Annotated in this window: 50 protein-coding genes and 11 pseudogenes; 27 read left to right on the plus strand and 34 right to left on the minus strand. The window is 69.7% G+C overall.

Annotation, left to right across the window (positions count from 1 at the left end; genetic code table 11):
• Positions 1-277: 277 nt before the first annotated feature.
• Positions 278-625, minus strand: a complete 348-nt coding sequence (locus QSK45_RS08045) for a hypothetical protein (RefSeq protein ID WP_285554686.1) — start codon at positions 623-625, stop codon at positions 278-280.
• Positions 626-1,121: 496 nt separating this feature from the next.
• On the opposite strand from QSK45_RS08045, the gene QSK45_RS08050 reads away from it, so the two are divergent.
• Positions 1,122-1,460 carry a hypothetical protein gene (locus tag QSK45_RS08050; protein WP_285554689.1) on the plus strand — a complete coding sequence of 113 codons (339 nt, stop codon included), beginning with the start codon at positions 1,122-1,124 and terminating at the stop codon, positions 1,458-1,460.
• A 60-nt stretch (positions 1,461-1,520) separates the two neighbouring features.
• Here the strand turns inward: QSK45_RS08050 and QSK45_RS08055 are convergent, their stop codons facing one another.
• Positions 1,521-1,886, minus strand: coding sequence for a replication initiation protein, RepL2 (locus tag QSK45_RS08055; RefSeq protein ID WP_285554690.1), 366 nt, complete (start codon positions 1,884-1,886; stop codon positions 1,521-1,523).
• Positions 1,883-2,334, minus strand: a pseudogene (locus QSK45_RS38330) (MarR family transcriptional regulator). Before QSK45_RS38330 ends, QSK45_RS08055 begins: the two are co-directional and overlap by 4 nt.
• A gap of 33 nt (positions 2,335-2,367) precedes the next feature.
• Here QSK45_RS38330 and QSK45_RS08065 point away from each other — a divergent pair.
• On the plus strand, positions 2,368-3,039 hold the full coding sequence (locus tag QSK45_RS08065) for a hypothetical protein (RefSeq protein WP_285554694.1): 672 nt from the start codon (positions 2,368-2,370) through the stop codon (positions 3,037-3,039).
• A gap of 140 nt (positions 3,040-3,179) precedes the next feature.
• Here QSK45_RS08065 and QSK45_RS08070 read toward each other — a convergent pair.
• The 4 genes and pseudogenes from QSK45_RS08070 to QSK45_RS08085 form a co-directional block, all read right to left on the minus strand.
• Positions 3,180-3,786: pseudogene (locus tag QSK45_RS08070) on the minus strand (ATP-binding protein); the annotation flags it as partial.
• 261 nt (positions 3,787-4,047) lie between these two features.
• Positions 4,048-4,425, minus strand: coding sequence for a Mu transposase domain-containing protein (locus QSK45_RS38335; RefSeq protein ID WP_490993516.1), 378 nt, complete (start codon positions 4,423-4,425; stop codon positions 4,048-4,050).
• An 878-nt stretch (positions 4,426-5,303) separates the two neighbouring features.
• A complete protein-coding gene (locus tag QSK45_RS08080; RefSeq protein ID WP_285554697.1) occupies positions 5,304-6,185 on the minus strand; it encodes an alpha/beta fold hydrolase in 882 nt (293 codons plus the stop codon).
• 37 nt (positions 6,186-6,222) lie between these two features.
• Positions 6,223-6,780 (minus strand): annotated as a pseudogene (locus QSK45_RS08085) (hypothetical protein); the annotation flags it as partial.
• On the opposite strand from QSK45_RS08085, the pseudogene QSK45_RS38340 reads away from it, so the two are divergent.
• Positions 6,766-7,396 (plus strand): annotated as a pseudogene (locus QSK45_RS38340) (IS982 family transposase); the annotation flags it as partial. The pseudogenes QSK45_RS08085 and QSK45_RS38340 sit on opposite strands and share 15 nt — an antisense overlap.
• A gap of 20 nt (positions 7,397-7,416) precedes the next feature.
• On the opposite strand, the gene QSK45_RS08100 reads toward QSK45_RS38340, so the two are convergent.
• Entirely contained in the window at positions 7,417-7,791 is a 375-nt protein-coding gene (locus tag QSK45_RS08100; protein ID WP_490993517.1) for an HNH endonuclease family protein, read from the minus strand.
• Positions 7,788-8,750, minus strand: a complete 963-nt coding sequence (locus QSK45_RS08105) for a GlxA family transcriptional regulator (protein ID WP_285554701.1) — start codon at positions 8,748-8,750, stop codon at positions 7,788-7,790. The genes QSK45_RS08100 and QSK45_RS08105 overlap by 4 nt, the downstream gene beginning before the upstream one ends.
• Positions 8,751-8,820: 70 nt before the next feature.
• Between QSK45_RS08105 and QSK45_RS08110 the strand changes: the two genes are divergently transcribed.
• The 4 genes from QSK45_RS08110 to QSK45_RS08125 all read left to right on the plus strand — a co-directional run bounded on the left by QSK45_RS08110 (position 8,821) and on the right by QSK45_RS08125 (position 10,765).
• On the plus strand, positions 8,821-9,540 hold the full coding sequence (locus QSK45_RS08110) for an HD domain-containing protein (RefSeq protein WP_285554703.1): 720 nt from the start codon (positions 8,821-8,823) through the stop codon (positions 9,538-9,540).
• Between the two features lie 69 nt (positions 9,541-9,609).
• Complete coding sequence (locus QSK45_RS08115) at positions 9,610-10,035, plus strand: RidA family protein (protein WP_285554704.1); 426 nt, start codon at positions 9,610-9,612, stop codon at positions 10,033-10,035.
• Between the two features lie 153 nt (positions 10,036-10,188).
• Positions 10,189-10,611 (plus strand): nuclear transport factor 2 family protein, encoded by a 423-nt coding sequence (locus QSK45_RS08120; protein WP_285554705.1) that lies wholly within the window; start codon positions 10,189-10,191, stop codon positions 10,609-10,611.
• 19 nt (positions 10,612-10,630) lie between these two features.
• Positions 10,631-10,765, plus strand: coding sequence for a hypothetical protein (locus QSK45_RS08125; RefSeq protein ID WP_285554707.1), 135 nt, complete (start codon positions 10,631-10,633; stop codon positions 10,763-10,765).
• A 574-nt stretch (positions 10,766-11,339) separates the two neighbouring features.
• Here the strand turns inward: QSK45_RS08125 and QSK45_RS08130 are convergent.
• A complete protein-coding gene (locus QSK45_RS08130) occupies positions 11,340-12,035 on the minus strand; it encodes an SDR family NAD(P)-dependent oxidoreductase (RefSeq protein ID WP_285554709.1) in 696 nt (231 codons plus the stop codon).
• 134 nt (positions 12,036-12,169) lie between these two features.
• Between QSK45_RS08130 and QSK45_RS08135 the strand changes: the two genes are divergently transcribed.
• Entirely contained in the window at positions 12,170-13,027 is an 858-nt protein-coding gene (locus QSK45_RS08135) for a helix-turn-helix domain-containing protein (RefSeq protein WP_285554711.1), read from the plus strand.
• Positions 13,028-13,141: 114 nt separating this feature from the next.
• On the opposite strand, the pseudogene QSK45_RS08140 reads toward QSK45_RS08135, so the two are convergent.
• Positions 13,142-13,684: pseudogene (locus tag QSK45_RS08140) on the minus strand (transposase); the annotation flags it as partial.
• A gap of 25 nt (positions 13,685-13,709) precedes the next feature.
• On the minus strand, positions 13,710-14,306 hold the full coding sequence (locus QSK45_RS08145) for a TetR/AcrR family transcriptional regulator (protein ID WP_285554713.1): 597 nt from the start codon (positions 14,304-14,306) through the stop codon (positions 13,710-13,712).
• Between the two features lie 74 nt (positions 14,307-14,380).
• On the opposite strand from QSK45_RS08145, the gene QSK45_RS38345 reads away from it, so the two are divergent.
• Positions 14,381-14,755: a hypothetical protein gene (locus tag QSK45_RS38345; protein WP_490993518.1), complete on the plus strand. Its 375-nt coding sequence runs from the start codon at positions 14,381-14,383 to the stop codon at positions 14,753-14,755.
• Between the two features lie 153 nt (positions 14,756-14,908).
• Here the strand turns inward: QSK45_RS38345 and QSK45_RS08155 are convergent, their stop codons facing one another.
• Both QSK45_RS08155 and QSK45_RS08160 read right to left on the minus strand, forming a co-directional pair.
• Positions 14,909-15,310: a hypothetical protein gene (locus QSK45_RS08155; protein ID WP_285554714.1), complete on the minus strand. Its 402-nt coding sequence runs from the start codon at positions 15,308-15,310 to the stop codon at positions 14,909-14,911.
• On the minus strand, positions 15,298-15,798 hold the full coding sequence (locus QSK45_RS08160; RefSeq protein WP_285554716.1) for a Rossmann-fold NAD(P)-binding domain-containing protein: 501 nt from the start codon (positions 15,796-15,798) through the stop codon (positions 15,298-15,300). Before QSK45_RS08160 ends, QSK45_RS08155 begins: the two co-directional genes overlap by 13 nt.
• Positions 15,799-15,833: 35 nt before the next feature.
• Between QSK45_RS08160 and QSK45_RS08165 the strand changes: the two genes are divergently transcribed.
• From QSK45_RS08165 to QSK45_RS08175, 3 genes are all read left to right on the plus strand, one after another.
• Positions 15,834-16,142 carry an acyl-CoA-like ligand-binding transcription factor gene (locus QSK45_RS08165; protein WP_490993519.1) on the plus strand — a complete coding sequence of 103 codons (309 nt, stop codon included), beginning with the start codon at positions 15,834-15,836 and terminating at the stop codon, positions 16,140-16,142.
• A gap of 232 nt (positions 16,143-16,374) precedes the next feature.
• A complete protein-coding gene (locus QSK45_RS08170) occupies positions 16,375-16,962 on the plus strand; it encodes a TetR/AcrR family transcriptional regulator (protein ID WP_285554717.1) in 588 nt (195 codons plus the stop codon).
• An 85-nt stretch (positions 16,963-17,047) separates the two neighbouring features.
• Complete coding sequence (locus QSK45_RS08175) at positions 17,048-18,454, plus strand: amidase (protein ID WP_285554719.1); 1,407 nt, start codon at positions 17,048-17,050, stop codon at positions 18,452-18,454.
• A gap of 19 nt (positions 18,455-18,473) precedes the next feature.
• Here the strand turns inward: QSK45_RS08175 and QSK45_RS08180 are convergent, their stop codons facing one another.
• Positions 18,474-18,638 (minus strand): hypothetical protein, encoded by a 165-nt coding sequence (locus QSK45_RS08180; protein ID WP_285554720.1) that lies wholly within the window; start codon positions 18,636-18,638, stop codon positions 18,474-18,476.
• 1,360 nt (positions 18,639-19,998) lie between these two features.
• Here QSK45_RS08180 and QSK45_RS08185 point away from each other — a divergent pair.
• The 4 genes from QSK45_RS08185 (at position 19,999) to QSK45_RS08200 (ending at position 24,069) form a co-directional block, all read left to right on the plus strand.
• On the plus strand, positions 19,999-20,874 hold the full coding sequence (locus tag QSK45_RS08185) for a cyclase family protein (RefSeq protein ID WP_285554722.1): 876 nt from the start codon (positions 19,999-20,001) through the stop codon (positions 20,872-20,874).
• 386 nt (positions 20,875-21,260) lie between these two features.
• The gene (locus tag QSK45_RS08190; protein ID WP_285554725.1) at positions 21,261-22,193 is read left to right on the plus strand and encodes an alpha/beta hydrolase family protein; all 933 of its coding nucleotides are present in this window, start codon (positions 21,261-21,263) and stop codon (positions 22,191-22,193) included.
• A 41-nt stretch (positions 22,194-22,234) separates the two neighbouring features.
• Positions 22,235-23,098: an LLM class flavin-dependent oxidoreductase gene (locus tag QSK45_RS08195; protein WP_285554727.1), complete on the plus strand. Its 864-nt coding sequence runs from the start codon at positions 22,235-22,237 to the stop codon at positions 23,096-23,098.
• Positions 23,095-24,069, plus strand: coding sequence for an alpha/beta hydrolase (locus tag QSK45_RS08200; protein ID WP_285554729.1), 975 nt, complete (start codon positions 23,095-23,097; stop codon positions 24,067-24,069). The genes QSK45_RS08195 and QSK45_RS08200 overlap by 4 nt, the downstream gene beginning before the upstream one ends.
• 413 nt (positions 24,070-24,482) lie before the next feature.
• On the opposite strand, the gene QSK45_RS08205 is transcribed toward QSK45_RS08200, so the two are convergent.
• Positions 24,483-25,301 carry a transposase gene (locus tag QSK45_RS08205; RefSeq protein WP_490993535.1) on the minus strand — a complete coding sequence of 273 codons (819 nt, stop codon included), beginning with the start codon at positions 25,299-25,301 and terminating at the stop codon, positions 24,483-24,485.
• A gap of 11 nt (positions 25,302-25,312) precedes the next feature.
• Between QSK45_RS08205 and QSK45_RS38350 the strand changes: the two are divergent.
• Positions 25,313-26,906: pseudogene (locus QSK45_RS38350) on the plus strand (ISL3 family transposase).
• Between the two features lie 8 nt (positions 26,907-26,914).
• Here QSK45_RS38350 and QSK45_RS08220 read toward each other — a convergent pair.
• Complete coding sequence (locus tag QSK45_RS08220) at positions 26,915-27,412, minus strand: hypothetical protein (RefSeq protein WP_285554736.1); 498 nt, start codon at positions 27,410-27,412, stop codon at positions 26,915-26,917.
• 174 nt (positions 27,413-27,586) lie between these two features.
• On the opposite strand from QSK45_RS08220, the pseudogene istA reads away from it, so the two are divergent.
• Together istA and istB are read left to right on the plus strand one after the other, a co-directional pair.
• Positions 27,587-29,202 (plus strand): annotated as a pseudogene (gene istA, locus QSK45_RS08225) (IS21 family transposase).
• Positions 29,203-29,213: 11 nt separating this feature from the next.
• Entirely contained in the window at positions 29,214-30,011 is a 798-nt protein-coding gene (gene istB, locus QSK45_RS08230; protein WP_285554738.1) for an IS21-like element helper ATPase IstB, read from the plus strand.
• A gap of 29 nt (positions 30,012-30,040) precedes the next feature.
• On the opposite strand, the gene QSK45_RS08235 is transcribed toward istB, so the two are convergent.
• From QSK45_RS08235 to QSK45_RS08285, 11 genes and pseudogenes are all read right to left on the minus strand, one after another.
• The gene (locus QSK45_RS08235) at positions 30,041-30,331 is read right to left on the minus strand and encodes a hypothetical protein (RefSeq protein WP_285554740.1); all 291 of its coding nucleotides are present in this window, start codon (positions 30,329-30,331) and stop codon (positions 30,041-30,043) included.
• A 217-nt stretch (positions 30,332-30,548) separates the two neighbouring features.
• Positions 30,549-31,364: an IS4 family transposase gene (locus QSK45_RS08240; protein WP_285554742.1), complete on the minus strand. Its 816-nt coding sequence runs from the start codon at positions 31,362-31,364 to the stop codon at positions 30,549-30,551.
• Between the two features lie 177 nt (positions 31,365-31,541).
• Positions 31,542-32,684, minus strand: coding sequence for an FAD-dependent oxidoreductase (locus QSK45_RS08245; RefSeq protein ID WP_285554744.1), 1,143 nt, complete (start codon positions 32,682-32,684; stop codon positions 31,542-31,544).
• Positions 32,685-32,919: 235 nt separating this feature from the next.
• Positions 32,920-33,615: a TetR/AcrR family transcriptional regulator gene (locus tag QSK45_RS08250; protein ID WP_285555511.1), complete on the minus strand. Its 696-nt coding sequence runs from the start codon at positions 33,613-33,615 to the stop codon at positions 32,920-32,922.
• Positions 33,616-34,108: 493 nt separating this feature from the next.
• Positions 34,109-34,727: pseudogene (locus QSK45_RS08255) on the minus strand (FAD-binding oxidoreductase); the annotation flags it as partial.
• Positions 34,728-34,875: 148 nt separating this feature from the next.
• Positions 34,876-35,826, minus strand: coding sequence for an alpha/beta hydrolase (locus tag QSK45_RS08260; protein WP_285554746.1), 951 nt, complete (start codon positions 35,824-35,826; stop codon positions 34,876-34,878).
• 257 nt (positions 35,827-36,083) lie between these two features.
• Entirely contained in the window at positions 36,084-37,229 is a 1,146-nt protein-coding gene (locus QSK45_RS08265) for a VOC family protein (protein WP_285554747.1), read from the minus strand.
• Positions 37,230-37,373: 144 nt separating this feature from the next.
• Positions 37,374-39,140 (minus strand): FAD-dependent monooxygenase, encoded by a 1,767-nt coding sequence (locus tag QSK45_RS08270; protein WP_285554749.1) that lies wholly within the window; start codon positions 39,138-39,140, stop codon positions 37,374-37,376.
• 49 nt (positions 39,141-39,189) lie between these two features.
• Positions 39,190-40,119, minus strand: a complete 930-nt coding sequence (locus QSK45_RS08275) for an amidohydrolase family protein (protein WP_285554751.1) — start codon at positions 40,117-40,119, stop codon at positions 39,190-39,192.
• A 458-nt stretch (positions 40,120-40,577) separates the two neighbouring features.
• A complete protein-coding gene (locus QSK45_RS08280) occupies positions 40,578-42,500 on the minus strand; it encodes an acyl-CoA synthetase (RefSeq protein WP_285554753.1) in 1,923 nt (640 codons plus the stop codon).
• 97 nt (positions 42,501-42,597) lie between these two features.
• Positions 42,598-43,551, minus strand: a complete 954-nt coding sequence (locus QSK45_RS08285) for a fumarylacetoacetate hydrolase family protein (protein WP_285554754.1) — start codon at positions 43,549-43,551, stop codon at positions 42,598-42,600.
• A 155-nt stretch (positions 43,552-43,706) separates the two neighbouring features.
• On the opposite strand from QSK45_RS08285, the gene QSK45_RS08290 reads away from it, so the two are divergent.
• The gene (locus QSK45_RS08290) at positions 43,707-44,369 is read left to right on the plus strand and encodes a TetR/AcrR family transcriptional regulator (RefSeq protein ID WP_285554755.1); all 663 of its coding nucleotides are present in this window, start codon (positions 43,707-43,709) and stop codon (positions 44,367-44,369) included.
• A gap of 187 nt (positions 44,370-44,556) precedes the next feature.
• Here the strand turns inward: QSK45_RS08290 and QSK45_RS08295 are convergent, their stop codons facing one another.
• A complete protein-coding gene (locus QSK45_RS08295; RefSeq protein ID WP_285554757.1) occupies positions 44,557-44,808 on the minus strand; it encodes a hypothetical protein in 252 nt (83 codons plus the stop codon).
• Positions 44,809-46,129: 1,321 nt separating this feature from the next.
• Here QSK45_RS08295 and QSK45_RS38355 point away from each other — a divergent pair.
• Both QSK45_RS38355 and QSK45_RS38360 read left to right on the plus strand, forming a co-directional pair.
• Positions 46,130-46,369 (plus strand): annotated as a pseudogene (locus QSK45_RS38355) (alpha/beta fold hydrolase); the annotation flags it as partial.
• Between the two features lie 5 nt (positions 46,370-46,374).
• Positions 46,375-46,941, plus strand: coding sequence for a hypothetical protein (locus QSK45_RS38360; protein WP_395485509.1), 567 nt, complete (start codon positions 46,375-46,377; stop codon positions 46,939-46,941).
• Here the strand turns inward: QSK45_RS38360 and QSK45_RS08305 are convergent.
• Positions 46,928-47,386: a MarR family winged helix-turn-helix transcriptional regulator gene (locus QSK45_RS08305; RefSeq protein ID WP_285554759.1), complete on the minus strand. Its 459-nt coding sequence runs from the start codon at positions 47,384-47,386 to the stop codon at positions 46,928-46,930. The genes QSK45_RS38360 and QSK45_RS08305 overlap by 14 nt on opposite strands.
• A gap of 186 nt (positions 47,387-47,572) precedes the next feature.
• On the opposite strand from QSK45_RS08305, the gene QSK45_RS08310 reads away from it, so the two are divergent.
• Both QSK45_RS08310 and QSK45_RS08315 read left to right on the plus strand, forming a co-directional pair.
• A complete protein-coding gene (locus QSK45_RS08310) occupies positions 47,573-48,538 on the plus strand; it encodes an alpha/beta hydrolase (RefSeq protein WP_285554761.1) in 966 nt (321 codons plus the stop codon).
• A 119-nt stretch (positions 48,539-48,657) separates the two neighbouring features.
• Complete coding sequence (locus tag QSK45_RS08315) at positions 48,658-49,737, plus strand: alpha/beta hydrolase (RefSeq protein ID WP_285554763.1); 1,080 nt, start codon at positions 48,658-48,660, stop codon at positions 49,735-49,737.
• Between the two features lie 1,149 nt (positions 49,738-50,886).
• Here the strand turns inward: QSK45_RS08315 and QSK45_RS08320 are convergent.
• Positions 50,887-51,015: pseudogene (locus tag QSK45_RS08320) on the minus strand (IS481 family transposase); the annotation flags it as partial.
• On the opposite strand from QSK45_RS08320, the gene QSK45_RS08325 reads away from it, so the two are divergent.
• Together QSK45_RS08325 and QSK45_RS08330 are read left to right on the plus strand one after the other, a co-directional pair.
• Positions 51,005-51,508 carry a hypothetical protein gene (locus QSK45_RS08325; RefSeq protein ID WP_285554764.1) on the plus strand — a complete coding sequence of 168 codons (504 nt, stop codon included), beginning with the start codon at positions 51,005-51,007 and terminating at the stop codon, positions 51,506-51,508. The pseudogene QSK45_RS08320 and the gene QSK45_RS08325 sit on opposite strands and share 11 nt — an antisense overlap.
• A 54-nt stretch (positions 51,509-51,562) precedes the next feature.
• Positions 51,563-51,675, plus strand: a pseudogene (locus QSK45_RS08330) (integrase/recombinase); the annotation flags it as partial.
• A gap of 93 nt (positions 51,676-51,768) precedes the next feature.
• Here the strand turns inward: QSK45_RS08330 and QSK45_RS08335 are convergent.
• The 3 genes from QSK45_RS08335 to QSK45_RS08345 form a co-directional block, all read right to left on the minus strand.
• Entirely contained in the window at positions 51,769-52,563 is a 795-nt protein-coding gene (locus tag QSK45_RS08335; protein ID WP_285554766.1) for an MBL fold metallo-hydrolase, read from the minus strand.
• Positions 52,564-52,906: 343 nt separating this feature from the next.
• Positions 52,907-53,185 (minus strand): hypothetical protein, encoded by a 279-nt coding sequence (locus QSK45_RS08340; RefSeq protein ID WP_285554767.1) that lies wholly within the window; start codon positions 53,183-53,185, stop codon positions 52,907-52,909.
• Between the two features lie 67 nt (positions 53,186-53,252).
• Positions 53,253-53,822 (minus strand): CGNR zinc finger domain-containing protein, encoded by a 570-nt coding sequence (locus QSK45_RS08345; RefSeq protein WP_285554768.1) that lies wholly within the window; start codon positions 53,820-53,822, stop codon positions 53,253-53,255.
• A gap of 305 nt (positions 53,823-54,127) precedes the next feature.
• Here QSK45_RS08345 and QSK45_RS08350 point away from each other — a divergent pair, with 305 nt between their 5' ends.
• Positions 54,128-55,336: an MFS transporter gene (locus QSK45_RS08350; protein WP_285555513.1), complete on the plus strand. Its 1,209-nt coding sequence runs from the start codon at positions 54,128-54,130 to the stop codon at positions 55,334-55,336.
• The last annotated feature ends 914 nt before the right edge of the window (positions 55,337-56,250 follow it).

Genomic DNA, 56,250 nt, shown 5'->3' on the forward strand with positions numbered 1-56,250 from the left:
AAGGGCGACGGCGTTCACCACGCCATGCTCGGCATCTCCCGCCTCCACAACCTCACCCTCGCAGGTTGAGCGACGAACGCCACAGGTCAGCAAGCAGATCCAAGGTCAATTACGGGACATCGCTTAGGAGATGCCCAGCTCACGGCCTTGCGCAACACCCTTTAGGCGCAACCGGGAAAATGGCCGCCAGCGCGGCGGAGTGGGCCCTCGATCGATCGGCTGCCCTGTTCCGGTGCCGGCCCAATGTCGGAACCGGGCAGCCGATCGGGCAGGGCTCTCAGTCCCCTGTCTGCCCGAAGACGTATCGCACGAGGTCCGCGTCCTTCTTCGGCACCGCCAAGTCGTAGGTCCCGTCCGCAGTGGTCAACTCGTAGCGCTCGAACTTCGGCGCCATGGGCACCTTGCCCTCGACAGGCTTCAACGCGAAAGGAGGTCTCAGTGGAGTGCTCTTCTTTTCGCCTGTCCGGTCAGTCCAGACCGGCGCCTCTCCCAAGGCGCACCGCAGGAATCCGCTCCTGGTACGAGCGATCTTCGTGCCCTGGCCGATCGACGTCATCACCGCTCCGCCAATGCTCTTGGTGAATCCGACGACCTGCAACGGCTGCCCGTTCCTGAAGTCCTCCATGTCCTGAGAAGGCGAGCGCCGACGGATCCACGTCCATCGCAGTAGCACGTCCACCGCGGTCGCGGTGCCCGCGGAACGCCGCGCCGAAGGAACCCCTTGCGCCATCTTCTCCCTCTTCCCTCGGCCGCGGGCATGCGCATCCGAAGCACGGACGTGCCACATCCCTGACCGGTACTCGAACACAGCTCCCCACCGGAACCGCAGAGCCGCAGGCTATCTCCCTGTGTAGGTGCGTGTTGATCGCGTTGGCTCCTTCGCGAGGGGCCGCCCTCGGTGGGCGGTGATCGAGGGAGCAGCGTGCAGAGAGACCTATCCGCAGCGGTAGCGAGCATGGCCGAGGAGAATTGCGGTGGCGGTCGGTGCGGTAGCCGACCTTGACAAGGGGTTGTGACGGGGCTCTTATCGCAATGGTGTCTTCTCCAGGCGCCGGAACCTGCTCACTCTTGCCGATGCGCGCACTACCCTGGACCACCTGACCGCTGCGGTGCCGACGCACGTGTTGGAGGACATCGCCGAGCAGATGGAACTCGGTGAGCAACCATTCGCGCCATTTCGGCGGTTGCCGGACGAGCAGCGGGTGTGCGGGCCGGTGTTCGCCGGGAGTGCCGACCTGGGCAGCTTGCCGGGTATCTGCTGCTCGACTACGACGACTCGTACGGTATCGACCGAGTTGGCCTCTTTCTCTCCCGCCAAGTGCCTTGATCTCATGGGGTGTTCCTGGTTGCTCGAGGCTCCGGGCGCTGGTGCTCCGGTGCCCCAACTGCGCGCCTTGTTGCTTGATCACCTTCGTCATACTCAGCGCTCGACGTCGGAGAAGGTCTGGTCAAACACCTGAATGAGCCTGCCCTGACCGGAACACAGAGGGCTCATGTACGTGAGGTCAATGAGTACCGACTCAGGATCGGTACTCATTGACCTCACGTACATGAGCCCTGATCTTCGAAGCCGTTAAGGTTGCCCGACGCAGAGGTACGACGACGTCCTCGCCGGTGCTCTTCGTACTGAGCCTGTAGTAGCTGATGTGTGCGAGCCGCTCGGATTCTTCAAGCCATCCGGCTTCCACGACCTGGCGTCGGGTGCGGGAGAACACGGTGGGGGACATGCCGACAAGCTCGGCGAGCTTGGCGCCGGTCTCGATGACTGCGCTTGCCCGGTCCGCGGGGTGCATGGCGTAGAGCATGACGATCAGGCGCTGGTTGGCGGTCATGCCGGCGGTGCGGTGCAGGACGTCCAGGAGCTTCTGCTTGTCGTCGTTGTTCACTGGACCTCCCACAGCAAAGGGGTCGTGTTGTCGAAGCCGGGGATGTCCGGCGGGTTGCACGTCTTGACCGCTCCCGTTGCTCGATCCCAGTCCCGTGGAAGGCAATGTACGGGCTGATCCGGTAGAGCCGGTACTTGCCGATAAAACCGCGCTCGATCAGAATGCGCAGCTTGAGGAGCTTCCGGTTATTTTTTCCGACGGCGTCAGCGGTCATCCCGACCTTCTTGGCGATGTCCGCGCCGGTTGCCCTCAACGGCGCCATGCCCTGGGGAGAGACCCCGATCCACCACAGGACCATGTGCTTCTGGCTCGGGGTGAATTCCTTGCTCTCAGTGATCGCCTCGACCCTGGCCTTGTCGACCTGGATGTGCTCGTCCGAGAAGGCGTAGGGCGCATAGGGGATGGCCTCGGCTGAGTCGCGAGGTCTGCCGCTGGGCGAACGCGCGATCTGTTGTCAGTGGCGTGCGTTTGGATAGGCCGCATGACTGTTCACGATGTTGCCGAGGCTCTTCCTGACATCCCGACGCTGCGGGACCGGTGTCGGTCGATAGCCATGCTGGAGACTGTGCTGAACCCTGACGGTGAGCGCTACTACTCATTCAGCCGGGCCTGGTCCGAGACGGAGGAGATCGCCTCCATGCGTAACGGCTCGGGGGACGAGTTCGACGTCATCTTCTCTCCGGCCGGCGCGTATGTTCGAGGCTTCGACCACGAGTCGGCGATGAGCCCATATGTCGACGACGCGCCCTGGCCAGGCGTAGTGGACTCGGTCCCCGAGGTGTTCCGCAGCTGCGTCGAAGAGCCGGCCTTCACAGACGACGGAATGCCCAGGGTGACGGCCTGCATATGGCGTGAGGAGGGAAGCGAGCACTGGCAGGCCGGAGAGATCGACTTCCCTGAAGACAACGCCGACCCTGACGGCTCGGGTTGGCTGTTCCACCTGCTGGTCGACGCATCACCGGAGGCATTCCAGAAGTTCGCGGAGGACTACTACGAGATCCCGGTCGACATCCACGCGGTGCGCCACGTATATGCCCTTCGCCCGCTGACCCAAGAGGTGGTCACCGCTTTGAACGACAAGGCATCCCTGGCGGGCATTGCCGACGCAGCCGCCGCGATCGGCTATGCCATCACAACGGGCTCGGCTCCCTGACCTGAACCTGCCGGGAATGCTGCGCGGGTGCGGAGCGCGCCTGTCAGAGCTCCTTGAGAGACTTCGTCGTGTCCTCTGACAGCGAAGTTGGACTGGTCAGGCGGTGGCCGCGAGCTTTTCCTTCTTGCGCCGGTAGGCGCGTTCGAGGTCGGGATGATCGAGCCCTTCTCGTAAGCTTCGAGATCACCTGGAAGACCAGGTTCGCTTCAGAGCGTTCGAGGGCTGGTAGCCGACCTCATCGACCACGAGGACGCTCGGCCGCAGGTAGGTGCCGAGGTTGTTGACCAGCCGTCCGGCGGCCTCGGCGGCTCTGAGGCTGCGGACCATGTCGTCGAGGCTGGTGAAGTGGATCGAGTAGCCGGCCCGGCAGGCCGCGACCGTGAGGGCAACGGCGATGTGCGTCTTCCCGACCCCGGGGGGCCCGAGCAGGGCGGCGTTGGCCTTGGCGTCGACGAAGGACAGGGTGGTGAGGTCCTTGACCTTGCGCGGGTCGAGCTCGGGCTGGAACGAGAAGTCGTACTCGTCGAGCGTCTTGTGGTGCGGCAGCTTGGACAGCCGCAGGCCCTGGCGGAAGCGCCGGTCGTCGCGGACGGCGAGTTCCTCGGGCAGGACCAGGTCGAGGAAGTCGAGGTAGCCCATCTTCGCCTCGTCCGCCCGGCGGGTGTACTCGTTGATGGTCTCCGCCAGGTGGGGCAGGCCGAGCTTGCCGGCCGTGGTGCGGATGCGGTTGCCGGTCAGCTCGTTCAAGATGACTCCTTCGTCGGGAAGTTGGTGGTGAAGGGGCGGGGCCGGTCAGCTCGTCATCGACCGATAGCGGGCGGCGGCCGACCTCAACGCGAGTGGCCTCGGCCCGGTTCAGCAGTGCCTTGAGCGGGCCGAATTCCTTTCCGCACCGCTCGCGGCGGGGCGGGGCAGGGCGTCGCCGGTGGTGGTCCGGCGGCCTTGGCCGGTGGGCAGTCCGTCCCGGTGCGTCTCCTCGACGACGCGGACGCCGCGGCCGACGGCTCGTCAGTGGACGGCCAAGAGCGTCTCGCTGTCGGCTCCTTGGTCGGTGGAGTGCAACATGACCTGCGACTTCGTGGCCCTGATCTCCACCAGTTGGCGTGGGCGGACGCGACGGGCGGGCACCGAGTAGAGGTTGCCGCCGAACGCGACCAGACAGTCCTTGCCCACCGGCCGCAGATGCCGCTCGGCCACCAGATACGGAGTCGGCGGCAGCGGCCTGAGGGCCGCATGGTCGCGGGCCGCCCGCTCGCCGATGACCTCCCGGTGCGTCTTGTGGATCTGCGACCGCCGCTGGGGCACCCAGGCGGTGAAGGCGGCGTTCATCTCCTCGACGGAGGAGAAGGCCCGGCCGGACAGGACGTGATCGCGGACGATCAGCACCTGGCGTTCGACGCGGCCTTTGCCGGTGGGCCGGTAGGCGGCCAGGACGTCGATGTCGACGTCGTAGTGGCCGGCGAAGCCGACCGCCTCCGGATGCAGGGGAACCGCCTCGCCGGAGGCGACGTGCCGGCGGACGACCGTTTTGGTGCGGTCGTAAGACGATCGTCATCGGCACACCGCCGAAGTCCGCGAACGCCCGCCGATGGCAGTCGAAGAAGGTCTGCAGGTCCTGGCTCGTGGTGAAGCAGCAGAAAGGGTCGCGGGAGTACGACAGTGTCATGTGGAAGGAGTAGACCTTCGCGATGCCCATGTGGGCGGGGATTTTGCCCTCATCACCCAGTCCACCTGGGCCTGGGCGCCCGGGATCACCTCGAACCGGCGGTGCATGCCCGCCAGCTCCTTCGGGGTGATGCCGAGCTCCTCGGCAATGCGGGGGCCGGGCTTGCTGGACGTAGAGCTTGGTCCGCTGGTAGTTGCCGGTGAACCCATACTCGCTGACCAGCCGCTCGTGGATCACCGGGGCCTTCATAAGGATCTCCGCCCGCAGCATCGAGTCGACCAGCGGCGCGAACGCGTCGATCACCCTCGCCCGGCACCGTCCGCTCGGTGACCGGCGTGGCGGGATGGCCGGGCCTGGCGCCGAGAGGTGGGGAGAGTGGCGGTGGACGTCGTCGCGATTGCAGCCCGTACGCGAGGGCGAAGACGGTGACGAGCCGGCCTGTGGTGTCTCGCTGAGGAGTGCTTGGAGAGCGCCTGCCGGGCGCTGGTGGGGTCGAGGGGGCCTCGTGGCTGTGCGGAACCGGATCGTTCGTTTCAGGCACGAGGCCCTCGCCGTGCCGGGCCGCTTCAGATCGCCGACCTCGGCGGCCGGCTGGCGGTTACCGGTGCGTGGCCAGGAACGGCAGGAGGACGTCGGCCATCTCGTCGGGTACTTCCTCTGCGAGGTCGTGTCCGGCGTCGAAGATGTGTCCGGTGACGTCGTGGGCCATGAGCCGCATCTGGGACTCGTTGCGGTCGCCGATGAACGCGGATCCGCCGAGGGCCAGGACCGGGATGTCCAGTTTCTTCTGTGCGGTCTGCCGGTTCTGTTCGGCGTCGACGAGCATGGCCCGGTAGATAGAGAGCATCGCGCGGATTCCGCCGGGCATGGAGTAGCAGCGCACGTATTCGTCGACCGCGTCGGGGGTGGCGCTGTCGGGCCGGCTGCGCTCGTACTTGATCATGTAGGTGATCAGCTCGCGCTCGTGTCCGGCGATCAGCATCTCGGGTATGTCCGGCTGGAAGTAGAAGCCCAGGTGCCACAGGTGCATGCCGCTGGAGATGTTCTCGGGGGTGAGGGCCGTGTGGTCCTCGAAGCCGAATCCGGGGAACAGGGCCTCGGCGAACACGAGAGCGGTGACGTGGTCGCGGTGGCGGGCGGCGAGTTGGTAGCCGATCACCGCTCCCCAGTCCTCGCCCGCCACGGCGTATGTCTGGTGTCCGAGGTGGTTCATCAGCTCGGCGATGTCGTCGCTCATGGTCGCGGAGTCGTAGCCGTCCGACGGGCGGGCGGAGTCGCCGAGACCGCGAAGGTCCGGGACGACGACGGTGTAGTTGGGCGTCAGCTTCGGGACGAGGTGGCGCCAGTGGTAGCTGGTCTTGGGCACGCCGTGTAGGAGCACCACCGCGGGGCCGGACCCGGCTGTGCGGTAGTGCAGACTCGTTCCGTTCACGGCGGCTCGGCCCGTGCGGACGGGCGATCCGTCATGGTCGAGCATCATGTTTTCAACCTTCTTGGTGTACGTCGCGATGCGGGTGTCAGTGGGCTTGCACGGGGTCGACGAGGGTCACCAGGCGGCTCGGTCCGGTGCCGTCCGCGGTTGTCCGGGCAGCGGAACGGCCGGCGGGGCGCAGGGTGACGTTCTCCGGGTAGAGCCGGCCGAGCAGGGCCAGTACGACGAGGTCGTCCTGGCCGGTGGCGTCCAGGGTGACGTCGCCGCTCTGCGTCCACACCAGTCCCGGCGCGCGCAGCGCGGACCAGGCGGCGGTGCCGGATGCGTCGCCTGCGGCGGGGTCCTCACGCTGGGTGAAGCGGTGGCCGCGCAGGGCTTGGCCGAGGTCGACGTGGGCGGTGGTGCCGTCGTGGGTGACCTCGATGCGGGCGGTGCGGGTCCCGTCGGCGACCGGCGCGGTGACGGTACGGGCGGAGAGCGGGCCGGATGTGGTGGCGGGCGGCAGATCCTCGACGAGGGTGCGGGGTGCGGCGTAGTAGTCCTGTACTTCGGGGACATACGTGGCGGCTTCACCGACGGCCGGGTCGGGGCGCCAGGTCAGCAGGTGCCGGGGTGCGGTCAGGGGTGGCTGGCCGAGGACTGCGACCTGTGGCTGGACGATGTGTGGATCGTGGACTCCACGCCCGTCGAATGCGCCCGTTCACGTGAGACCGTCAAGCGCTCCGACCTGGCCGGATGCGCAGGCTACGGCTACTGCCGTTCCCACTCACGCTTCTACTGGGGCCTGTCTACTGGGGCCTGAAGCTGCACCTGGTGTGCACCCCGGCCGGCCTGCCGGTCACCTGGGCCCTGGCCGATCCCAAGATCGACGAGCGGCAGGTGCCGGCCGCCCTGATCGACAACGAACCGCACCTGGCCGCCGACCGGCCCGGCCTGCTCATCCTGGCCGACAAGGGCTACATCGCCGCCGAACTCGACCGCTTCCTGGCTGCCCGCGGCATCAGCCTGCTACGGCCCTCCTACGCAACCGCGGCACCCCAAGGCCGGGAGAAGCCCTGCTCAAGACGGTGCGCCAGCTGATCGAGTCGGTCAACGACACGCTCAAGGGCCAGCTCGACCTGGAACAACACGGCGGACGCACCATCGAAGGCGTCGGTGTCCGAGTCGCCCAACGGATCCTGGCGATGACCTGCGCAATCTGGCACAACCGCACCATCGGCGCACCTATCACCCGCTCCCTGACCGCCTACGACCACTGAACCACATCGGAACTACTCATCTAGCGGGCCAGGGTCACGGTGATCGGGGTGTTGGGGCACTGGCTGAGCTGGCCGGCCAACGCATGGTGCTCAGCATCGTCGATGGTCAGACCCCAGCGGGTCTTGTCCGCCACCCAGTCGGTCACGTACGTGCACCGGTAGCCGGCAGCCGGGGGCAGCCACGTGGTGGGGTCCTGGTCCGCCTTCGACCGGTTGGAGGCAGCCGACACCGCGATCAACGCGCGCTGGTCCCCGAGGTCGTTGGCGTAGGCCTCCCGCACGGCCGCGGTCCAGGCGTAGGCGCCCGAGTCCCATGCCTCGGCGAGCGGGACCAGGTGGTCGATGTCCAGGCCCCGGGGGCCGGTGATGTAGCGGTCGTCGTAAGCGGCCGTCATGTGCGGGCGGGTGGGACACGGCGGCTGAAGGCCCGCCGGTACGCGGTGGGCGTGGTGTTGAGTGTGCGCCGGAAATGCAGCCGCAGGTTGGCGGCCGAGCCCAGGCCCGAGTCGCGGGCGACCACGTCGACGGAGTGGTCCGTGGCCTCCAGCAGTTCGCGTGCCAGCCCCATCCGGGCGGCCATCAGCCACTGCATGGGCGTCGTGCCCGTCTCCTCGGCGAACCGGCGCATGAAGGAACGTTCGGACATACCGGCGCGCCGGGACAGCTGGGGCACGGTGAGCGGCTCCCCCAGGCGTTCCAGCGCCCAGGCCCGAGTGTCGGCCAGGGCCGTGTCGCCGGCGTCCGCGACGGGCGCGGGTACGTACTGGGTCTGGCCTCCCTCCCGGTGGGGAGCGGCGACGATGCCCCGGGCGATCTGGTTGGCCACCGCGGCCCCCAGGTCACGCCGGACGATGTGCAGGCACAGGTCGATGCCGCAGCACACCCCGGCCGAGGTCAGGATGTCGCCCTCGTCGACGTAGAGGACGTCACGGTCGACGTGCACGGCAGGGTGTTCGCGTTCGAGTTCGTTGGTGTACTGCCAGTGCGTGGTGGCGTGTAGTCCGTCGAGCAGGCCGGCCGCGGCCAGCACGAAGGCACCGGTACAGATGGACACCACGCGCCGCCCCCGGCCGTGGGCCGTGACCAGCGCGTCGAGCACCGCCTGCGGGAACGGCCGCGGCAGTACGCCTGGGGCGAATCCCGGCACGATCAGCGTGTCGGCGGCGTCGAGGGTTTCCAGTCCGTTCGTGACGGCCATCGCGAAGCCGCTGTTCGTGGCTATGGGACTGTCGGGTCCGCACACGGAGATCTCGTACGGGGTCTCCGCGCGCGGGGCGAAGATCTGCAGCGGGATGGCCAGGTCGAGAGGGGCCATCCCCGCCAGCGCGAGCACGACGACTCGGTGAACGGACATGGCAGTATTCTAACGAAGATAGGCACTTCTGCCACTCGCGGCGACCGGGCGGTGCGAAGACGCTTGGGGCATGACCAGAACCGCTCCGCAGCCAGCGTCCGCGCCGACCCCCGACGAGAGGTGTGACACGGGCGGCGAGGACATCCTGTCCTTGCCCGACACCCCGCTGGCCCGCGCCGCGCTGAGCCTCGCGATGGGTGCTGAACCGGTGTCCATCGCCAACCACAGCATCCGCAGCTACCTGTTCGCCCGGCTGGTGGCCCGCACCCTCGGGATGGCCGCCGGGTGTGATCACGATGAACGGTTGCTCTTCCTCGCCTGTGTGCTCCATGACCTCGGGCTGGCGCCGGAGGGGGAACACACCCAGCGGTTCGAGGTGGTGGGCGCCGACCGGGCGGCGGAGTTCCTCACCGCACAGGGGCTGCCCGCCGCCGAGGTGGATGCCGTGTGGGAGGCCATCGCCCTGCACACCACGCCCCAGATCGCAGAACGCCGCGGTGCGCTGAGCCTGCTCCTGCGGGAGGGGATCTGCGTCGACTTCGGGGGCGTGATCGGCCCCGGAACCGTCCCGGACGCCGTGACCGAAGAGGAGGCCCGCGCCATCCACGAGGCCTATCCCCGTCTGTCGATGGTCAGCTCGATCGTGGAGGCGATGGCGACCCAGGCGGCCAGGCACCCCGCGAACGGGCCGCGCTACTCCGTCGGCGGAGAACTGCTCCGCGAGCGCGGCAACCCGCCTCGACGGACCCGCATGGAAGAGGCCGCGCTCGCCTCCCGATGGGGCAGCTGACCCGAACCCGCACCGACCGCCGCGGGCGGAATCCCCGCAACCCGTCTACGACATAAGGACCACCCCCCAGTGAGCACGTACACCGTCACCATCCCGGAGGACTCCGAGGTCTTCGGAGCGACGACCGGAGGGTTCGCCCGGTTCGAGTACTCGGCCGCGGTCCGCGCCCGCGGCCTGCTCTTCATCGCGGGCCAGGTCGGGTACCGGCCCGACGGGAGCCTGCCTGAGACCATCGAGGAACAGACCGAGTGGGTGCTGCGCCGCACCGAGGAGGTCCTTCGGATCGAGGGGCTGGCCATGTCCGACCTCGTCGAGGTCGTCAGCTACCACCCGGACATGCAGGAGCACCTGACGGGCTTCCTGGAGACGAAGAAGCGCTTCGTCAAGGAGCCGTTTCCCGCCTGGTCGATGATCGGGGTCAGCGGGCTGGCCCGGCCCGGGTTCCTCCTGGAGGTGCGGGCCGTCGCCGCCTACCCGGACAGTGACGCACGGTAGCCGCCCGTATCGGGCGGTCACCACCGCTCGCCCCTTCGACGGGAGCACCAAGGCATGCCGCCGGCCTCGCGGGCCCATCGCCACCACGAGCCGCGGTGAACCCGGTCGGCAAACCGGCCCGCTCCCGCTGGTCTCGCACATCAAGGAGTAGCCATGACCACATCCGCTCAGCAACGCACCGCCTTCGAGTCCCTCCTTGCGTGCGTGGACGGCCGCGCAGGCAAGGACGCCGTCGCTTCGTGCCTCGCCGAGAAGGTGGTGCTGAACAGCCCAATCCTCGATGAGCCGGTCACCGGCCGCGACGCCGTCGCCGAAGTTCTGCAGGCCGTCTACGCGCTGGGCGACCTCACCACGGAGGAAGTTCTCAGCGGCGAGGCCCACCAGTCCGCATTCTTCCGGCTGCAGATCGAGGACACCGTGGTCCACGGGATGGACTACGCCCGGTTCGACACGGACGGCAGGATCATCGAACTGTCCGTGCTCTGGCGTCCGTTGCCGTCTGCTGTCGAGATGCAGGGGAATATCGCGCATGTCCTCGGCATGCAGCCGTGGGAGCTGCACACGAAGGGCGAATGACGATGAGGGCCGTGACCTGGTGGGGGCGCACGAGAACGTCGCGGCGATGCTGGACGACATCGCGGAGGTGGACGGCGGCCGCGGCACAAGGGTCGCCTTTGACGACTTCCTGACCGGCGTCGAGGACTTCGGCGCCCGGATCCCTGACCCGTGACCCGTGACCCGTTGCTGTCCGACACGTACAGCCCGAGCGCGCTATATCGTTCGGCGCTGAGCACGTTCATCTGAACGTCGCGGGACCTCCACCCGTAGGCCGACAAACGTCAGTCCGCAGCAGCGAAGAGGGAGTCCTGTGTGGCCTGGAAGCGGTAGGGCTCGGTTCCGGTCCGGATCAGCGTGCAGCGGAAAGTGATCCGGTCGGCGATGGCCACCGTTATCTCGACCTCACGATCCGAATCTCGCTGGTGTGCAGCAGTTTCATGTCGTGGACGAAGAAGTGATGCGCGAACACCGGGATGCGCCGGCTCGTGACCCGCTGGATCCCGCACGGGTGTGCGAGCAGCGCTGACGCCAAGAGGTCGCGCAGATGGGCGCGGGGCGCCCCGTCAGCGAAGCCAGCACAGATCTTGGTGATCCTGGAGTTGCAACGCTCGGTGAGCACCGGGGATATCTGCGCTGTACTGCCATCGTGGCTGATCGAGCCGCTCTGGGACCAATCTGCCGCGCTGTTTCCTGGGCATCCAGCGGACGACACGACCCGCTGGCTGCCATCGCCAGCGACCGGACCGCTACCAGACGACCGGGCCGGACTTGTCGAAGAAGCCGCCGGTCGGGCCGTCGGCGCCGATCGAGGCCATGCGGACGACGATCTCCGCGCCCTCTTCGATGGTTTGGGTGCCCTGGTGGCCGTTGAGGTCGGTGGCGGTGTAGCCGGGGTCGACGGCGTTGAACCGGACGGTGGGGAACGCCTTGGCGTACTGCGAGGTGACCATGACCAGCGCGGTCTTGGACGAGTTGTAGTCCAGCAGTGTCACCTGGAACTCCACCCGGCTCGGGTCGGCGCATGCCGCCAGCGAGCCCAGACCGCTGCTGACGTTGACGACGACCGGGGCGTCGCTTGCTTCCAACAGCGGCAGGAAGGCGTGCGTGACCCGCACGACGCCGAAGACGTTCGTGTCGTACGTGGTCAGCATGTCGGCCCCGGTGACCTCGCCGACCGGCTTGCGCGCGCCCACGATCCCGGCATTGTTGACCAGGACGTCGAGACGGCCCGCGTGCGCGCGGAGGAATTCGGCTGCAGACTTCACAGAATCCTCCTCGGTGACATCGAGTTGAACGAAGCGGGCGCCGAGCATCTCGGCCGCCGTTCGACCGCGGTGGGCATCGCGTGCCCCGACATAGACGGTGTGCCCGGCCTCGATCAGACGACGAGCCGCCTCGAAACCGAGGCCCTTGTTCGCTCCAGTGATCAATGTGGTGGTCATGTGCTCACTCCGGTGATCGGTGGGTCGGTGATGTCTCCACCGTCGGCGCACCGCAGACGAACAGGCAGTGCCCGCCTCAGCCAGTGGACCAGCAGTACCAGGCTGTCCAGGCGCGGCGGCGCGATACTGGGACGGTGAGCAGATCCAGGGAACTGGGCAGAGCCCTGCATGGCTGGCGGGACCGGATCGCCCCTGCCACGGTCGGACTGCCCGCGGGCGGGACACGTCGTGCCGCCGGACTGCGCCGCGAGGAACTGGCCCAGCTCGCCGGCCTCTCGGTGGACTACATCACCCGCCTGGAACAGGGCCGGGCCACTTCCCCGTCGGCGCAGGTCCTGTCCGCGCTGGCCCGTGCCCTGCGGCTGTCGGCAGCCGAGCGCGAATACCTGTACCTCCTCGGCGGCCAGCCGGCGCCGGGTCCCGGGCAACTGTCGGCCCACGTCCCACCGGGGGTCCGAAGGCTGCTCGACCAGCTGGACGGCTCACCGCTGAGCGTGCATGACGCCGCCTGGAACCTGATTCTGTGGAACCCCTTGTGGGCGGCCCTGTTCGGAGACCTGTCCGCGCTGCGCGGACGCGAGCGGAACATCGTCTGGCGGCACTTCGCCGGTCTGCCCAGCCGGGTCAGCCACACCCCCGAGCAGGAGGCCCTGTTCGAGGCGGCCGTGGTCGGAGATCTCCGGGCGGCGACCGCCCGCTACCCCGCCGATGCCGGCCTGCGCTCCCTGATCAAAGACCTGCGGGGGGTCAGCACCGACTTCGTACGCCTGTGGGACACGGGCGTCGTGGGCGTCCATGAGTCGGACACCAAGACCGTCCATCACCCCGATGTCGGCGCAATCACCTTCGACTGTGACGTGCTGACGGCTCCCGGCAGCGATCTGCGCATCGTCGCCTATACCGCCGCTCCTGGCAGCGACGCCGCCGACCGGCTCGGGCTCCTCAGCGTCATCGGTATCCAGACCATGACCGAAGACGGCACCCCGGGATAGCAGTCGGCGGACGCACTCGACCCCCATGGCCCGCAGCCCGGCGTACCGACCACCGACGACCTCTCGCCGCCAACGCCGACGAGGGGTCCCCAGACTGGCGCGCTCTGATCGGCAGCGGATCGGGCGATCGTCCCAGCGGTGGGTGGTCCTATGCCCCTCGAATCAGGCTACGAACGGTGATGATGGTGTCGGCCAGGTCGAAGAGGGCGTCGATGGCAGTCGCCCGGCGCTCGTAGCAGCGGGCGAGGCGGTAGAAGGCGTTCTGCCAGGCGTGGGTCCTTCGACATGCCACCTCTGACTTGCCTGGATCGGTGCTCTCTCGCCCTTGTGCGCGATGCGGCCGTGCAGGCCACGCTCGTCGAGCAGGGCGCGGGTCTTGCCAGAGTCGTAGCAGGCGTCCAGGTGCACGGTGACGTCGTCCGGCAGAAGTCCCAGGTCGTCCAGACAGTCCAGAGCCGAGGCGAGGAGCGGGGAGTCGTGACGGTTGGCTCCGGCCAGCACGCGGCCCAGCCGAATTCCGTAACCATCCGTCATGCCTGAGCGTTTGAGCCCCTGTTTGCCACGGTCGACATGTGAACGTCCGGCGACCTCACCGCCCCCTGGTGCCTTGGTGACGTAGCCATCGACGGCGATCCGGTCGAGCACGAGGTGCACCACCGCGCCGATCCGCGCTGACGCTAAGTCAGCTCGGTGCCGGGGCGGTCTGGGTGAGGCCGGCGAGCAGCAGGTCGATCATGCGGCGGGCCTGGTAGTCGGGGAAAGTTTCGACTCCGATGCACAGGTTGCCGATGGCGAGCATGAAGTCGTAGGCCCGTACGTCGGCCCGTGTGCAGCCGGCGGAGGCAGAGGCTTTCAACAGCTGGTCGAGCACGGGCAGCAGGCGTTCGACGAACTCGTTGTGCAGGGCCTCGAATCCGGCCTGGTCCGAGTGCAGCGCCTCGGCGAGGCCGTGCTTGGTGACCAGGAAGTCGGCGAACCGGTGAACCCACCGCCGCAAGACCTCATAGGGCGTGTCGGCGGCAGCGGGATTGTCGGCGGCAACGGCGAGCGCGTCGAGCTGGTGTCGGAAGACCGCGACCACCAAGTCCGCCCGGGTGGGGAAGTGGCGGTAGATGGTGCCCATGCCGAGGCCCGATTCGGCGGCGATCTCCCGCACGGGAGCGTCGATCCCCATACGGACGAACACGGCCGCGGCCGCGTCCAGGAGTTTCTGCTCGTTTCGGCGGACGTCGGATCGCTGGCGGCCTGAAGGCGCTGGCGGCGTGTCGGCCGTGGACATCGTGAGCATCTCCCAGTTGCAAATCGGAGCGCTGCTCCGTATCGTGATCCGGAGCGGTGCTCCGATTGCCAATGATGCCAGACACCGCACAGCACGGCCCACTGGGCTTGTCCGAGAAGGGGCATTCACTCACCAGTGACACCACGTCGGCCGCCGGCGGCAACGGCTTCACCACCCCGGTGGTCTCTGTCAGCCCGATCGCGCTGGCCGCCCCGGACCGCGGCCAGGACCTGCAGGTACGGGTCACGGCGCCGACGACCGACCGCAATCTGCCCGTCGTCGTCTTCTCCGACCCGGCGCGGGTCACCTTCCCCGACGTCCTGCGGGTCCGGCACGAGGCGGACGGCATCCCGCAGATCGAGCCCGCCTGGCTTTCCGACCACCTCATGCCGCTCGGCGGCGACCCGAACGGGCCCCGCCGAGCGGCAGAACACCGCCGTCACCGGTGAAACGAGCGCAATCCGGGCCGAGCGGCGGACACCCTCGGCGGAGGCCCGTCGGCATCGTCGCGATCACGTTGTTCTCACCGGATTCCCGGTGGGGTGCGGTGCCGGGTCGTGTCCGGAGCAGGACGATCTGCGGCTCCGCTCACGTGCCGCGGGTCAGGGCCGGTCGCCCACGAGAGCGAGGGCGCGCGTCTCGGGAACTCCCAGCATCAGCAGGCTCGTGATCGTCGCCGCTCGGGCGCCATGGGCCCCGTTCGACCGGTCGCTGTCCGCGATGGCGAACACGACGCCGTAGGCGACCTGGCTCAGAAGGCCCGCCGGCAGGTGCTGTGCGAACACGCCGCCGTCCTGGCCCCGTCTCACGAGGTCGGCGAGGAGTTCGTCGACCGGCCCGAGCAGACCGTGGATCGCCTCCCCGTACTCGCCACGGCGCAGCGCCAACAGCACTCGGTACCGGTGCGCCACCGGCCAGACGCGGGCGACGAATTCGACCCATGTCGCGTCCGCTTCCGCGCCGGAGGCGTCGACTTCGTCGAGTACGGCCGTCATCTCGGCCACGGCCCGTTCCGTGAGTGTCCGGACCAGGTCGAGGCCAGGGCCAGTGTCGCCGTCTCGGAGCCGATGCGGGCCGCGCCGGGCGAGGTCGGGTCCGGCGCCTCGCGCTCGGTGACGAGGGAGCCGGATGCGAGCGTCATTGTCGGGAACGCCACGACGAGAGGTCCGCCGGTGGCCGCGAGGACGGACCCGAACGTGTCGATCGCCTTGCGGTCCGCACCCGCCCCCGCCGCCGCGAACCGGCCGGTGATCCCGCGCGGGCTGCCGCCCAGCAGGATCCCGAGCCTGGTGCCGAACGGCATGTGCCCCATGCCGTGCAGGTAAGCCAGGTGGATCACACCGTCCGCCTGGGCCGCGCCCTTCCGCAGGCTGTCGAGGTCCGCCAGGCTGCCCCGGTGCACCGCGGCGCCCGCCGCCGCCAGCCTCGCGGCACCGTCGTCCGTGCGGGCCATGCCGAGCACCTCGTGCCCGTTGTCCAGCAGGTCCTTCACGAGGGGCGCCCGCGGTCAAGGCCGCCGCCTCTGGGATGAACATCGCGGCTGCCGTTCTGCAACTGCGCCGCGACGAGGCGCGGGATCGGCGAAAACTGATAAACACCACCCCTGAACTGCGCGAACGCGAACTGATGGCGTTCGCCTCGGTCGCCAAGACCGTCACCGACGCGCTGAGCGAACGCGGGACCGAGGAGCGTGTCGCGCGCGTGACCGCGGAGGCCGCGCTCGCCGCGTTCAGGGTCGCGTTCGAGTACTGGGGCGAGCACCCGGACCGGGAGCTGCCCCAACTCGTCGACGAGACACTCGACGAGCTCAAGCGGGTATTCGGCTCCGACGCCTAGGAGCGGGATCCGGCGTTCCGCCGGTCTTGTGATCGCTCCTTGTCGCGTCATGAGGGCATCGCCGCCGGTCAGGCGCTCGGGGTTCGGCCGGGTTATGGCATGAGCACGGCGTATGCCGCATCCGGGCGATCTCGACAGAGGGACGAGCCCCCGCTCCCGAACAGCAGCAGCTCTTCATGGAGCGACTTCAGCGCTCTAGACGACCGGTCTAATCTGTTGCTACGGTCTACACATGTCAGTCACCAAGGTGGAGACGCGCCAGAGCCTCCTGGAGGCCGCCCGACGGATCGTGGCCGCGAAGGGCTACGCCGCAGTCGGCATCAATGAGGTCCTCGCCGCGGCCGGTGTCCCAAAGGGGTCGTTCTACCACTACTTCGCCTCCAAGGACGCCTTCGGCGAGGCGATGATGAAGAGCTACTTCGACGACTACCTCGCGACCATGGACGGCATCCTCGCCGACAAGGGCAAGAGCTCCGCCGAGCACCTGATGAGCTACTGGCAGCGGTTCTACGACACGCAGGCCGCGGACGACTGCCAGGGCGGATGCCTGGTCGTCAAGCTCGGCGCGGAGGTTTCCGACCTCTCCGAAGTGATGAGAGCGGCGACGAAAGCCGGGACCACCGCGATCGTCGACCGCCTGGAGCAGATGATCAGCGACGGCATCACGGACGGGTCCGTGTCCGTCGGCGAAAGCCCTCGCATGACGGCCGAGGCTCTCTACGACCTGTGGCTCGGGGCGAGCATGATGGCGAAGATTCATCGCAGTGCGCACCATCTCGACCGGGCCATGACTGTCACTCGCCAGGTCCTCCACACCTGACAAGCCCCCTACCGCCTGCGACGCACCGGTCCAAGCGGCGGGTCCCATCGACTAGTAGACCGGTCTAAAACAGGAGGCCATCACCGTGACCACCGACCTCATCTACTCCGACGCAAGCGAACTCGCCGAGCTCATCCGCACCAGAGAGGTCTCTTCCGTCGAGGTGGTGCGGGCGCACCTCGATCGCATCGAGGCCACCAACCCGAAGGTCAATGCCATCGTCACGCTCGCCGACGGGGCTCTTGAGTCCGCGAAGGCCGCAGACGCTGCAGTGGCGGCCGGCGTGGAGGTCGGACCGCTGCACGGCGTGCCGTTCACGGTCAAGGACTCGTTCGACACCGCCGGGGTGCTGACCCAGCGCGGTTCCCCGATCTTCGCGGGCCGCGTCCCGGACACGGACGCCACCAGCGTGGCCCGTATGAAGCACGCGGGCGGCATCCTCCTGGCGAAGACCAATCTCCCGGAGTTCTCGTACTCGACCGAGTCCGACAACCTCCTCACGGGCAGGACGAACAACCCCTGGGACCTCGACCGCACGTCCGGCGGTTCCAGTGGCGGGGAATCGGCGGCGATCGCGGCCGGCATGTCGCCGCTCGGGCTCGGCAGCGACCTGGCCATCTCGGTGCGCGGGCCGGCCGCGCACACCGGCATCGTCGCCCTCAAGGCAACGCACGGGCGCATCCCGATGACCGGGGTCTGGCCGCGGGTGCCGCGCCGTGACTGGCACGTCGGCCCGATGGCCCGCGCCGTCCGCGACCTCGCACTGGCCTACTCGGTGCTCTCCGGCCCTGACGGCGCCGACGGATTCGCCACCGTCCCGCGTGCATTCGACACCGGACTGGGCACGTCGCCGGACCGGCCCGTGCGCGTGGGCTGGCTGGTCGACTCGGGACTCGGCCCGATCGACCCGCAGGTCGCCGCCACCGTGCGGTCGGCGGCCGAAGCCCTCAAGGGCACCGGGGTCCAGGTCGAAGAGGTGAGCATCCCGGCGCTCGAGCGGGACAACCCTCTCGACCTCTTCAACCGGCAGCACGTCATGGAGGTGAAGCCGGCCTTCCGGGACGTCACCAATGGTCACGAGGACCAGATGGCCAAGGTCTCCACGTCCATGCTCGCCGGGCCCGACACCTCCGTGGAAAACTACGTCCTGGCCGAACAGGGCATCGAGCGTCTCCGGGACGCCTTCACCGAGTTCTTCCAGCGGTACGACGCACTCCTCCTCCCGGTCCTGCCCATCCCCGCCCACGAACACGGGCTCACCCGGTTCACCATCAACGGCCAGACGGTGGACGCCACCCACATCCAGACAGCGACCATCCCGTTCAACCTGACCGGTCTCCCGGCCCTGTCCATGCGGTTCGGCACCAGCAGCGACGGCCTGCCCATCGGCGTACAACTGGCAGCCAACTGGCACGCCGAGTCGACCCTCCTGCACATCGCGTCGCTGCTGGAGTCGCTCAGTCCTGTCCGCGACCAGCACCCCACCCTCTGAGGTCCGGGTCAGCACCTGGTCAGCGAGTGGACACCGCGCCAGCGGCGGACTCGAAGGCGGCGAGGTCCAGGATGTCGGCCTGCATGAGCAGGACCGAGTCGATCAGGGTGCGGTGGAGCGGCGGGTCGGGGTCGTCCCAGACGTCGGCGAGGACGAGCAGGCGGTAGGCGCGGTCGGCGCCCACGTCTCGACCGACGCGCGAATCGCCACTCGACCGATCGAGGCCGGCAACCCGCTTCAGCACCGACCGGGATCACCGATGAGACCGGCCGGGACGAACTCTTCACGATCCTGCGGCAGGCACGGCGACGCACAGCCCGCCGCACCGGACCGCCCTGCGCCGTCCTGCCCGGGACCCGAGCCACTGAGCGCCTCAGTGCGTTGCGGCACAGGAAGTCCCTGTTCGATGACCAGGGGCTGCTTCGTGTGCGGGGCATGATCGCGGAGGGGTAGGGGCAGGCAGCGGGCGGCTCGTTGTAGTTCGAGGAGGTCGCGATGCCGTCGGTGCTGGGGTTGATGGAACAGCGTGAGGCGCGGGCGAGGCAGGATCTGGGGTCCTGGAGCAGGCTCAGGCGGAGGTGGACGCCGCGCGGGAGCGAGTCGAGCGGGCCCGGGGTGGGGCGTGAGGAGCTCGTGTCGGTGCTGGCCGAGGAGAGCACGGTGAATACGCCGGTGCCCGTGCCATCCGGTGGTGAGACGGCTGCCGCCGTGGGATCGGGCGGCTTGGGCGCGGGGCACGGCGAGAGGCCGCCGGCGTGGCGGTCGGGCATGGGCGAGGACGTGCTCAGCGGTCTCTGCCGGGAGGTGTGCGCCGCAGTGGTAGCTGCTGCCGGGCCCTGGTGAACGACGACTTGTCCGGGACCGGCTGGTCCATCTCCTACGACGATGTCGCGGAGAACTTGGTCGGGGCCCTGGGAGTCCTGCTGGAACACCGCCAGAGCAAGCACGAAGCAGACCATGAACCGGCTCGACAGGGGACGCGGCTGGCATCCAGCCGACCACACGCGGTCAGCACCTCGTCCACCGGCTCAGGAACGATCCACTCGGCGAGCAACCCGAGCCGGACTTCATCGGATACCCCGGTCCATGGATGCATGTCCGTGCCAACGAACCAGCACCCCGGAGGCCACCGCGCCTGGGAGAGGAACTACGTGCACCTCTCGGGCAACGGCATTGGGTCTGATCGACTGCGGTCTGGGTGGGCGGTCCCTTGTGAAACGGAACGATGATCCGTAACGTGATCCGGAGCGGCGCTCCGATTTGCGTTTTCCGTGGGGCCCGCCCGCCTCACCGAACGGGCATGGGACCCGCGCTACCGCGGCCGAGCCCGGCTCGACCGGGCCCGAGCGACTCGGCTCGACATCGCGACGCCCGGCCGTCCTCGGCGCACAGGGCGGCCCGTCGCGTCCCGGCGGGAGCCTGACCGGAGCGCTCGGCCCCCGCGCGTACGTCCGCCCGCCGCCCGCCGCGCGCCTGCGGATGCGGCGGCCGGCTCTCGTCCGACCCCACCACCAAGACCGCACAGCAGAGAGGACGCCGCCGACATGGCCGAGAACGAGGAACTGCCGAGCAACTGGGGCCGCTGGGGCACGGACGACGAGCTGGGCACGCTCAATCTGATCACCGAGGAGGCCAGGGCCAGGGGTGCCGCGGAGGCTCGTACCGGACGGGCGGTGTCGCTGGCCCGTCCGATCCAGCCGACGCCCTTCGTCAGCGGGCCCTTCGCACCCCTCGCCCGCGACAGCTCGCCGGTCCAGCAGATCATGCAGTACGCCGGTGACGTGCCCGCGACCGTGGACATGATCCTGGTGACCAACCATCACGTGAGCTCGACCCACATCGACGCACTAAGCCACCAGGTCCTGGACGGCAAGGTCTACCCGGGGCGTCCCGTCGCCGAGAGCGTGACACCGGCCGGGGTGCGGCACGGATCCACGGCGGCGTTCGCCGCCGGGATCTCCACCCGGGGCGTCCTGCTCGACCTCGCGCCCGACGGACCGCTGCCCGCCGCACACCCGATCACCCCGGAGGACTTCGAGGCGGCCGAGGCCCGCCAGGGCGTACGGCTGGAATCCGGGGACGCCATGGTGCTGCGCTGCGGGTGGGCCGGTGTCGTCGACTTCGAGAAGCCGCTGCCGGGCGTCACACTGGACGCGGTGCGGTGGATGCACCGGCGCGGGGTGTCCCTGTACGCCGGTGACCTCGGCGACGCCCACCCGCCCCTGGAGACGGCCGTTCCCGCCCCGCTGCACCGCGTCGCTCTGCCGCTGCTGGGCATGCCCCTGATCGATGTCGCGGAGGTGGAGGAACTTGCCGCCGTCTGCCGGGAGGTGAATCGTCACACCTTCCTGTTCGTGGTGGCGCCCCCGCGCATCCACGGCCTGACCGGCGTCCCCGTCAACCCGCTGGCCGTCTTCTGACGGACACCGCCCGGACGTGCTCCCGGCAGGACTGCCCGGATTCCGGCGCCGGGTCACCGCGCTGCCGCCCATCCCGACGGTGCCCCTCCCAAGCGCCACCCGATCCGTCAAGCGCAAGGCAGATCCAGCACCCGCCCGCACCTGGTCAACGACGGATCCCCGCGACAGAGTCACCAACCCCCGGTCCCCGCACCGCCGAACTCCCAGCAGGTCGGCCACGGCGCCCCGACGGCCGAGCAAAGGGGGTCTCCACCCTGCTCCACGGTTCCCGGCTTGCGAAACGGAACGTTGCTCCGTATTGTTTTTTGCGGAGCAACGTTCCGTTTCACCCTGTCAGACGGTCGCCATCCTCGGGCGCCCATGCCCGCGTCAGGAAGGTCATCACGATGAGTGCCTCGTTCTCACCGGCCCCGCAACCCCACGCGATCGCCCCAGTCCTCTCGGTGCGGCCCGTCACCCTCCCCGCTCCCGGCCGCGGCCAGGACCTCCAGGTGCGTGTCACCGCGCCGACGACCGGGAGCGGCCTGCCGGTCGTCGTCCTTTCCCACGGCGCGACGCTGACCATGGACGACTACACACCGCTGGCCGCGCACTGGGCCGCGCACGGCTTCATCGTCGTCCAGCCCACCCACCTCGACTCCCTCGGCCTCGCCCCGGACGACCCGCGCACTCCACGGGTGTGGCGCATCCGCGCCGACGATCTGACCGGCGTCCTGGACCACCTGGACACCATCGAGGCCGAGGTACCCGGCCTCGTCGGCCGCATCGACCGCGACCGCGTCGCCGTCGCGGGACACTCCTGGGGCGCCCAGTCGGCGAGCACCCTGGTCGGCGCGCGGGTCGTGGACGCCGACGGCAGACCCGGCGAGAGCATGGCCGACCCGCGGGTGCGGGCCGCGGTCCTGCTGTGCCTGCCCGGCACCGGGGGCGACGACCTGTCCCCGCTGGCCGCCCAGTACTTCCCCTTCATGAGCCCGGACTTCTCCGAGCTCAAGGCCCCGAGTCTGATCGTGGCCGGCGACCGGGACCAGTCCCCGCTGACGGTGCGCGGCCCGGACTGGTTCACCGACGGCTACCACCTCAGCCCCGGGACCACCGATCTGCTCACCCTCTTCGGCGCCGAGCACGGCCTCGGCGGCATCCAGGGCGCCTTCGACACCCGCACCACCGACGAGAACCCCGAGCGCGTCGCACTCGTCCAGCAGGCCACCCTGGCCTATCTGCGCACGGCTCTCGGCCTGGACGCCCAGGCGTGGCCCGCTGCCCGGGAGGCCCTCGCCGCGGCCGCCGAGCCGCTGGGCAGGATCGACTCGAAGTGACCGGCTCCCCCCGGCCGGCCCGCCGGCCCAGCTTCGGCATCATGACCCCGCCGTCCCAGGTCGGCTATGCGGACCTGCTGCGGGTCTGGCGCGAAGCTGACGGCATCCCGCAGATCGAGCACGCCTGGCTGTTCGACCACCTCATGCCGCTCGGCGGCGACCCGAACGGTCCCACTTTCGAGGCGTGGACGCTGCTGTCCGCGCTGGCGGCCCGGACCGAGCGGCTGCGTCTCGGCGTGATGGTCACGAGCAACCGGTTCCGTCCGCCGGCCGTGCTGGCCAAGATCGCCGCCACGGTCGACGTCGTCTCCGGCGGCCGGCTGGAGTTCGGCATCGGCGCGGGCTCACGCACCGACGTGCCCTGGGCCCGGCGTGAGTACGACGCTCACGGCCTGCCCTACCACGACGCCGCCCACGCGGTCGGCGCTCTCGCCGAGGCATGCGCCCTCATCCGACGGCTGTGGACCGCCACCGAGCCGTTCGACTTCCCGGGCGACCACTACCGACTCGCGGGCGCTTTCTGCGCCCCGAGGCCCGTGCAGCGGCCCCATCCGCCGCTGGTGATCGGCGGCCAGGCCACCCGGACGCTGCGGGTCGTCGCCGAACACGCGGACCGGTGGAACATGCCCGGCGGCAGCATCGACCACGCGATCGAGGTCAGCGCCAGGCTGGACCGGCTGTGCGCCGAGATCGGCCGGGACCCCGCCGAGATCACCCGGTCCATCGTCCTGCCCGTCTCCTACGACCGGCCCGACGACACCCGCCAGGCCGCCCGCGAGGCGCTCGACGGCGGGTTCGACCACATCGTGCTCGGGCTGAGCGCGCCCTATCCGGCGGGGGTGGCGCGCTGGGTCGCCGACACCTTCACCGGCACAAGCAACCCCGCACCGAGGAGCCCACGTTGACCACACATCCGCCGATCGATCCCGAACTCGCCCCGGTGCTGGCGGTGGTGCAGCAGCACGTGTCGCCGACCGTCACCCCCGGGGACATCGGGGCGCTGCGGGCCAACCCCGCGTTCGCCGTCCTGGACGAGGAGTTGACACACGACGGCACCGTGGAACTGCGGGAGTTCTCCGCCCCGGGGCCCGCAGGCGCCCCCGAGGTCCCGATGCTCGTCCTCCGGCCCGCCGGGCTGGCGCCCCAGGCGCCCGTCATCTACTACATGCACGGCGGCGGCATGATCATCGGCAACAACCGGACCGGCCTCGGCAATGTGCTGGACTGGGCCATCGACAACGGCGCGGTCGTGGCGTCGGTGGACTACCGGCTGGCGCCGGAACATCCCGACCCTGCTCCGATCGAGGACTGCTACGCGGGCCTGCTGTGGCTACACCAGCACACCGCCGAATTCGGCGGTGACGCCGGCCGCGTCGTCGTCGCCGGTACGAGCGCCGGCGGGGGACTTGCCGCCGGTGTGGCCCTGCTCGCCCGCGACCGCGGCGGTCCTGAGCTGCTGGCTCAGATGCTGATGTGCCCGATGCTCGACGACCGGCTCCTGACACCGAGCAGCCGGGAACTGGAAGGCGAGGGCATCTGGGACGCCACCAGCAACGAGACCGGGTGGAACGCGCTGCTCGGCGCGCGCAGAGGCGGCGACGACGTCAGCGTCTACGCGGCACCGGCCAGGGCGACGGACCTGGCCGGCCTGCCCACCGCGTTCGTCGACGTCGGCTCGGTGGAGACCTTCCGCGACGAGGCCGTCGACTACGCCGCCCGGCTGGTGCAGGCCGGTGTCCAGTGCGAACTGCACCTGTGGCCGGGCGGCTTCCACGGATTCGACGCGATGGCCCCGCAGGCCGCCCTGTCGCGGACCGCGTCCGCTACCCGGGCCGCCTGGATGCGCCGGCTCCTCGGCCGGACCAACGGCGAGTGACAGGGCGTCCCCCTCGCCGCGCCCCCATCCCGCCCCTGGTGGTGGTCCACTCCGCGGCCCGCGGACACAGGGCACACCCCGTCCCCGCCGCGGCAGCCTCCGCGTACGACAACCCGGCACCCGCGCAAGCCGCGCCCGGACGGGCCTGCCGGACAACCACGGGGCGGGCGGAACGCGGAGTGTCCGACACCCCTTCCCGGCGGGACACCGCATGCGCACCGCCTCTCTCATCGGTCACGGCGTCGTTCCCCACTCGTTCTTCCAGCCGGCCGCGTCCACGAACGCGCCTACCTCGACGACGGCACCACCACACTCACCCCCGTTATGTTTTTCGCGGTCCTGCAAGAGGGCCGCTGGCCTCCGGGCCCGGCATGACTTTTGCCCCCTGTCGAACGGATGACAATGCCGTCGTTTTAGTGGTCGTGCCATCGGTGGTTCAGGGTGATGACGACCGGGGAGCGGCGGTGGCTTGCGGGCTCTTCAGGTGCCTTACTGCCGTACGGGGTGATGCAGGAGCGGATCTTGCGGGGGCAGTCACGGGACCGGCGGCGGGGTAACAGGCTGTGGCCGATCTCGGCGAGCCCGAGGTGCCGGTCCCGTCTGCGGGCGGAGGGGGGAAAGCCGCTCGGTGAGGTCACCGTGCGGCGGACGACGTGGAGAGCCCGGGTGGACGAGGTCCGCTCGGCGGTGCTCCGGTGAAGCCTGGCGGCCTCGTTCAGCAGGTCCCGGGTGGCATGGTGGACGATCAGGTGCGCGTAGATCTCCTGCCGCACCCCGTCCGGGGTCTGCGACCTCAGGACCGGTCTGCCGCGCTGGTGGGTCTTGATCTCGTCGAAAACCAGCTCGATCTCCCAGCGGCGGGCGTAGAGCGCGGCCAGTTCGGCGGCCGGGTACTTTCCGTGGTCGGTGAGACTGGTGATCAGCCGGACGATGTCAGCCTGACCGTCGACGCGGTACTCGATCACACGGACCAGGGCCGGTGACGCCTTGACGGTTCCGGCCGCCTTGCTGTGCTTGTTCGCCTCGATCCGGGCGAGTGGCTTTGTTGGTGAGTTACGAGAGCGCCTGTAGCTCAGCGTGGAGAGCGCCCTTGTCCACGGGAGAGTGATGTCGCTGAGTTTTGGTTCTGGTCCAACTTCTGTGGTGTGGCTACTCCCTGTGACTGCTGACCTCGCTGGTGCGGCTCGCGAGATCGTCTCGAAAGAGCTGGTGCCTGCAGCGTTCGGGCTGATGGTTCTGAGCTGTGCGCGAGGTACTGCTCCGGCTGGAAGAGCTGCTCTTCCTGACGGATCCGGGGATCAGGGTGGAGTCCGTGCAGGACGATGGCGAAGTGATCCGATTCGGTGTCAGATGCCGAACGACAGGGGCACGGTGTCCAGGCTGCGGTGGCTGGTCCGAGCGGGTGCACGGCTCCTACCTGCGGTTTCCGGCGGACCTCCCCGTGGCGGGGCGGCGGGTTGTGCTGCGACTTCGTGTCCGGCGCTTCAAGTGCGAAGACGTCTCCTGCGGGCGGCGGACGTTCGTCGAGCAGGCCGCGGGCCTGACCCGGCGGTACAGCCAGCGGACCGAACGAATGCGGTCGGTGCTGGCTGAGGTCGGCCTCGCCCTGGCCGGCCGCGCCGGTGCCCGGCTGGCCGACATCTTCGGAGCGAGAGTCAGCCGGAACACGGTCCTGCGGCTGGTCGACGCTCTCCCAGAGCCCCAACCACCGGGCCCGCGTGTGGTTGGCGTCGACGAGTACGCGATGCGGAAGGGCCGCGTCTACGGGACCGTGCTGGTCGACGTCGAGACCCGCAGACCAATGGACCTGCTGCCCGACCGTGAGGCTGGCAGCGTCGCGGCCTGGCTGGCCGAGCATCCGGGGATCGAGGTTGTCTGCCGCGATCGCGCCCCGTTCTTCGCCGAAGGTGCCAGCGTTGGCGCGCCCACCGCCGTCCAGGTCGCCGACCGGTTCCACCTCTGGCGCAACCTCGGCGAAGCGGCTGAGCGGTGCGTCTCCCGCCACCGCTCGTGCCTTCGCGCGACCTTCGCCGAGTCGACACCAGCGAACCCTCCAGCGCCGGCCGGGAGCGGGTCGCCGTGGCCCACCGGGCACCGGTTCGCCGATCGCACCCGTGCCAAGCGACGCCGCCGTCCACGCGCTGTTGGCCGCTGGACACAGCCGACGCTCGATCCAGCGCCAGCTCGCCATGACCTACCGAACCGTCAAGCTGCTGGCCGACGCGACGAAGGCGGAAGACTTGTTCCACGGGCAGTGGCAGAACCGCAGGACCAAACTCGACGACTTCCGGCCCTACCTGCACGAGCGGTGGGCCGAGGGCTGCACGAATGCCTGGACCCTCTGGGAAGAGATCAAGACGCACGGCTACACGGGAGGCTACGGAGCCGTCCGCGCCTACCTCCAGCCGTTCCGCACATCCCCGACCGCACCCGCAGCCCGTCCGCCGTCCGCACGCACGGTCACCGGCTGGATCCTGACTCACCCCGATTCCCTGCCGGAGAGCGAGCACTTGAAGCTCGAGTCCGTCCTTGCCGACTGCCCCGACCTGGAAGCCCTCGCCGGACACGTCCGCGCATTCGGGAAGATGCTCACCCAGCTCCAGGGCGACCAGCTGCCGCAATGGATCAAGGCGGTCCGCGCCGACGACCTGCCCAGCCTCCACGCCTTCGCCAACGGTCTTGAACGCGATCTCGCCGCCGTCACCGCCGGCCTGACGCTGCCGTGGAGCTCCGGCGTCGTCGAAGGCCATGTCAATCGGATCAAAATGATCAAGCGCCAGATGTACGGTCGGGCCGGCTTCGCTCTCTTGCGGAAACGGGTTCTACTGGCGTCCTGACGGGGCAGTCACGAGCTCTGCTGGAGTCGCTCCGCGGCCTGAGCAGGGGTGTCGTAGTAGCCAGGCCGTGCCAGCAGGACCGAGCTGAAGTAGTAGCCCTGCTCCTCGTCTGGCTCGTCGTCGGCCGCGAACGGGCGCCAGAAGCTCAAGAGCAGGTCAGAGGCGACGAAAGACGCCGGATCGTCAGGGTCCGCCTCGATCGAGGTGTACTCGCCCATGCGTTGCACCAGCTCGCGGGCCGGGATCGCGAACACGTCCAGGCCCCGGAAGACGACTCGGTCTGTCTCAGTCGACGGCCTCCCAATCTCAATGGCTTCGAGCACGTCTCGTATGCAGTGGATGCTGATCATCAGTCCACTGGGACGGAAGACCTGCTGACCCGGCCGATCAGACTCCGACACCGCGGAGAGATCGCGGAGCGAGTCCAGCGCCGCGTTGGCCGACTCCCGAGTCATGCCGATCCGCAGCGGGCCAACGCCGTTCGGTGGAGCAAGGTCGAAGTCCATGCAGGCATGATCCCAAACAGGTCCGTCAGCGAGCCACGAAGGGCCCCAGGCCCTAAAGGCTACGGAGGGTCACTGCTCCACAAGAGTTGGACCAGAACCTGAGTTTTGAGAGCGCCTGGGTGCTTGCTTCGGGACCATGGTTGTGCTCTGCACGACGAGGGGGCCCGGGTGCTGCTGAAGTCCAAGGTCGATCTGTACGCGGCGATCCGTCGTGATGCGAAGGCTGGTCTGTCGAGCCGTGCTCTTCAGCGGAAGTACGGTGTCGGTTTCCTGACCGTGCAGAAGGCGTTGACGTCGGCCTGGCCGGAGCCGCGGAAGAAGCTTCCGCCGCGGCCCACGCGGCTGGATCCGTACAAGCCTTTGATCGACGAGATGCTGCGGGCCGACCTGGATGCGCCGCGCAAGCAGCGGCACACGGTGAAGCGGATTTTCGAGCGGCTGCTGGACGAGCACGGTGCGGACGAGATCTCGTACCAGATGGTCCGTGGCTACGTTGCTGACCGGCGTGAGGAGATCCGGGTCCAAGCCGGACGAGGTGTGGTGGAAGCCTTCGTCCCGCAGACGCACAAGCCCGGAGCGGAGGCGGAGGTCGACTTCGGCGACGTGACGGTGCGGCTGGCCGGCGAGCTGGTGACCTGCTACCTGTTCGCGTTCCGGCTGTCCTACTCGGGCAAGGCCGTCCACCGGATCTTCGCCTCGGCAGGTCAGGAGGCGTTCTTCGAGGGCCACGTCCACGCTCTCAACACGCTGGGCGGGGTGCCGACCGGGAAGGTCCGCTACGACAACCTTAGGGCCGCGGTCGCCCAGGTGCTGGGCTTCTCCCGGCATCGCGTCGAGGCCGAGCGCTGGACCGCGTTCCGCTCCCACTACGGCCTGGAAGCTCTCTACTGCCAGCCCGGAATCCGCGGCGCCCACGAGAAGGGCGGGGTCGAGGGGCAGATCGGCTGGTTCCGCCGCAACCACCTCGTCCCAGTGCCCGAGGTCGCGACGCTCGCCGAGCTCAACGCGGTGATCGACCAGTGGGGGAGCAGGAGGACGAGAACCGTCGGATCCGGTCCCGTCCTCGCACGATCGGCGAGTACTTCGCAGCTGAGCAACCGCTGCTGGCGCCACTGCCGCAGGAGCCCTTCGAGACGGGCCGGCTCTTCACCCTGAGGGTCGACCGCTACAGCCAGATCAGCGTCCGCACCAACCGCTACTCGGTGCCGGTCCGGCTGATCGGCCGCAACGTCCGTGCAATGCTGCACGCCTCCGAGCTGGTCGTTTACGACGGTCGGGACGAAGTCGCCCGGCATGAGCGGCTGATCGCCAAAGGCGGCACCCGCCTCGAACTGGACCACTACCTGGAAGCTCTCGTGCGCAAGCCCGGCGCCCTCCCGGGAGCGACCGCGCTCGACCAGGCCCGCTCCGCAGGCAGGTTCACTCCCGTCCACGACGCCTGGTGGGACGCTGCCGTCAAGGCCCACGGCGAGCGGGACGGCACCCGCGCGCTCATCGAGGTTCTCCTCCTCGGCCGGCACCTGCCACACGAGCACCTGGTCACCGGCCTCGCCGCCGCCCTCAAGACCGGGGCCATGACAGCGGACGCCGTCGCTCTTGAAGCCCGCAAGGCAGCGGACGCCGACACCGCCCCTGTCGAGGCCCCAGAACCATCAGCAGGAACCCGGACCGGCATCGCCCCGCTGCCGGCTGCCGTCCGGGCCCGCCTGCCACCCGACAAACGGCCTATGCCGTCGGTCGCTCACTACGACCAGCTCCTGCGGCTCCGCCGCGACCGTCCCACCCCCTGAAGGAGAACCGCGTGTCCATTCCCCGCCAGCGAGGGCTCACCGAACAGGCCGCCACGGCCGCGATCGACCAGGCATGCCGGATGCTGAGGCTGCCCACCATCCGGTCCCAGTTCCCCGAGCTCGCCGAAACCGCCGGCCGAGAGCAGATGTCCTACCTCGGATTCCTCTCCGAGCTCCTTCTGGCCGAATGCGACGACCGCGCCCGCCGCCGCTCCGAGCGACGCATCAAGGCTGCTGGCTTCCCCCGCGACAAGTCCCTGCGCAAGTTCGACTTCGACGCCAACCCCAACATCGACCCGGCCATGGTCCACACGCTCGCCAAATGCGAATGGATCAAGAAGGGTCTGCCGCTCTGTCTCATCGGCGACTCCGGCACGGGCAAGTCGCACCTGCTGATCGCGCTGGGCACCGAGGCCGCGATGGCCGGGCACAGGGTCAAGTACGTCCTGGCGACCAAGCTGGTCAACGAGCTGGTCGAGGCCGCCGACGAGAAGCAGTTGACCAAGACCATCGCCCGCTACGGCCGCGTCGACCTTCTCTGCATCGACGAACTGGGCTACATGGAACTCGACCGCCGCGGTGCCGAACTCCTCTTCCAGGTCCTGACCGAACGCGAGGAGAAGAACAGCGTGGCCATCGCCTCCAACGAGTCCTTCTCCGGCTGGACCAAGACCTTCACCGACCCCCGGCTCTGCGCGGCCATCGTCGACCGCCTCACCTTCGGCGGCAACATCATCGAGACTGGAACCGATTCCTACCGCCTCGCGACCACCCGCGCCCGCGCCGAACAACAGCTGACCACTACCTGACCTGGGCGCACGAAGCTTCGTGAGCCTCCTCAGTGCTCACGGATCCTTGACCACCACCAGCCGCCCACCGTGAAGGCGTTCACCGGCCCAGGATTCGGCAGAGTGCGACGCTCGAACTCATCGTCGATACGAGCAATCAGCCGGCCGAGGTCGCGCCGGGCACCGCCAGGGAGGTGAAGCATGACCTCTTCCAGATCATCGCGGGCATACTCCACCTCCAGTCCGGGCTGCCAGACCTGGGATGCGTTCAGATAGCGGCCAGGTTGTCTGAATGCCCACTCGAAACGGGCGAGCGCGTCAGCAACCGCGCCAGGCCACATCCGCTCATCCTCAACGCGGCGGACAGCTGCACGAGTCCTCGCGGAAACGCCCCGGATCCGCCGAACTACAACGTGTCTGCGAGGCCGCCACCGCTCAGCGCGGACGGCCTTCGGGCGCCTACGCGGCATCGCCCTTTCTGATCAACATGCCGCCATCCTGCCACGAACGCAGCCGACATCGCACGCACGATCGAGCCCCCGCCGACCGGGGGTACTCCTACTTCTCACCAACATTCACGCGCTTTTCGATCACTGCGTGATGGCGAAATCCACCGACAAGTGCTCTTGCTTGAAACCTACGCAGCCAGGCGAGGTAGCTGCCGTCGGGCAGCACGGCGATCACCCTGCGGGCCTTGCGTCGCTCGATCCGCCACAGCAGGTGCGTGCCCTGGTCCCGCAGCCTGTGGCAACGAGCCAGACCCCACAGCCCGCGGTCGGCCAGTAACAGCGTGCCGGTCCCGCCACGGGCGTCCAGGGCGTCGGAGACGATCCGCTCGGATTCCTTGAACCCGCCGACCACGGCATCGAGCACGGCATGCGAGGAACACTCGGCCACCGCGACCACCCGGGCCTGCGGATACCCCATCGGGCTGCGCGCTGATCCCGACTTGCCGAAGGCGTCATTGTTCGCCGCGGAGTCCGGCACGGCCAGCAGTGTCCCGTCCAGGGCCAGCACCCGCAGCCCGTGGAAGAGATCATCTTCCCTGCCCAGTGGCCGGGCCACGGCCCGGAACAGTTCCCGCATCACGGTCCATCCCAGCCGCTGCCGGGCCCTGGTCAGCGAGGACTTGTTGACCCCGGTCCAGGGCCGCAGTCCTGGGTCTCCGGCCTTCACCAGGCGCAGAACCTCCAGGTAGTCGGCCTGTGGGAACAAGCACATCGCCAGCACGAAGTACACCGTGAACCGGGCGGACAACAGACGCCGGCGCTTCTCCGAGCGACCGGCCTCACCAACCACCCGGTCCACCAGCTCTGGCGGGCACGACCGGGTCAAGACGCCCAGCCCCAGCCGCTCCAGACGGGCTATCAGCACACCGGCTCAACCAGCCGACAGCCTCAAAAGCAACGGCATTGTCATCCGTTCGACAGGGGGCAAAAGTCATGCCGGGCCCGGAGGCCAGCGGCCCTCTTGCAGGACCGCGAAAAACATAACGGGGGCAGCGGCTGAGGGGTCCGGTGGCTGAGGGAGCGGTGGCCGTCGGGGCGGGCCTCACTGGGCTGCCGGGCCGGAGGTGAAAAAGGCGACCATCTGCTCCAGACCGCACTCGCCGAACATCGTGTCCAAGTTGGCGGCGGACTCGGCGGCGGACTCCTCGCTGCGCGGGAAGAGGGCCTCCTCGTACGCTGCCAGGGCGGCCTCGGTGTCGCCGGGGTGGGCGGCGATGGCCAGGGCGAGTTCGGCGCCGTCGAGCATGGCGAGGTTGGCGCCCTCCCCGGCGAAGGGGGACATCACGTGGGCGGCGTCGCCGAGCAGTGTCACGCCCGGGACGCGGTGCCAGCGGTGGCCGACGGGCAGGGCGTGGATACGGCGCGATGTGATCGTGTCCGCGTCGGCGACCAGGGCGCGCAGGCCCTCGTCCCAGTCCTCGAAGTGGGCGAGGACCGCGGCCTTGGCAGCGGCCTGGTCTGTGAAGTCGACCGTGTCCAACCAGCCTTCGTCGGCCTTGAGCGCCGTGTAGACGTGGAGGCTGCCGTCGCTCTCCCGGTGCGCGAGGACACCGCGCTCGTGCCCCAGGGCGATGAAGAACCCGCCGCCGATGACCGCGGCGCTGCGCGGGTGGCGGGTGTCGGCGTCGAACAGGTCGGTCTCGACGAAGGAGATGCCGGTGTAGGCGGGCCAGGCGCTGGAGACCAGCGGCCTGATCCGCGACCAGGCGCCATCCGCGCCGATCAGGAGATCGGTGGTAATGGCCGAGCCGTCGGCGAACGTCACCTCGTGACGCCCGTCGCCCAGCGTCCGGGCCCCGGTGACCTTACGGCCCCAGTGGATCGTGCCGCCGGGCAGGGAGCCCAGCAGTAGGTCACGCAGGTCGCCGCGGTCCACCTCCGGCCGGCCGCCGGTGCCGTCGTCCTCCTCGGCCACGTGCACCGTGCCGTCGGGGCCGAGCAGGCGCATGGCCTGACCACCCTCGTGGACGATCTTGAGGAAGTCGTCGTGGAGGCCGGCGGCGTGCAGGGCCTTCTGCCCGTTGGTTTCGTGGATGTCGAGCATCCCGCCCTGCGTACGGGCCGCCGCCGACGCCTCCAACTCGAAGATCGCCAACTCGATGCCGTGGACGTGCAGGACGCGGGCGGCGGTCAGGCCGCCCAGCCCTGCGCCGATGATCGCTATCGGGAAATGAGTGGTGCTCATGGGGCCTCCGGAAGCAGTAGGGGAATACCTCGGTGCGCCGAGTCATCGCCGCCGACGCCGCAAGGCTCCTTGCTAGGGCGGGGTGCACAGCGGGGCGGCAAGGGGTGTCTCGGCCACAGCCACCGTAACGAACATGTTCGCGACGAACAAGTTCCACGCTGGGCAGCGGCGGACAGCGAGGAGGACTTCCGTGTCTCCTGGCGGCGTCCGCCGTCAGGCGGGCCCCGCCCTGGGCTCAGTCCCCTGCGCCCGGGACAGGTGTGTGCGTGATGCCGTTGACGAGGACGTCGAAACTCCAGCGAATCCTGTCCGGCACCGAGCCGCCGATCAGGGCGGGCATGTGCGCGGTGATCGCCGGATGCGTGCTGGCGTCCACAGTGTGCAGGGCACGCACGGTGGCGTCCCAGTCGTCCTCGGAGGCGGGGTCGTGCTCACGCGTCGAATGCTCGGCAGCCGTGGCTGTCGCATCCTGGAGCAGTTTGTCCACCCCCCAGGCGACCTGCTCGCGGCCGGCGCCGCTCTGCGAGAGGAGATCGAGGATGCGCTCCACCAAACGCAGGTAGTTCTCACCGCTCGGGCGGGCGACGAGCGCGGCCCGCGCGAGCTGCGGGTGCTCGAACAGCATTCGGGTGTACGACGTCATGACGGCGCGGAGCTGCTCGCGCCAGCCCCCACCGCCGTCCCGCCCGGTCAGGTCGACCTCGCCGAGCAGGGAATCCAGAACGGCCGCGTGCAACTCGGCGGTGTTGGCGACGTAGACGTACAGCGACGCAGGGCCGGTGTCCAGCTCCTGCGCCAGGCGACGCATCGTGACCTTCCCCAGCCCCTCCGCCCGCATGATCCGCACGGCGGTGTCCACAATCCAGCGCCGGGACAGGGCGGGCTTCGCCGGACGCTCCCGGCGGCTGATCGGCTCTCTTCTCGCAGTCATCACCCGATCGTAACGAACACGTTCGAAGTGCAGGGTGTCCGGTTCGCCCTCGGCCGCCACGGAGCTCGGCTGTGCGAGTCGGCCCGGGGTGCTGTTCTTCGATGCAGGGGCCGTCCGAGGGCCGTTTCCCTCGTGCTCGCGTGGGTGGTGAAGGGGCGGGTGGCCGGTCAGCTCGTCATAGACCGACAACGGACGGCGACCGACCTCGATATGGGTGGCCGCAGCCCGGTTCAGCAGAGCCTGCAACGGCCCCGTCTCCTCGCCTCTGCGCCATCCGCCCGCATCACCATCGACCACCACCAAGAACGTCATAGCCAGGGTCTACCAGATGTCCGTGACACAGCGCCGATCGGCTGTCGCCTGAAGTTGGAATGGGCTCAGTGCATCTGGATCTTCTTGGCTTCCCTCACGAACTGGCTGGTGATCGAGGCAACGGGCGCGACCAGCGTGAGCCCCTCCAACACGCGGGCGGCGGCTCTCTCGTAGGCGTCGCGTCTGCGATGAAACCCAGTGTGCCCTGGAAGCCGACGACCAGGCCCCGCAGAATCTCCACCGGCGTCGCCCCGTCCAAGAACGCGTCCAAGCGGTAGCCATTGGTGTTCTTCAGCTTGTACTTGGCGTCGATCTGTGCCACTAGCTGCTCGTCGGCCTCGATCCGTTCCTTGAGGTCCAGAAGGTCCCGGCACAACTGCGGCTCGGCCTTCCACAACCTCGCCTCCGCGTCCGGAAGAGCGGTGTTCACGATGGTTCCGGACGGCAGCACGAACGTCACCGAGGAGAGAAGCCGGTAGGAATTGCGAATGGTGCCGGCGCTCATCCCGCACGCATTGTTGGCAACCACACCGCCGATGGTCGCCACACTGGCACTCGCTGGATCCGGACCCATGATCCGCCCGTGCCGGGCCGACGTGATACTCGAGCGCAGGACGGTGGTACCCGGGGCGATCCGCGCCCAGGGCCCCACCGTCCAGCACCTCGACTCCGGTCCAGTGACGACGCACATCAACTAGAATGTCGTCCCCCTGGGCCTGCCCATTCAGGGAGGTCCCCGCCGCACGGAACACCATCTTCCGACCGTGGCTGTGCGCATAGGCGAACAGCCTTGAGATGTCCTCGATCCCGCATGACGCACTTATGTTTCGGCCTGCGCTTCACCGCACCTGGCCGCGTCCGCCCGATAACCGTTTCGATCGTCGAAACCGATCGTGTGCTGCCACCGGGCTGGTTCCGATGGTCGTCGGGCTGCTCCGGCTGCCCGTTTCAGCCCCCCACTGACCGACGCTCGGCAGCCGTGTGCGCTGCGACCCGGCACTCCTCGAAGAATGCCAGTTCACGCAGGTAGTAACCCCGGGCAACGAAGTTTGCGGTCAGCTGGTGTCCTGCGAACCGCTGGCGCCGGACGTCGACGAACGGTGCTGCGGTGAACAGCTTGCGCAGTTCCTCGAGCACCTCCGGTGCCGAGGACCAGCGGTCGTCGTATTCGGCGATGGTCATGAGGACCGGGACCGGAATCCCAGGAGCGATCCGACGCAGCCGCTCCGGCCATGTGAGCGCGTCGCGCAGCTCCATCACCGGAGCAGGCGCGGAGGTCGCCTCGAGATGGGCCAGCACTGTGCGTTCCCAACTCCAGTCGGGGCCGTAGACGGCTGTGGAGCGCCCACGCGGGTCCACAGTCGAGGCTCGGGCTTCAGCCATTGCCGTTTGCAGCCACTGGACGAAGCCGGGAATCCACTGCAGGCCGGCAGCGTGCGTGGCCACACCCAGGAGCGGGACCTGAGGTGTTGTGGCAGCGAGGCACAGTGCGAGCATCCCGCCGATCGAGTTGCCCGTCAGGAAGAGGCCCGTCGAGCCGGCGCCGTACCGTTCCCACGCGCGCTCCACGGCGGCCCGCAGTACTGGCACCTGGCGGTCGAACAGGGCGTCACTGGGGTCGAGGGCTGCGGCCGCTCCGTAACCGGGCCGGTCGAGCGCCAGTGTCGCGAAGCCGAGTTGGGCCGCGATGTCAAGGAACGGCGCCTCGCCGGGGATTGTCTCGTCGTAGATCGCCGAGGTGACCGACCCGCCGTGCAGGGCGACGATGAGTGCGCGCGGGGGACCGGCCGGAGCGGCGTAGCGCCCCGAGAGCCGCATGCCGTCGAGCTCGATGACTACATGCTCCTTCGACGTGACCATTTCCACGGTGAGCCCCTTTCGTTTCAGGTACCGGTTCATGTTGTTCGTGATTGTCGGTGTCAAGGGCGAGGATCCTCTTGGCCGGCCGGACCCGCCTTGGTGCGGGCTGTGGCGGCGGCAGGGTCCTCCTCGCCGGGGCGTCGGCGGGCGATTTCGCCAACCTGCCCGGTGCCCAGGGGACGGCGGGCGTCGATGCCGAGGTCGGCAATGCGCACGAGAGCGGTCAAGGCGTTCACGGCCTTGGTCCTCAACGTCTCCAACGGCGCCTCCCGGACCGGAGGCCGGCAGCCCTCTTGTCACTTGCTCAGGGCTTTCATGAGGCCCATCAGACGGGCGCGGTCGATTTCGTTGTCCTCGCGCAGCGCGGAGATCGCCTGCAGGAGCGCCCCGGGCGAGGGGGTGGTGCCGAGGAAGTCGCGGGTGGCGGGCGGGCCCCACTGGGCGAGGCCGGAGGCGGACATGGCGGCCCAGCCGGGTTCGAGTGTGTTGTCGAAGACGTCGCCGTCGGCGAAGTGCTCCACCATGAAGCGGTCGGGGTCACGCCAGTAGTCGAAGATCTGACTGCCCTGGACGTGCCGGCCGATGCCCCAGGAATGGTGGTATCCGCGCTCGCGCAGGTACGCGCCGCCCGCGGCGAGTGCGTCGAGGTCGGCGACCTGGAAGGCGGAGTGGACATAGCCGGTGTCGGGGCCGAGATGCATGGCCAGGGTGTGGTGGTCGGCGGGTTCGCTGCCGCGGTCGCAGCGGATGAAGGCCATGGTGGGGCCGCGATCGCGTTGGCCGTCCAGGTAGAGGAAGTCACTGACGATCAGGCCGAGGTGCTGTAGGTACCAGTCCAGGGCGCGCCGGAAGACCCTGGTGGAGAGCACGACGTGGCCCAGACGCTGTACCTGGGAGGGTTCGCGGGGCGGGCGCTGGGTGGCGTTGACACGGGCGGCCGCGGTGGTGGTGCCCGTGTTGAGGACCAGGGGCTGTCGCAGCGGTCGCGCGGTCTGCTCGGTGACGCCGTGCACCACGCGGACCGGGATCCCGGAGGGATCGAGCAGGTCCACGGCGCGGCCTCCGCAGTGCTCGGTCAGGGTGCGGACTTTGTGGCCGGTGGCGCGGGCCAGGCGGTCGAGGTCGGTGGCGTCGGCGGCCGTGAAGGCGAGGCCGGTGAAACGGGACGTGGGGCCGCGGCGGATCACCAGGCTGTGGGGGCCGGCCATGGCGCCGCGCAGATAGAGGGCGTCATGAGTGCGGGCGGCGGTGGTCAGGCCGAAGTCGTGGGCGAAGGTTTCGGCGCGGTCCAGGTCGGGCTTGGTGAACTCGAGCCAGGCCAGGTCGACGACCTTGATGACGGACTGGGCGGCGCGGCCGGGGTGTTCCCCTCGCAGGGCGCCTTGTGCGCTGTGCAGGCCCTGGTGGGCATCGGCCGTCGGGGCGGGGCCTGGATCGTTCATGGCGTGTGTCCCTTCAACTTCGGGCGGCTCCCCCGCGACTGCGGTGTGCGGCACTGTCACGGGAACCGAGAGGCGAGCGGGGGCGGGAGGAGGTCAACGGCCCCGCCGACAGCGGTCGGCGGGGCGCCGGTGACAGTGCCTTCCCTACCGGGCCAGCAGGGTGTCGAGCACCGTGTTCAGGTCGGCGATCGGGTCGGTGGCCGCGCCCTGGGCGCGCCAACAGACGAAGCGGTCGGGGCGCACCAGGACGGCGCCTTGCGGCGTGTGCCCCCGTGCGGCGGTCCAGGTGGAGCGCAGGTCGCGGTAGTCGCCGTCGAGGTGGCCGAGACGGATCGCGTCCAGCGGCAGCCCGCTCTGGGCGGCGATCTTCTCGGCGGCTTCGCACCAGGCACGGCCGTCCTCGCCGGCGATCAGCAGGAAGCGGCCGGGTCGGACCAGGCGAGCCGGTGCCACGCGATTGCCGTCGAGGTCCTCCAGCCAGGCGTGGGGCAGCGGGTGTCCGGGGCGGGCGGCGGGCTTGTAGATGCGGACCGGGTCGGGATTGTCGGGTGCGGGAGTGCCGTCGGGGACGACGGCCGCCGAGTCGTACGTGTAGCCGAACTCGACGCCGAGTTCGTTGAACTCCATGGACTGGGCGGCCACGGCAGTGAGGAAGGTGCGGCGGAAGTCGGCGTCGGCGGGGTCGGCGCTCCACAGGCGGCGGGCCTGCCGCCAGTTCTCCTCCTTGTCGGCCTCGGGCCCGCCGCCGAAGAGGGCGTTGATGGCGATGTGGTTCATGGCGTTCTCCAGCGAGCGCTGGACGTTGGTGGCGTCCACCGGACGCCGCTCGGGCTCGTAGGTGTCCAGCAGGGCGTCGCCCGCCTGACCGTTCAGGACGGCGGCGAGTTTCCAGGTGAGGTTCTGGACGTCGTGCATGGCGGAGGTCAGGCCGAGGCCGCCGGTGGGCGGGTGGCGGTGGGCGGCGTCGCCGGCGATCAGGACACGGCCGGCGCGGTAGCGGTCGGCGACAACGCCCTCCATGGACCAGCGGGAGATCATGTGGACCGTCAGCTGCTCCTCGTCCAGTCCCAAGGCCGTGCGCAGATCGGCCAGTACGGACTCGTCGGCCAGCGCGCGGTCGTCCTCGGACCCGTAGTTGATGTGAAAGACCCACTCCCCGGAATCCGGGCCCCAGCGGTCGGGTCCCATGGGCACCAGGACACCCGGGATGCCGAGGTCGGGCAGCCACAGCCAGCGGATCAGCACGTCGGGGTCGGTCGCCACCTGGGACAGGTCGGCGGAGATGTGGAAGGAGACCACGCGGGCGAGGTCCCGTACACCCTCCTGGACGATGCCCACGGCAGGTCCGACGGTGCGGCCGCCGTCGCAGCCCAGCAGGTAGCGGGCCCGCACTCGGTAGGTCTCGCCGTTGTCGCGGTCGGCGACGGTGACGGTGACGCCCTCGTCGTCCTGGGCGAGTCCGGTCACCTCGTGGTGGAAGCGGATCCGGCCGGGCGCGAGTATCTCGGCGTGGGCGCGCAGGAGCGGCTCCAGGCGGATCTGGGGCAGGTTGGCCTGCCGCTCGGGGCTGGCGGCGAGCCACTCCGGAGAGGTGCCGCCGGCCCCCCATGCCTCCATCTTGGCGACGCGGCGGCCGTAGTCTTCGTCGTCGCCGGCCAGGCCGACGTACCAGGCGGTGTGGGACATCTGCTCGGCCGGAGTGGAGGCGGCGTAGATGGTGTCGGCCACGCCGGCGTCGCGCATGACCTCCATGGCGCGCTGGTTGAGGACATGGGCCTTGGGCAGGGCGGAGGTGCTGGGCCAGGCGGTGACCAGCAGGGACTCGATGCCCATGCGGCTGAGCAGCATGGAGGCGGTGAGCCCCGCACCGCCTCCGCCGACGATGAGAACGGGGACGTCGATGTCGTTCATGGGCAACTCCACGAGATGTAGCGGCTCGGGGCCATGGGGTGGGGACGGCTCAGGAGAGGCGGGGGAAGAGTGCGAGAGCGTTGTTCCGGTCGACAGCCCGGTGGCCTGCGGCGTCCAGGCCGGGGTAGCGGTCGTACTCGCCGGTGAAGTGAGCGACGGTGAGTTCGGGCGCGAAAGGCCAGTCGGTTCCGAAGAGCACCCGGTCGGGGTGTGCGAAGGCCAGCAAACTGGGCAGCGCCGAGGGGCTGCCGGACAGGGCGGTGTCGAACCAGAAGCCGCGCAGGTCCTCGAGGATGTCCTCGTAGCCGCGGCCGGTCTCGGCGACCAGGGCGGCGGTGATCCGGTGGGCGGCGTAGGGGAGGAAGCCGCCCGCATGGGACAGGATGATCTTCAGGTTGGGAAAGCGGCGCGGGACACCGTGCAGCACCAGATTGGTGGCGGCACGGGTGGTGTCGAGCAGGAAGTCCGCGGCGAACGGCGGCAGCCCCGGAACAGGCGGTGCGGGCAGATCCGAAGGATGTACGAACACGACGGCCGAGCGCCGGTCCAGTTCGGCGAGGAGCGGATCGTGGTCGGGGTGTCCCAGATAGACACCATCGGTGTTGGCGAGCAACACGACGCCGTCGGCGGCCAGTTCGTCCAGAGCGTGTGTGGCGGCGTGTACGGCGGCGTCCAGGTCGGGCAGCGGTACGGTGGCGAAATAGCCGAACCGGTCGGGGCGGTCCTTGACGAGTTCCGCGCCGATTTCGTTGATCTGCCGGGCCATCGCGGCGGCCTCGGCACCCTCACGCAGCCAGGTGCCGGGGGTGGACAGGGACAGCACCCCGGTCTCGACGGCGTGGGTGTCCATCAGGGCGATGGCATGCTCGGGGCTCCACTGCGGCAGTTCACGGCCGCCGGAAGCATGGATGCCCCTCGACCTCAGCCACCGCGTGTAGGCCGGGGGCAGCAGATGCTGGTGAACATCGATGCGGCTCATGATGGTGCTCCTTCCGGGCCCAGCCGGTCTGCGGCCGGGCGGTCACGGGCGCGCGCTGACGGCGCGGTTCTGGGGTGTGGGTCGACAACCGCCGACCCGCCGACTGAGATGGATCACAGCGAATGCGCCTGCGAGGGCGACTGGTAGGCAGCGGGTCGCGGGGTCGGCGCTGCGCGGGTGTACGACTGCGGCTTCGGCGAAGAGCAGGATCAGCCCTGGTGAGGCGTACCCGAAGCGGTGATCCGAAGGCCGGCCGGCAATCCGGCCCGGTCGCAGGCGTGCCGATGTGGGCTGCGGCGCCGCGCATCGCGGGGACTGCCGCCGGCTTGGCCGTCCCCACGAACAGGAAGACGCCGACGAGGCGGAGGGCTGGGACAATTACGGCGTCGAGCATGGACGTTCCTCTGTGCGCGAGGGGATACCGCGCCCCATCCGGCGGCGAGTCCCCGCAGCCCAGATCAGTTGACGAGGTCGGGGGAGTACTGCCAGTGCAGGGCGTACTGGTCGAGGGCCGCGGTCACCCGGCGTCGCGTCGCTTTGTCGGCAGGGGCGGGCACCGCGACGCGAACGCCGCCGTCGTCGGGTTGGCACACGATTCGTGCGGGGGCGCAGCCCGCGCCCTGGGCGGTGAGTTCCGCGTGAACCGCGCGTCGGGTGGCGTCCAGCCGAAGGCCGAGCTTGTACGGCTTGCCGACGGCGGTGAGCGGGAGGGCGTCGATCACGAGAACTTCCCGCGGAGCAGCGGCGCGCTCGGGGACTCGTTCGCTTGCCCAGGAACGGAGTTCGGCGGGATCCACACGGGCTCCGGGGGCGAGGGTGACGTAGGCGACGGGTACCTCGCCGGCGTGCGGGTCGGGGCGCCCGACCGCCGCCGCTCCGGTGACGGCGGGGTGCGCGAGGAGGACGTCCTCGATCGCAACCGGGTCGATGTTGTGTCCCCCGCGGATGATCAGGTCCTTGGCGCGGCCGGTGAGGTGGATGAAGCCATCGGCGTCGATGCAGGCGAGGTCTCCGGTGTCCAGCCACCCATCGCGGATCTTCCCGGCGGCCTCAAGCCGAGGCCCGTCGGGCGTGTGCTCGACGACGTAGCCGGCGAAGACCACAGGGCCGCGGATGGCGAGCACCCCGGGGGCTCCGCGCGGCAGGTCGTGCCACTCGCCGGTGTCCGAGTCGATCTCCACCGTCTTGACCTGCTGGTAGGGAAGGCGTCGGCCGGCGGTTCCGGGTCTGGTGTGACCGGGCTGACCGAGGGCTGACGCGCAGGTCGCCTCGGTCAGTCCGTAGCCCTCGCACAGCGGGATGCCGGTGTGTTCCTCGAAGGACTCCCGGACGGCCGGCGGCAGGGGGGAGGCGCCGACGGCGGCGAACCGCATGCTGGAGATGTCGGCGTCGACGGGGACGCGAGCGAGGGTGGAGTACACGGTAGGTACTCCTGACATCGCGGCGACGCGGTAGTGCTCCACCAGCTTCCGGAACACCCCGTACAACTCGGGATCGCGGTAGCCCAGCGGCCCGGCCCACACCACCTGCCGGCCGCGTAGCAGGGGGCCGAGCAGGGTGACGATCAGCGCGTTGACGTGGAACAACGGTAGCGCTGCGAACATCACCGAATCAGGGTCCAGGGGGATGCTCGCGGCCACCATCCACGCGCCGACGACCTCGTTGGAGTGGGTGTGGGCGGCGAGCTTGGGGATGCCGGTCGTGCCACCGGTGTGGAAGTAGGAAGCCAGGTCCCCGGCCGCCGGAGGTTCGATGTCCACGAGCTTCTCGGCGGGATGGGACGAGGCGAGCTCCGAGAGGTACCCGACGTGTACGCCCTCGATGGGTTCCAGAGCGGGGGCGGGGCCCTCAGGCGTGGTGGGGGCGAGGGCCAGCAGGGCATCCAGGCGCATCGCCGCGGCGACTTGCCGGGCTGTGGACCACACCTCCGCATCCAGCTGCGGGCCTGCGGCGATGAGCACTCTCGCGCCGCCGCGTCGGAGCAGATGCTCGGCGTGTTCGGGGGCCAGACCCGGGTTCACCGGGGCGGCGATGCCTGCGGCCTGCGCGGCCAGCAGCGCGGCGGGCAACTCCGCGGTGTTGGGTGCGAGCAGACCCACGGCGGCGCGGCGGGAAACGCCGAGAGCGCGCAGCAGGTTCGCGATGCGATGCACCCGGTCGCACAGCTGCGCGAAGGTCATGGTGGTGGACTGCTGGAAGCGCGCCGCATCGGGCAGCACCGTCAAGGCCGGGCGGTCGGGCCACAGTCGGGCGGCGTGCAGCAGAGCGTCGTAGGTGGTGGCGGGCAGCCCGCGCTCGTGCAGCGGAACGGCTTCGATGGCGGTCAGGTCGGCAGGACTGTCGTGGGCGGGCCACAGCAGATCAGTGGATGTGGGTGTCACCGGTGCGCCTTTGCAAGGTGAGGGATGGGGTCAAGAGGGCGGCCCGGTACGGGGGGTTCCGGGGCGGCCGGTCTTGGTCGGGGGCTGCAGGGAAGCGTCAGCGGGCGCGCACCACGGTGCGCTGCTCGCCGAGATCGAGTACGCCGTCGTCGGTCGCGATACGGGCCGTGACGATGTCGCCGTCCTTGAGGTAGTCGGGGTTCGCCTGCTGGCGGGCGAAGAACTTCTGCCAACGCTTGTGCGGGGGCAGCAGGGCGGCGAGCGTGGTCAGGAGCCTGCCCGGAGACTTCAGGGCGGTGCCGCCGGGGGTTCCGGTGAGCAGGACGTCACCGGGCTGCAGGTTCTGGAAGCGGGCCAGAAGGCTGAGGGCACGTGCGGGCCGGACGATCATGTCCGTGGTGGTGCGGTCCTGCCTCGTGACCCCGTTGACCTTCAGCGTGAGCCGCAGGTCCGGCAGGCGGGCCAGATCGTCGCCATCGACCAGGAGCAGCCGGGGCCCGAGCGGGGTGAAGGTCGGGTACGACTTGGACTCGTAGAACTGCGTCTTGGGCAGCTGCAGGTCCCGGGCGCTGACGTCGTCGGCGACGATCAGCGCGGCGACATACGTGGAGAGGGCGGAGCCGGTGACCTCGGTGCCGACGGGCAGGTCAGCCCCCATGACCAGCCCGAGCTCCACCTCGTAGTCGAGGAACCGCACATGCGGCGGCCGGACGATGTCCTGGTAGGGGCCGCTGACCGACCCGGATGCCTTCCGAAAGAAGGCGGGCGGGACGGTGGCCGGGTCGAATCCGGAGTCCACTGCGTGGGACCCGTAGTTGACCATCTGCGCCACCACCCGGCAGGGGGTGGTGACGGGCGACAGCAACTCGGCTTCTCCCGCGGAAGGCCCGGCGTCGGGTTCAGCCGCAGCGCGGTCGGCTGTCTCCTGCACGGCCAAGCGGTCTGCGAGCAAGGCGGCGGTGGTGTCTGCACGGGTGCCAATACGGTGCAGCCGTCCTGTGCTGCTCTCCACCCACCAGCCCTCTGCGGTGCGGACGACTCGGATACTCATCGGCTCTCCTGAGGCTGAGGCAGCGTCTACCGGACGACTCCCAAGAGCGATCTCCGGTCACTGGTGATGACAGGATCGACACAGATATCAGGATCGTCAATAAGCATCGATACTGATGGAAGAATCACTATTGACTTCATCAGTAGGATGAGTCCGTGACTACCGATGGGCAGGACAGGGGCGGCAACCGGGCACCTAACCGGATGGACCGGCGCAAGGCTCGCACCCGGGCAGCGCTGGTCACTGCGGCGCAGAGGCTCCTCGCCGAGCAAGGGGGGGTCGACGTGAGCATCCATGAGATCACCGAGGCGGCCGACGTCGGCTTCGGTACCTTCTACAGCCACTTCACCAGCAAGGACGAGCTGTTCGACGCCGCCCTCTCCCTCACTCTGGAAGAGCATGGAGCTCTGCTGGACTCCGCCGTAGGAGACCTGAAGGACCCGGCGGAGGTGTTCTCCGCCAGCGTCCGCCTGACCGGCCGTCTGCGGCACACCCATCCGCAGATGGCCAGGATCTTCGTGCGTACCGGCATGTCCTACCTGACCTCCCAAAGCGGGCTGGCTCCGCAGGCGATGCGGGACCTGCAGGCCGCTGCCGACAGCGGGCGATTGGACATCGACGACCCGCGCACCGCGGTCGCCATGGTCGGCGGCGCCCTGCTCGGCGTGCTTCACCTCCTGGAGACCAGCCCCGACCTCGATGTCCAGCGCGTCACCGACCAACTGGCATGCCGTCTCCTGTGCATGTTCGGCATGACGCGCGCCGAAGCCCAGGAGATTGCCACCCGGCCCCTGCCATCGCTCTCCACCCCGACCTGATGTGAGGAAGCGTCGATGATGAAAGGGCCGGGGGCTCAGAAGGGCAACGCTGCGGGGCCTTCAAGGCCGGGCGGAGGAGCGACCTGCCGGTCGGAGCGGTCTGCGGATGCCGGGCCGGGCGAGGAGGTTGTCCCGCCCGAAGCGGAAATCACCGTGTTGCCGACTCCGCGACCGTCGGCACTGCGAATCACCCGTCCGTGTCGTCGCCACCGCTCCGCCCGGCCTCCGGTTCCCTGGTGAGCCGGGTCGCGAGGTGGTAGGCGACGGTGACGTCCTGGTATTCCTGACGGGGGACGACCGGGTCCGGCAGGTGGGTCCGGTCGCTGTGGCTCGTCGACTCTCGCTTCCCGGTGCCGGGGAAGCGGACGACTGTCCGGGGTTCCTGCGTGAAGCGAAGCCGTTCGGCGTGGACCGTCGACCGGAACACGATGCCCCCCACCGGGCTCCCGGCTCCCGCCCCTCCCGTTCGGAGTGGCTCCTCCGGCTCCCTGGCGGTACGTAGGCGACTGGACCTCGGCGGCAGCTCCCCGCCCTCTCCGCGCACCCGGCGCGTGCCGGTGCCGCCTTGACTCCGGCCGGCCCGGCCCCGCTCTGCCTGCGCGCCCTTGCGCGCCGCACGGCCCGGCCGACTCGGCCCGTTCGGCGCCGTGGCGCAGGAGCGGGAGCAGGCCGGTGAGGAAGGTGTCGGTGAAGGGTTCGGCCTTGGCGATGGCTGTTGGTGGGCGCGCGGGTGCTGTCCGGGCAATTGCAGGGAGACGGCGCGGGCCCGCTTCAGCAGGCCGGCAGGTGCCCGGACCCGCAGAGGGGCGTCGTGTCTGGGGTCGCCTCGCCAGCGCGGCGGCCGCGGGTAGCGCAGCACGGTGGAGATGTGGGTGATCCGGTCCTCTGGCTGCCTCTGTTCCTGCGCTGCGACGTGCTCGGTGAGCAGTTCGCGGATCGTCGCGTCCCGTTGACGTCCCCTGCCGGGCCATGATCCGCGTCAAGGCCTCAAGGGCGCTGGGTGCGATACGCACGTCGGTTTCTGCGTTGCCGGACATCTCCCCCGCTCCTGTGCGCTCCTACCGATGTGCAGCACCCGGCGGTCGCCCAGCGGTCCGTGGTTTTCCGCTCCGGCGGGCCGGGCCAGTCGGGGTGCGATCAGCGGGCCTGGGCACGCGCGGCGTAGTGCTCCTGCAGCCGGTCGAGCATGGTGTGGCAGTACTCGGCCAGCGGCCGGTGCTGGTCCTCGTCGATGACGAGGACCACGGTGTGGACTCCGTCGGCTCCTGGTATGGCCGCACACGGCTGGGAAGCGCGCAGGTTGGGCCAGTAGCGGCCGTGCACGAACCCGGAGGCCGCCCGCCAGGCTGCGGGCCACCTTGACCGCGCTCAGGCCGGCGGTGGGCGCGGCAGCAAGCACGATCTGGTGGATCCCGAGTCGGGTGAGCGGGGGCAGGCCGAGACGGTCGGCTCGGGCACGGCTCAGCCCCGATCACCGTGTCGGTGAGCACCATGCGGGCTTGCTGCGCGCTGATCACGGACGGGACCCGGCGCCCCTGCCGGATCGCGCAGGCACCGACATGCACGACGACCGGCAGGGGATCGTCCGGGCCGGACTTCGACTCCATCAGGTATTCAACCGACCGCGTGCGCCGCTGGGACCCAGGCCGCCCACCGACGACGGCACGGTCATCTTCTACAAGGACTGGGGTCCCCGTGCCGGGAAGACGATCGTCTTCCACCACGGCTGGCCGCTGAGCGCGGACGACTGGGACAACCAGATGCTGTACTTCTCGTCCCGCGGCTATCGCGTGATCGCGCACGACCGCCGGGGCCACGGCCGCTCCACGCAGACGGCCACCGGGCACGACATGGACACCTACGTGGCCGACGTGGTCGCCCTGACCGACGCGCTGGACCTGAAGGACGCCGTGCACATCGGTCACTCGACCGGTGGTGGCGAGGTCGCCCGCTACGTCGCCCATGCCAAGGCCGGACGCGTCTCGAAGGCCGTCTGGTCACCGCGGTGCTGCCGATCATGCTCAAGGCCGAGGCCAACCCCGGCGGCCTGCCGATGGAGACGTTCGACGGGTTCCGTGAGGCGCTCGCCGCCAACCGCGCCCAGTTCTTCGTCGACGTCCCTACCGGGCCGTTCTACGGCTTCAACCGTCCCGGCGCAGAGGTGTCCCAGGGCGTCATCGACAACTGGTGGCGGCAGGGCATGATGGGTGCGGCCAACGCGCACTACGAGTGCATCAAGGCGTTCTCGGAGACCGACTTCACCGAGGACCTCAAGCAGATCGAACATCAAGAACAGCAAGCTCAAGAGCTACGAGGGCTACCCGCACGGGATGCTCACCGTCCGCGCCGACGTGCTGAACCCCGACATCCTGGAGTTCATCGAGTCGTAGGGCCGGGCCCCATGGGGCGGTACGGGTCACCCGTACCGCCCCTTCCGTATGCCTTCCTCATGTCACGTGCACGGCGAAGGTGTTCCGCCGTCCCCCAGTCGTGGTGTCGCGCGATCATCTGGCACGAGCAATTGGTGAACCAGAGTGCGCGCGCCGCGCCCCGGTGCCTCAGTCGTGGGTGACGTTCTCGGTGAGCAGGCGGAGCAAGTGCTTCGCGGTGGCGTCCTGCTCGGGGGTCAGCCCCATGGCCTCGCCGATGGCAAGCGGGACGGCGCGGGCCTTCTCCTGAAGGTCCGCGCCGGCCGGGGTGAGGCGTACGGCGACGGAGCGTTCGTCCTCGGTGCGTCGTTCGCGGCGGATCAGGCCGCCGGCCTCGAGGCGCTTAAGGAGCGGCGAAAGGGTGCTGGATTCCAGTTGGAGCGCCGTGCCCAGCTCCCGTACGGAGACCGTGCCCTGCTCCCACAGCACCAGCATGACGAGGTACTGCGGGTAGGTCAGCCCCAGCTCGTCCAGCAGTGGGCGGTAGCGGGTCGTGACCGACCGCGAGGCCGCGTACAGGGCGAAGCAGAGCTGGTCCTGAAGCAGCAGCGAACCCACTGCGGCGTCGTCGCGCGCGTTCTGGTCCATGAGCGCCGTCCTTACCTCTGGTGATCGACCAGATACATCTTACCCATTCCAAGCGCCCTCGACTATGTCTTGCTCGTTTAAGTTGTGCACGACTGAATCGAGCGCTACGGTGTTCTCGTGACCGCCGAACGGACGGACACATCGGTCGCCGAGGCCGCAGCCCCGGCATCAGCCCAAGGAGTCCCCATGCCCGAGAACATCACCGGCCCCGTACTGGAACCGGCCGCCGCCGCATTCGCCGAGGCCACCGCCAACCCGCCGTATCTGTTCGACCTCGGCCCGGTCGAGGGCCGCAAGGCCGTCGACGAGGTCCAGTCCGGCGAGACCGCCAAGCCCGAGATCGCCGAGGAGTGGGTGACCGTGCAGGGCGGGCCCACCGGCACCGTCCGGGCGCGCATCGTCCGTCCCGTCGGTGCCGCCGGTCCGCTGCCCGTTGTCATCTACATCCACGGTGCGGGCTGGGTCTTCGGCAACGCCCACACCCACGACCGCCTGGTCCGCGAACTCGCCGTCGGCGCGAACGCCGCCGTCGTCTTCCCCGAGTACGACCTCTCCCCCGAGGCCCGCTACCCCGTCGCGATCGAGCAGAACTACGCCGTCGCCCGCTGGGTCGTGGAGCAGGGTTCGTCGAAGGGGCTGGACGCGAGCCGGATCGCGGTGGCCGGGGACTCGGTCGGCGGCAACATGGCCGCCGCGCTGACCCTGATGGCCAAGGAGCGCGGGGACGTGCCGCTCGTCCAGCAGGTGCTGTTCTACCCCGTCACCGACGCCGCGTTCGACACCGGCTCCTACCACCAGTTCGCCGAGGGCTACTTCCTGCGCCGGGACGCCATGCAGTGGTTCTGGGACCAGTACACGACCGACGAGGCCGAACGCGCCCAGATCACCGCGTCCCCCCTGCGCGCCACCACCGAGCAGCTCACCGGCCTGCCCCCGGCCCTGGTCATCACCGGCGAGGCCGACGTCCTGCGCGACGAGGGCGAGGCATACGCGGGCAAGCTCCGCCAGGCCGGCGTCCCCGTCACGGCCGTCCGCTACCAGGGCATCATCCACGACTTCGTCATGCTCAACGCCCTGCGCGAGACCCACGCCGCCGAAGCCGCCATCAACCAGGCCGTCGCCACCCTGCGCATCGCACTCGGCACCGCCTGAGCGCCCTCAAGCACATCCGGCGCCCGTAACACCCCCGCACCACACCCGGCCGGACCACCCGGGTCCCGCCTCAGTACCCGCGTGGCGCACACCCTGCACCACGCACCAGGAGTTCCCCCATGCGCACCGCACCTGTCCGCATCAACCGCACGATCGCCGTCGCCGCAACAGCAGCCGCCCTCATCGCCGGGGTGACCATCACCGCCAACGCGTCGGCCTCACCCGCCGCACCGTCCGCCACCACGACCGCCCCGGTGCTGGAAAAGGACGCCCAGGCGTTCGCCGACGCAGCCGCGAAGAACCCGCCCATCTACACCCTGTCCTACGGCGACGCCCGCAAGGCACTCGACAGCGCGCAGGCCGGCCCCGTGGGCAAGCTCCCGGCGGACGTCAGCCACCGCACCCTCAAGGTGGGACCCACCGGCGAGGTGACCATCCGGATCGTCCGTCCCGCGGGAGTGAGCGGCAAGCTCCCGGCCGTCATGTACTTCCATGGCGGCGGCTGGGTCCTCGGCAACGAGAACACCCACGACCGGCTGGTGCGGCAGATCGCCAACGGCGCCCGCGCTGCGGTCATCTTCGTCGACTACACGCCGTCGCCCGAGGCGCGTTACCCCATCGCCATCGAGCAGGCGTACGCGGCCACCAAGTGGGTCGCCGAGCACGGTGACGAGATCAACGTCGACGGCTCTCGGATCGCCGTCGCCGGCGACAGTGTCGGCGGCAACATGACCGCCGCCGTCACCCTCATGGCCAAGCAGCGCCGCGGCCCTGCCCTGCGCGAGCAGGTGCTCTTCTACCCGGTCACCGATGCCAACTTCAACACGGCCTCCTACCGGGAGTTCGCCGACGGACCCTGGCTGACCCGCAAGGCCATGAAGTGGTTCTGGGACGCCTACGCCCCCAACGCCAAGGACCGCAAGCAGATCCTCGCCTCGCCACTGCGCGCGAGCCTCAACCAGCTCAAGGGCCTGCCCAAGGCCCTGGTCATCACCGACGAGGCCGACGTCCTGCGGGACGAGGGCGAGGCGTACGCCGCCAAGCTCCGCGCCGCCGGCAACGACATCACCACCGTCCGCTACCAGGGCATCATCCACGACTTCGCCATGCTCAACGCCCTCGCCAACACCAACGCCGCCAAGGCAGCCGTCGACCAGGCCGACCACTTCCTCTACACCGGCCTTCACAGCGGCTCCTGACCCCCGCTCCAGAGCGGACCGGCTTCGGCCGTGCCGCCGAGCCCTGGGCCGCGGCGGGGAGCGTGGGGACCAGCTCGACCTCCGCCGGCGCACGGGACGGCGCCGCCATCGACACCTTCGCCCAGCCACAGCCGGTCGGCAGAGCCAGCGGAGCGTGGTCCGCAGCCCGCCCGCGGGCCCAAAGTCCCAGAGAAGCACCAGAGATACCGCCGCGCCCTTCCCTGACCCGCTACTTAGCGGGTCAGGGAAGGGCGCGGCGGCATTCGCATATCAGATGCCCCGGTGGCCCACCGTATCCACGGTCCGCCCTCAAGCCGGAAGAAATCGCTCCGGAGCCGGTACTCCCGAACGCCGGGCCTGTGTCCTGCCCGGCAAGTTCCACGTCCCGACCTGTCACTCGACAGACGGCGTCCCTGCGCCATGGGTCACAGCCCATTGCCGCCGCGACCTCACGGGGAGGAGGAGTATCCGCTGGAGGCGACCCATTGTCGGGTGAGGTGGGTGAAAGCCCTGGGCGGCAGCGCTTTGGTAGGAGCCCGAGCGACAGAGCAGAATGACAGTGCGCGTGGACTCGAACCACTCCAGGCCGCGGCCGACGTCGCCCCTGACGGTGCCGCCCCGGCGCGCGATGACCGTGGTGGGGGAACAACGCTTGTCGGCCTGTGCGCGAGCACCTGCACGGCAGTGCGTGGACGAAGCCGGCCAGGTGAGGCGACACTTGGCACGCAGGTGCCGGGAAATGTGCGCGCGACGACTCGACGGAGTGAGCATGCCGAGCGGCGACAACGAGAGCGGTCCGGACTTCCAGCAGAACATCACCGTTCATCCGGGAGGCTTCGGCTACGGGGTTGTTGGAGGGGACATGGCCGTCTTCGACAGCGGCCCCCCGGTGTACGACCTGCAGAAGTGGCGACCGCCGTCGGTGCCCGACGCCGCGTGGCTGAGCATGCTGCCGAGCCGCATGCTCAACGCACGCCACCGCGCCGTCCCCTTCACCGGCCGAGAACCGGAATTGCGTTCACCGGAGCGGTGGCGGGATCAAAAAGGGCCCAGGCTGTCCGTCCTGTGGCTGCACGCGCCGGGAGGGCAGGGCAAGACCCGCCTGAGTCTGGAGTTCGCCGCGCGGACCGCTGCCCTAGGTGTACTCAGTCATGAGGTTGGTGACAGTCGGCTGATCGGTGGTTGGCCGCCGAGCGCGGTGTGTCGGCGGCCAGTGTTGTAGAAGACGAGCCAGGGCGCGAGTGCTCGGGTTCGTTGGGTGTTGCTGGTGAAGACCTTGGGCAACTCGCTGCTGAACCGGCCCGGGGTGCGCACCCGGGTGCTGCTGACGGCCCGCAGCGGCGCCGTACTGCCGCTGCTGCGCAAGGAACTGGACAACATCGAGGCCGACCTCGTCGAGCAGAAGCTGGGCCCGCTCGACTCGCCGGACGCCCGCGCCTCGATGTTCCGAGCGGCCTGCCGCGCCTTCGCCGAGGTGAGCAGCACCGGCACGCGGGGGCCGGTACCGGACAGTGCGGCCTTCACCGGCCCGGACAGCGGCCACGCCCTCACCTTGCACACGGCTGCTCTGGCGGCGGTCGACGCGCACCAGCGTGGTGTCCGGCCACCCGTGGATCCAGCGGCCAGCACCTCCTACCTGCTCGACCGTGAACGCGCCCAGTGGCTACACCACTGGGCGGCTGACGCGGCGTCGGCGAGCGGACGCGTCGGAAGTCGTCCCACGGATAACACCCCCAATATCTGCGGGAGCTTGGTTCGTCACCTGCGGTGACGCTCTCCGGGCCGTAGGTGAAGCGGCCCTGTTATCTGCGGCAAGGGGGAAGCGGTGCCCACCGTCGTGCAGCTGCCGACCCGCAAGGCGCTGACCGTCCGCGCGGCGGCCGACGCCTTCCTCGACTCGCTCGGCAACCCGAACACGGTCCGCAGCTACCAGCGGGAGGCCCGAACCGACCGACTCACTTTCTTGGCGTCAGCCAGCGGCATCGCGAGAACGTGACCGCGTAGGACAATTACGGAAGTTCTGGCGAGGTACTAGACGGCGACAAAGCGCCGGTTGCCGTCCGCGGCGATGATGCGGCCGAAGCGCATACCGGGGAAGTGGGCGGCGACCAGCAGGTCGTCGGTGTCGGCGGCCGCGTCGGCGATACGGTTGCGCACGGCGGACGCGGCGGCGGGGTCGACGTCCCAGATCACCTGCCAGTCGCGCTCGCTGAACTGGACCACCGAGTGGACCACGTCCCCCAGTAGCAGCGCGCGGCGCCCGCCGGAGGAGACCACGTACGCGGTCGTGCCAGGCGTATGGCCGGGCAGATGGAGGGCGTCGACACCGGGAGCGAGGGTGAAGTCGGCGTCGAACAGCTCCAGTTGGTTTCCGAGCGGGGTGAGCTTGTCGACGGCTTCGGGCTGGGCGGCGTCACCCGTCACGAAGTACTGCCAATCGGCACGGTGGGCGCGGTAGGTGGCGCGGGGGAAGACGGGCCGGCCATCGACGGCGGCCCAACCGATGTGGTCGAAGTGCAGGTGGGTGAAGACCACATCTGTCACGTCGTCGGGGGTGACACCGTGGGCGGCGAGCGAGTCGAGCAACCGGCCCCCGCGGTACTTGCCGTCGTCGAACGGTCCGACCCCGGCGTCGACCAGGACGGTCCGCTCCCCGCTGCGCACGAGAAAGCCGCCCAGGGGCAGGCCGAGGCTCCCGTCCGCCTCCCGGTGGTGCTCATGGCAGGCCCACGGGTCGTCCACGCCGGGGCGGGTGAGGATCTCCGCAGCAATCTCGGTGCCCACCCCGTCCGTGATCGCCAGAACCTCGATGTCGCCGATCTTCACGTACGCCCTCCCGCAACTGTCATGAGCCCACCCCAAACCGGACAGCCGTTCGTGGGCCATCGCTTCAACCGTCCTCGGCGGCGGGGGATTCCCACGGGAGACGATCTTTTGTCGGGGCTCACCGGGCGCGGCCGTCGAGCGGGACGGGGGTGCGGCTGGAGCGGAGTTCGCGCAGGTCTTGTGGTTGTACAACATCCCCGGGCTGACCTTGAGGAGGTTGGCGATCGCGGTGATCGAGAGGGGTTCACCTTGGCTGACCCCTCGTACGGCCAGGCCGAGTCGCAGTGCTGGCGCGACCGCCTGTCGCCCTTCGGCAGCTCCATGCCGCGTGGCGGCGGCCCAGTCAGCGGCTTCGGCGTCGGTCAGCAGCAGCGCCTGGGCCGGGTGGCGTCGCCGGGTGCTCCTGGCCGGGGTAGGGGGTGCCGATGGGCACCGTGCCGTTGGCCGGCCGGGGCCAGTCCTCGCCGCGGTCAGGCAGCCGGAACTCCGTCCACGTCACGGTCATCTCGGTCGGGCCGTAGATGTTCTCCAGGACGGAGTTCGGGGCCGCGGCCGCCCAGACCCGGGCGTGGGTCAGCATCAGGGCCTCTCCGTAGAACAGGCTCCAGCGCAGCGTCGGCATTACGCCGGGCTTCAGCGCACGCAGCCGCAGCGCGATGGACGCCCCCGGTTCGCTCGCTCAGGAAGCCCTACCGGTCCGCCGCCGCGGCGGCGGCCTGCTTCGCGGAGTGCCGGCGGGCCTTGGCGCGGTTGCCGCACACGCGCATCGAGCACCAGCGGCGGCTGCGGTTCTTCGACACGTCCCAGAAGACCCAGGCGCAGGCGTGCTCGGCGCAGCGCTTGAGCCGGACGGCCTCACCGGTGATGACCAGCTCGCTCCAGGCGATGGCAAGGCTGGCCAGGGCCTTCCTGACCGGGGTCAGCTCTGCCGCCGGGGACAGCACACCGCCGCGGTCTGTACCGCCGCGCACGGTGATGAGCACCGGCAGCTCACGCAGGGCCTCGTCGGCTCCGGCGAGGAGTGCCGCGTCGGCGGTGTCACCGACGTTGACGCCCAACTCCTCCCGGATGCCGGTGCGCAGACGCAGGCAGAGGGCGTGGTCCTCGGCGCCGATCCGGCGTTCGCGGTCGAGCAGTCCGCGCTCGGCGAGCCAGGCGGAGAGCGCGCTCGCCGTGGCCAGCTCGTCGGTGCCGAGTTCCACGTCGACGGTGTTGGCGAAGGCCTCGATGAGCTGGGCGGAAGCCGGTGCTTCGGACATGGACCACCTCCTGGCAGGAGCCCCAGTCTATACCCGGCCTAACCGGCTAACGCCTTGACTGGGTAGCGAGCCAGCCCCCGAGCATGCCAGACTCACCCTCTCGGGAATAACCAGTAAACACGATAGATGGTTAGGGGACGGTGATGGATGATCAAGCACTCCAGGCCGCGCAGGCACCGGCGACGACCGCCGACACCGCGTCGGATCGCTCCGCGCGGCCCCCGGCCCGCCGCGCCGCGACCCATCCAGGCAAGCTCGGGAAGCCCGCCGAACACGGCACGTCACGGGAAGCCGCCGCCCGGAGCATGCGCAACACCGTCGTCCTGCTGACCTTCACCGCGATCACCAACCTCGCCGACGGTGTAACCAAGATCGCCCTGCCGCTGCTGGCCACCCGTGCCTCCACCTCCCCGGCCCAGATCTCGGCCGTGTCGCTCACCCTGTCCCTGCCCTGGCTGCTCGTCGCCCTGCACGTCGGTGTCCTGGTCGACCGCGTTGACCGGCGGCGCCTGCTGTGGGGGGCGAACGCGCTGCGGCTGCTCGCGCTCGGCGCGCTGGCCGAGGCCGCGCTGGCCGACCGGGTCACCGTCCCCGTGCTCTGTGCCGTGGGCGCGGTGCTCGGCGTGGCCGAGGTGGTCGCGCTGACCGCGGCCTCGGCCCTGATCCCGGCGCTGGTCCCGCCGGAGGGCCGGGAGCGCGCCAACGCCTGGATCGCTGGCGCCGAGACGGTCTGCAACGAGTTCTGCGGCCCCTTCGTGGGCGGCCTCCTGCTCGCCGCGGGCACCGGCTTCGCCCTCGGCGTGACCTGGGTGTCGTACCTGGCGGCCGCCCTGGTCCTGCTTCTGCTCACCGGCCGGTTCCGCGCCGCCCAGGACGCCTCGGCGGCCCGCCCCGCCGAGAGCGTCAACCAGCAGATCACCGGCGGACTGCGCTACCTGTGGCGGCACACGCTGCTGCGCACCATGTCTCTGATCCTTACGGTGCTGTGCGCCTGCTGGGGCGCCTGGCTGGCGCTCATGCCGCTGTTCGCCACCGAGGTGATGCACCTCAGCCCCCGTCAGTACGGGATGCTCCTGAGCGCGCTCGGTATCGGCGGCTTGGTCGGTGCCCTCGTCGTCAGCTGGGTGAACCGGTTCCTCGGACGCCGCTGGGTGATGTTTGCCGACCTGGTCGGCACCTTCGCGATGGTGGCCGTGCCCGCGCTGACCACCGACCTCTGGGCGGTCGCCGCCGCGGCCTTCGCCGGCGGCATGGGCGGCACCCTGTGGACGGTGAACGCCCGCACCATCGGACAGCGCCTGGTCCCCGACGCCATGCTCGGCCGTTACACGGCCGTGGGCCGTCTCTTCAGCTGGGGCGCCATGCCCATCGGTGCGGGCGTGATGGGCCTGCTCGCCGAGTGGCTCGGGCTGCGGCTCGCGTTCCTGATGTTCGCCGCGTCTGTCGCCGTCACCGTCCTCCCCTTCCTGCGCGTCCTGACCCGCCCCGCCCTCGCGAAGGCCTACGGCGAGTAGGGCGCCGCCGCCCCCGCGTGCCGGCCGAGCACACCTGCTCCCCGGCCGGCCGCGGCAGGCTCGGCGAGCCGGCACCGGAACCGGCACCAACAGCAGCCCGGTCGTCAGGTCGGCGACCCGGCGGACCGCCTCCCCGCGCAGCAGCGTGTGGTGGTCTGCGGGCAGCCGTGCCGTCGCCCGCTCAGGGGTGGACAGGCGCCGCCAGCGCGCCACCTCCTCGCCGGTCAAGATCGGCGGCCACCAACAGCGCCCTGGGCCTCCGACCATGTCCGCGCCGCGGTACCAGGCCATCGCCGTCACATGCCGTGCGTGCAGCGCGTACCGCTCCTGCAGCGCCTGCGACGGCGCCTCACCCAAGGCTGCGCGCAGCAACGTGGGCAGCTTCTCTTTGCCCAGGTCGGCGCGGCGACCAAGTGCAGCCGGCCCGGCGCCACCGCACCAGCGGCACGCAGCGCGTTGTGCGCGAAGGTGTCCAGATCGTGCCGGTCCACGACGAGCCGCCAAACCGCGGGTTCAGCCGCGTCACCCGAAGAGATCTCCCCCGCCAGCGGCCGGTCTCTGTCCACAGGGCCGCAGTTCGAGCATCGGGTTCGAGGCCGCCGCGATCGGCGAGGCGGCCCGTACGTTGAGGAGCCGACATGCCCGACACCACACCGCTCACCCCGATGCCCCCTCACGCGGCCATCAGCGCCTTCAACTACCTCCGGGCCGTCCAGGCCGACGACGTCGACGCCTCCCGCGAGTTCGTCGGCGCGGAGCCGCGGATGCCCGAGCTGCTCGTCGACGTCGCCACCCGGATCGTCGTCCCGGTCACCGCGTTGCCCGGCGCGGACGCGGGCGAGCCATGCGAGGACCTTCGCCCTGGAGGCCCTCGGGCGCGTCTTCGTGACCTCGCTGCGGATCTGGGCCAAGGC

Origin of the sequence: Streptomyces hygroscopicus subsp. hygroscopicus (assembly GCF_030269125.1) — a bacterium.
In the GTDB taxonomy this organism is placed as follows: domain Bacteria; phylum Actinomycetota; class Actinomycetes; order Streptomycetales; family Streptomycetaceae; genus Streptomyces; species Streptomyces hygroscopicus_C.

Excerpts from the sequence above, each read along its gene's own strand:
- QSK45_RS08340 (WP_285554767.1), bottom strand. The coding sequence starts at position 53,185 with ATGCCGACGCTGCGCTGGAGCCTGTTCTACGGAGAGGCCCTGATGCTG.
- QSK45_RS08250 (WP_285555511.1), bottom strand. The coding sequence starts at position 33,615 with ATGACTGCGAGAAGAGAGCCGATCAGCCGCCGGGAGCGTCCGGCGAAG.
- QSK45_RS08350 (WP_285555513.1), top strand. The coding sequence starts at position 54,128 with ATGCGCAACACCGTCGTCCTGCTGACCTTCACCGCGATCACCAACCTC.
- QSK45_RS08305 (WP_285554759.1), bottom strand. The coding sequence starts at position 47,386 with ATGGACCAGAACGCGCGCGACGACGCCGCAGTGGGTTCGCTGCTGCTT.
- QSK45_RS08105 (WP_285554701.1), bottom strand. The coding sequence starts at position 8,750 with ATGTCCGTTCACCGAGTCGTCGTGCTCGCGCTGGCGGGGATGGCCCCT.
- QSK45_RS08190 (WP_285554725.1), top strand. The coding sequence starts at position 21,261 with ATGAGTGCCTCGTTCTCACCGGCCCCGCAACCCCACGCGATCGCCCCA.
- QSK45_RS08130 (WP_285554709.1), bottom strand. The coding sequence starts at position 12,035 with ATGACCACCACATTGATCACTGGAGCGAACAAGGGCCTCGGTTTCGAG.
- QSK45_RS08315 (WP_285554763.1), top strand. The coding sequence starts at position 48,658 with ATGCGCACCGCACCTGTCCGCATCAACCGCACGATCGCCGTCGCCGCA.
- QSK45_RS38345 (WP_490993518.1), top strand. The coding sequence starts at position 14,381 with ATGCCAGACACCGCACAGCACGGCCCACTGGGCTTGTCCGAGAAGGGG.
- QSK45_RS08270 (WP_285554749.1), bottom strand. The coding sequence starts at position 39,140 with ATGAACGACATCGACGTCCCCGTTCTCATCGTCGGCGGAGGCGGTGCG.
- QSK45_RS08310 (WP_285554761.1), top strand. The coding sequence starts at position 47,573 with ATGCCCGAGAACATCACCGGCCCCGTACTGGAACCGGCCGCCGCCGCA.
- QSK45_RS08170 (WP_285554717.1), top strand. The coding sequence starts at position 16,375 with ATGTCAGTCACCAAGGTGGAGACGCGCCAGAGCCTCCTGGAGGCCGCC.
- QSK45_RS08260 (WP_285554746.1), bottom strand. The coding sequence starts at position 35,826 with ATGAACCGGTACCTGAAACGAAAGGGGCTCACCGTGGAAATGGTCACG.
- QSK45_RS08065 (WP_285554694.1), top strand. The coding sequence starts at position 2,368 with ATGACTGTTCACGATGTTGCCGAGGCTCTTCCTGACATCCCGACGCTG.
- QSK45_RS08100 (WP_490993517.1), bottom strand. The coding sequence starts at position 7,791 with ATGACGGCCGCTTACGACGACCGCTACATCACCGGCCCCCGGGGCCTG.
- QSK45_RS08110 (WP_285554703.1), top strand. The coding sequence starts at position 8,821 with ATGACCAGAACCGCTCCGCAGCCAGCGTCCGCGCCGACCCCCGACGAG.
- QSK45_RS08265 (WP_285554747.1), bottom strand. The coding sequence starts at position 37,229 with ATGAACGATCCAGGCCCCGCCCCGACGGCCGATGCCCACCAGGGCCTG.
- QSK45_RS08080 (WP_285554697.1), bottom strand. The coding sequence starts at position 6,185 with ATGATGCTCGACCATGACGGATCGCCCGTCCGCACGGGCCGAGCCGCC.
- QSK45_RS08235 (WP_285554740.1), bottom strand. The coding sequence starts at position 30,331 with ATGTGGCCTGGCGCGGTTGCTGACGCGCTCGCCCGTTTCGAGTGGGCA.
- QSK45_RS08120 (WP_285554705.1), top strand. The coding sequence starts at position 10,189 with ATGACCACATCCGCTCAGCAACGCACCGCCTTCGAGTCCCTCCTTGCG.
- QSK45_RS08045 (WP_285554686.1), bottom strand. The coding sequence starts at position 625 with ATGGAGGACTTCAGGAACGGGCAGCCGTTGCAGGTCGTCGGATTCACC.
- QSK45_RS08220 (WP_285554736.1), bottom strand. The coding sequence starts at position 27,412 with ATGGACTTCGACCTTGCTCCACCGAACGGCGTTGGCCCGCTGCGGATC.
- QSK45_RS08185 (WP_285554722.1), top strand. The coding sequence starts at position 19,999 with ATGGCCGAGAACGAGGAACTGCCGAGCAACTGGGGCCGCTGGGGCACG.
- QSK45_RS08245 (WP_285554744.1), bottom strand. The coding sequence starts at position 32,684 with ATGAGCACCACTCATTTCCCGATAGCGATCATCGGCGCAGGGCTGGGC.
- QSK45_RS08145 (WP_285554713.1), bottom strand. The coding sequence starts at position 14,306 with ATGTCCACGGCCGACACGCCGCCAGCGCCTTCAGGCCGCCAGCGATCC.
- QSK45_RS08275 (WP_285554751.1), bottom strand. The coding sequence starts at position 40,119 with ATGAGCCGCATCGATGTTCACCAGCATCTGCTGCCCCCGGCCTACACG.
- QSK45_RS08165 (WP_490993519.1), top strand. The coding sequence starts at position 15,834 with ATGAACATCGCGGCTGCCGTTCTGCAACTGCGCCGCGACGAGGCGCGG.
- QSK45_RS08195 (WP_285554727.1), top strand. The coding sequence starts at position 22,235 with ATGACCCCGCCGTCCCAGGTCGGCTATGCGGACCTGCTGCGGGTCTGG.
- QSK45_RS08345 (WP_285554768.1), bottom strand. The coding sequence starts at position 53,822 with ATGTCCGAAGCACCGGCTTCCGCCCAGCTCATCGAGGCCTTCGCCAAC.
- QSK45_RS08285 (WP_285554754.1), bottom strand. The coding sequence starts at position 43,551 with ATGAGTATCCGAGTCGTCCGCACCGCAGAGGGCTGGTGGGTGGAGAGC.